This is a genomic window from Gemmatimonadota bacterium (genome assembly GCA_022560615.1).
Classification (GTDB): domain Bacteria; phylum Gemmatimonadota; class Gemmatimonadetes; order Longimicrobiales; family Gaopeijiaceae; genus UBA1138.
On sequence record JADFSR010000020.1, the window covers coordinates 1 to 56,342 of the forward strand.

Sequence of the window (56,342 nt, forward strand, 5' to 3'; positions counted from 1 at the left end):
AGGGGGCCCAAGATGACGATTTACTATGTGGAGAGCGGCGTCAGGAAGTTTGCTGACCTCGCAAGGCAGTTGGCGGACGATTTAGGCGTCAGCCTGCGCGCCCTCAAGCCCTTCCTGAGAGGGTGGTACGTCTCAGCGCAGGACGATCTCGAAGAGGCGGGCGAGGACGTGTCCGACATGGACGACGTCGGCACCCTGAAGGGCACGCTGGCGGCGCTAATCGCTGAAGAGGAGACTGAGGAGCCGTCGAAGAAGAAGCTGCCGATGACGGTGATTCAGCCACCGTGGAGACGGATGGCGGAGGAGCATCTGAAGCACTTGGACCCAACGGAGTATCAGCGTCTGAAGAGGCGGAGGGAGCTGGAAGATCACCTAGACCAAGTGGCGGAACGGGCGAAGGAAGCGTACAAGACGAGCGTGAGGAAGCTGTCGGCGGAGAACCCGGGACAGGAGTCGTTCATAATGCAGTCGGTACAGGAAGTCGTGACGAGAGACATACTGGACCCGACGAGCTAGGGGGAACTCGGCCAGATCAGGGACCGCAGGTGCCCGGTTCGAGGAGGGAGCATCCTGACGCTCAATCCTCCTGGGAAGGTAGAGTCATCTTGGGCCTCAGCGCCTCCGGCAGCATCAACGGCCAGTCCCGCGGCTCGAAGGTCGGCCAGGCGTCCGTGGGCCCTATGGCGAGGTGGGTGCGAAGGTGGGCCGCGATGTACGGAGGGACACGCCGCTCCCCTCGGCAGTAGTCGGAGACCCTATGCTCCGAACAGACGCCGAGCTGGCGCGCAGCTTCCGGCTGACTCCACCCGAGTTCCTTTAATGCCTGTCGGAAGGCCCTCGGAATACACGGTGGCGCACTCAGGCGACGGGCGCGCTGGGTCAGGGTCCGGCGGTAGTCTGGGCTCACAGGCACCACTCGTCGTCGTAGTCGTCTTGCGTCTCCCGCCGCGTGATGATCAAGAGCACCGTCAAGCCAGGGGAGTACGGCGAGGCAGGGCTAACCTCAACATTGAGGCCCAAGCCTTTGCAGATCGTGACGAACGACGCGAGCGCCGCGCCGTCGACACCATAGGGCTCGGAAGTAACGGCGTACCTGCCATCTGGCATGAGCCACATTCGTACGTGGTCGAGGACGGGGTACCCGCCGCACCCGCACGCGTCACGGTTGACCACGCCGGGCGGCATGCGGCAGTCCAGCCCCGCAGCAAGGCGTAAACACGCAGGGATTTCGGATCGAACCCAACCCACAGGATATTCGGGAGGGGCGTGTCCGGTAGCGGATTCGGTCTGCGAGACATCGCTGGCCGCGACGAGCGCCTCGAGCTGCGCAAACGTCTCGGGTCGGATGGCTCGCCGCCCTGTCTCCCAAGCGGCGATGAGCGACCTGCTCACGCCCAGGAGCGCCGCGACTTGCTCTTGGGTGCCTAACTGCAATCGGAGAGCGCGGAAGTCCGTAGGGGTCACGGCGGATTGGGTTTTCATAGGTCTGCCTCCTGCTGGTGCACTTGGAATTGGTGAGCGGCCTCGCGCCAGGCATCGAGCACAGCTTCGTAGGCGGCCCGCACGTTTAGCCGTGCCGGCTCCGAAGGGGCCGCCTCCCAGGCGGTCAATTCGATCCAGAAGACGGCTGACGCCTCTGCCACGATGTCCCACGATGATGCCCACGCGCCCAGCCCTGGCGGTGCCACCTTGGCCACGTCGGCGGCGAGGCGCTTGCACAGTTCGGTGCCACGGGCCCGGCGCTCGTCTGGGGTCATCGTCGGGTCGGCTCCAGGAGGAGATCGGTGGGGTCGGGTTCCGGCTCCATGTCGGCCTGGGCCGGGCCGTTGGGCAAAGGCGGAGGGGTGGTACCGCTCCATGGGTCGGGTGCTTTCGTCGCAGGAGTGTCGGACACGGGGACAGAAGGGCCAGAAGTCGCTATTCGAGAACCGTCGGGGTGGCTTTCGTCCCTTTTGTCCCTCTTTCGCAGGATGTGCGGGTTGATCTCGAAGACCTTGGATGGACGGCCGCCAGTGTCCTTGTCCAATCGAGTGCGGATGTAGCCCCGGGACACCAAGTCGTCTAGGACGGGCTGGAAATCGTCCTTCAACCGTAGGCTTGGCCGTGAGTCACATGCGCGATGTAGCTCTCGGACCGTGCGCTGCTCTTCGGGTAGCGTCAGGGCACGGTCCAGCACGTAGCGGGCGTTCACCACCAGCGTGTCGACGCCAGCCTTGCCGGTCACCTTCACCACATGGCTGGCGATGGCCTGCACCAGGCGGATGGCGGCCTCCATGGCCCAGCCCGGTATGGGCTCTGCATACGGGTCATTCACCCCCTGGTCCGCTCGATCCGCGACGGTGAGGAGGGCGGCGATACGGGCCCCGTGGTCAGGCAGCTTCCCGGCCCATCCAGGGATAGAGGCCAGGGGACCTCCGGGGCGCATGCCCTCTTTCCTCATCTGCTCGAGGCGGTAGACACCCTCCTGAGCCTCCGGCGACATCTTGAGGACCCGGTCCGACGGGGCCAATAGGGCCGGAAGGTTTAGCAAGCGGGTGACGGCGTCCCCGTACCGGCCAACAGCGGCCAGGTCTAGCGCGGGCACGTCGGCACCGACCAGGATGTCGTCCCAGTCCACGGTGGGCGACACCCAGATGAAGCGGTTCAGCACTCCCCTTTGCTTCATCGTCTGGGCGTTCAGCATCCCGTGAATGATGCCGGGTTGGATGCCCACGAGCAGGGCGAGGTTGGCGGAGGGAATGTCCACGCGGGGTCGGGACACGCGGTTCACGCGCATTGCCCCGCCGTCCCAGCCGTGAGTCAACGCAGCAAGGCGGGAGTCACCGTTCCCGTATCGGCCTGATGCCACTTCGAGGAGGGTGGCCTCCGAGTCTACGCAGGCCACGCGGCCGCAGTTGTCGGCCATGATGCGGACGAGCTCTTCTTCGGTGGCGTCCTGAATGAGAAGCTGAAAGTCGCCGCGGGGTGCACCCTCTGCCTTCGTATGCTCCGCCACCGCGTTCTGGTACGCGGACTGATCCTCGTCGCTAGCCTTCTGGTTCGCGGCTTTCTTCCTCGCGCGCGCCAACCGTTCCTCTGCCAGCTTCAGCCGCTCTGCCGCCGCTCTCCTCTCGGGGCGCTGATCCCTCGCACGTTTCGCCTCCCATCGCTCGATGGGCTCTTTCACGCGCTCGATAAGCGGCGACTTTCCGGTGCCGGACGGCATCTCGATCCCGACGAAGGTGTGGACGGGCTTCCGCCATTGCCGCCGGGGACAGATCTCTACCAGCGCCTGGCCGACCACCGCCACGGATACCGCGCCCAGCACGGCGGCCACCGCCGCGTCCGATGGGGCCTGGGTGGCGCGTTGGATCGTCAGGGCCATGTCCCGCAGGACAGGAGGAAGCACCTCCACCGGGAGTCGGTCGGGCTCCGGCGGGCCAGGAAGGCGGGGGTGCTCAGGCCACTCTTTCGGGGACTCAGTCGGGGTTTCGCGTTCCTCCGTCGTGAACTCGACGTCGGAGCCGTCCATGCTGTCGGGCAGCGGAACCTCGTGGGCAGCGCGAGGAATTAGGCAGCGCCTCACAGCGTCGTCGCCGAATAACTGCCTTAGGTCGTTGTAGTCAGTCGGGTGATCGAGGTCGCAATCCTTTTTGCACTTTTGGTCCTGGCAGTTGGCGTCCAACGGGAAGGTGGGTATCGCCACCTGGGCGTCCGTCTCCTCAGCGGCACGGCGAGCAGCCTCCACGCCGGGGTTCCATGGAGTGCCGTCTGGGCGCTTCGTCCAGAAGTCGTTGTCGGCCGCGATGATGAGCTTCGAGTCGGGAAACTTCTCGGCCATCCTCTTCGTGACGGCCGCAAGGTTGTCGGCGTAATACGCCACGGCCACAGGTGCGCCGGTCGCCTCGTTGATGCTCGCTCCGGTCGACCAACCCTCGGTGATGTAGATGATGTCTCGAGAGGCTGTGCGCGATCCGATGCTCGCCATCGTGCCCTTGATCCAGCCGTCCGCCATGAACCGCTTGACGCCGTCGGCGGTGATCGTCTGAAGGCTGACGATTTCGTTGTTGTCGCCGCGCATCGGCGCGATCAGCTTCTTACCGTCCTCGGTCTGACGCAGGCCCGTGGGCTTGATGCCCTTGTCCTGGAGGTACGGGTGGTCGGCCTCGGCCTTCGGCCCACCCTTCCAAATTGCCTGCGCCTTAGCCTGCGCAACGGCTCGCCTCTTCTCGCGGTCGGCCTTGGCCGACGCTGCGCGTTCCTTCCACTCGCGCCGCTCATCTTCGGTCGGTTTCGTCTCGCCGTTCTGGATTTGCCACGCCTCATCGACACCAGTGCGGTGACAGCCGAAGACGGCGCCGCGCTGATCGGTGTATGCCCGGTACCAGCCCGAGCCCGAGCGGTGGGTGCCCTTGTCACCCCCAGCCTTGAAGCGGTGGAGCTTGTGGTCGAAGAGGATCTCAGGCGGCCGGAGATCGAACTCGGCCATGCGCGTCATGAGTTGTGCCTCGGCGCTCATCACTCCTGCGCCTCGGTACCACCTCTGGCCAGCCAGGCTCGAACTCTGTCGCGGTCAAAGCGGAGCGCGCGGCCAAGACGCACGGCGGGGATCTGGCGCGCCCGCGCCAGTTCATAGATCCTCGGGAGTGGAAGGTCCAACTCCGCGGCGATGTCCTTGGCGGTCACAAGCAGGGGGAGTGGACCGCCGGGTGCAGAAGTGCTCATCAAGATCTCCTCGTTGGATTAAGGCATCCTTTCCTCCCTTTGTCCGAGTTCTGTTGTGTCCCGCTGTTCTAGCCGGAACTGGTCACAATCGGATTGAATATGAAACCGATGAATTGGTCAATGATTCTTGCCGTGCCCTGTCGTGCTCCATGGGCCGGGCCCGGTCGTCCCAGGCCTCCTTCCGTGGACCTGTCCTAGATCTTCCGTTACACGATGTTACACACGGACACAACAATGGGCCTCCCGAACTACGCCCGGGAGGCCCACAATCGTTGTGCCTATTTGTTTCCCTGAGTGCCCCACCGGGGAGTCGAACCCCGAACCTACTGATTAAGAGTCAGTTGCTCTAGCCAGTTGAGCTAGCAGGGCAGACCCGACCGAGACAACCCGGTGGGGAGCCGAGAAAGCTACCCAGCGAGGTTCGGGGGTCAACCCGAAGCCAGCGCCGTAACGGCGATCGATTCGGTCCTGCAAACAGCCGCTAGCGCGCGGACCTTCGGAGCTTCTGAACGGCCGCGTCGAGCTCTTGCAGAAAGTTGGAGCGATCCCGCTTCCCGAAGGGCGCGGGACCACCCGTGATCTCACCGGACTCACGCAGGTCGGCCATCAGCTCACGAGTCGCGATCGCCTCCCCGATCGAGTCCTCGGTGAAGGTTCTGCCGCGCGGACTCAACACCTGCGCTCCCTCTTCGAGGCAGCGCCCCGCCAGCAGGATGTCCTCGGTGACTACGATGTCTCCCGGCCCCGCGATGTCTACGATCCGATCGTCGGCCGCGTCCAGTTGGCCCCCATCCTTGACCACCTCGAGCTTCAGCCACGGCTCTGGGGGCACCCGCAGCCACTGCGCGGACACGAGCACCACGCGCAGGCCGTACCGCTTGGCCACGCGGTACGTCTCTTCCTTGACCGGGCAGGAGTCCGCGTCGACGAGAATTCGCGGCGACGTGCTTATCGTGCGCCGATCCCGTGGTGGATCGTCGCCACGAAGGACGCCTCCGCCTCTTCGCTCTGCCCCCACGCTTCGGCCTGCGCGCGGATGGGGCGCGCCGCGACGATCTGCTCGAGCGAACGGCCCTGCTCCATGAGATCCGCGACGGCATCGCGCATGGTCTTGAGCGCATCGCGGTACCGGCGCAGATCCTCCCGGTTCGAGAGCGCACCGTGACCGGGAATGACCTGGGTCTCGCCGTCCATGACCGCGAGCGCAGTCCCGGACGCGGCGATCATGCCATCGATCGATCCCCCGGTCGCGGTGTCGATGAAGGGGAAGCGATCACGGAAGAACGTGTCCCCCATGTGCACGACGTTGGCGCGCTTGAAGTGCACGATCGCATCGCCGTCGGTGTGCGCGTTCTCGACGTGGAACGCGTGCAGCTCGTCACCGTTCAGATGGAAGGTCACGTCTTCGGTGAAAGTGACCACGGGCCAGGCCCCCTCGGGGACCGCGGGACTCTCGGCAGCGGGACGCCCGATGCGCTCGAGCACCTGATCCATGCTCAGCCGATAGCGCACGTTCTCGTGCGCCACGATGAGCGCGCCGGTGCGTCCCAGGTTCTCGTTGCCGCCCGTGTGGTCCCCATGCCAGTGCGTATTGAAGACGAAGCGCACGGACTCGGAGGTGATTTCGGCGATCGCCGCGAGGATCTTGTCGGTGAGCGGAGCGAACTGGTCGTCCACGATGAAGACCCCGTCCTCGCCGACCGACAATCCGATGTTGCCACCCTGTCCCATGAGCATGTAGATGCCGCCGCCCAGAGACTGGGTACGGATCTGGACCGCGTCGAAGTCCTGGGCGGTGAGTGGGGCCGTGAGCCCGAGGGTGCTGAGAGCGACAACAGCGGCCATAACAGAAGCGATGACGGCGGCGAAACGGCGCATGGGTCCATCTCCGGCGATCAGTGGCGGGGGATGCGGAAAATGGGGTCTTGCGGGCCCCCGCGCACGTGGTCTGGCGCTTCTCCACCGGGGGTGTCACGATGGCGACTTCACGTCCTGATCCGCTGGAAGTCACGAGCGAGGAGCATCCGATGTCCCGCATCCTATCTGCTGTGCTGGTGACCCTGATCCCCTTCCTCCACGCCTGCGGCGATACGGCCAGGTCCAGCGACGGCATCGCGGACGCGTCGGCCGAAGCAAGCGCCGCGATCGACTTCCAGCGGGTCGCGGACGTGCTGCTCGTGCGGCTCGATCTACAACCGGGCGAACGCGTGCTGCTCGTGGCACTGCCCGGGCGCTTCGATCCGCTCATGCCACTGCTCAGGACAGGCGTCGAGTCGGCCGGCGCGGTAGATCTCGGCGTGTGGGCCGTGGAGGGCGAAGCCCCCGACGACTGGGCCACGGACTTCACCCGCAGCTTGATCGGGCAGCCCCGGGATGCGCTCGCCGGACTGCTCACCGATGTGGACGCCGCGCTCATGCTGCCCGGCCCGACCCCCGCCAACCCCGTGTACGCGGCGATGCAGGACGTGCTGCGTGGGGACCGCGGCCGCACGATTCACTTCCACTGGTTGGGCGCGTACAACCTGGACGGCACGCTCCGGGCCATCGACGAGATGGTGGACGACTTCTACGTGAGCGTGCTTACCGACACGGACTACGCGGCGTTGGGCGCAGCGCAGCGCGCGTTCGAGGACGCCATGCGCGACGCGACGGTGCGGGTAACCACTCCCGCGGGAACGGACATCTCGTTCCGAATCGGTGACCGGCCGGTCACCAAGCAAGACGGGGACGCGTCCGCGGCACGGGCGCGCACCGGGCGGAATCTGATCGATCGAGAGGTGGAGCTTCCCGCGGGCGCGATCCGCGTCGCGCCCATCGAGGAGAGCATCGAGGGCACCATCGTCTTCCCACCCTCCGTCTGGGGCGGGGAGCGGACGGAGAACCTCACGCTCCGGTTCGAGCGCGGCGTGATGGTCTCGCTCGAGGCGTCCGCAGGAGCTGATGCTGCGCTGAGCGAGATCGAGGCCGCAGGCGACGCGGGTAAAGCGTTCCGGGAGTTCGCGCTCGGCTTCAACCCCCTGCTCGCGATACCCAGCGCGGGCGAGCGGTGGATTCCCTACTACGGGTACGGCGCGGGTGTCGTTCGGCTCTCGCTGGGGGACAACACGGAGCTGGGCGGGACCGTGGCCGGTGGCTATGTACGCTGGAATTTTTTCGTGGATGCGACGGTCACGGTCGACGGCGAGAACTGGGTCGAGGGTGGTCGTTTGGTGCGGTAGCTCGTTCGCTTCCGTGCCCCACGACTGACCCGCAGACCCTCAGGAGGAAGACGATGCGCCACACGGTACCCACGCCGAGAGCGTTCGCCACCGGCGGCGCCCACTGGATCGACCCCGCGTCGCTCATCGGCCAGACCGACAGCCACCTCTGTTCGTCCGCCGACACCCAGCGGCTCGGCGCCCAGCTCCACCGGGACGTTGTGCAGCCGTTCCTACGCCTCCGGGACGACGCGCTGGTCGCGGGCTTCGACCTGCGCATCTTCAGTGGATTCCGGAGCCTCGACCGCCAGAGCTCCATCTGGAACCGGAAGGCCACCGGCGAGCTCGCCGTGCTGGATTCCCGTGCAGTGCCCCTGGACATCGAGCACCTGAACGAACGCGAGCTCGTCTACGCGATCCTGCGGTGGTCGGCCCTACCCGGCGCCTCCCGACACCACTGGGGCACGGACATCGACGTCTACGACGAGAACGCTCGCCCCAGTGCGTACGAGATCGAGCTGATCCCGGAGGAGGTGGAGACCGGCGGCATGTTCGCGCCTCTGCACGAGTGGCTCGACGAGAAGATCGCCGCCGGCACTGGCTATGGCTTCTTTCGCCCTTACGACGAAGATCGGCAGGGGGTGGCGCCTGAGCGCTGGCACCTGAGCCATGCACCTGTGGCCGCCCCGTGCGAAAAGGGGCTCACCACCGATATTCTCCGTGCCACCCTCTCGGCATCCGACCTCGAGCTGAAGGGAACGGTTCTCGAGCACCTGGAGGACATCTACCAGCGGTTCGTCATCAACACCAACAGGAATCTTTCTTGAGCCTCCGCCCGCGACAGGAACAGGGCACCATCCCGTGGGAAAGCGACGCGTACGGCCACTCCCACTTGGGGAGCGCCCTCGAGGTTTGGCGCTCCGCGGAACCTTGCCGCCTCCTCGTCTTCGCCGCGATCCACGGGGAGGAAGCAGAGACGACCACCGCGCTTTCCAAGGCGCTTCGACAGTTGGCGGAACCCTCGCCCCACTGTGCGGTCGTGCTCGCGGCCAATCCGGACGGGCTCATCCGTGGCACGCGAGGGAACGCCCGCGGCGTGGACTTGAACCGGAACTTTCCTACGAGCGACTGGCGAAGCGACCCCGTGCTGCACCGCTCCACCCTCGATGCCCCCAGGGATGTCGCACTGAGTCCGGGTGACTCGCCCGGCTCCGAGCCCGAGACCCAAGCCCTCATTCTGCTCATCCGGGAGCTGGAGCCGGAGGCGGTCGTCGCGCTGCACGCGCCCCTCGCCTGCATCGACGACCCGAATGACAGCGAGCTGGGACGGTGGATTGCGGAGCGCAGCGGCTTGCCGCTGGTGCCGGACGTCGGCTACCCCACGCCGGGTTCCTTCGGCACCTGGGGCGCGGAACAGGGGCTGCCCGTAGTGACGTACGAGTTCGGGCTCATCACACCCGACGAGGCGGTCCGCGAGCATGTGCCGGTGCTCGTCGAGCTCCTCACTCGACCGATTCAGCCATAACACTAGCGCGCGTCCATGGTTCTCAACGTCATCTGGATCGGCTTCTTCCTGATCGCCTTCGTCGTGGCGGGGGTGAAGCTCGTGTTCTTCCACGACACCGAGATCTTCACCGCCATGGTCGCGAGCACCTTCGACATGGCCGGGGTCGCGTTCGAGATCTCGCTGGGCCTCACCGGCGTGCTCACGCTCTGGCTGGGACTCATGCGCGTCGGCGAAAAAGGCGGCGTCATCGCAGCCCTCGCCAAGGTGGTGCGCCCCTTCTTCCACCGGATCTTCCCGGAGATTCCGCGGGACCACCCAGTGCACGGCTCGATCATCATGAATTTCGCTGCGAACATGCTGGGTCTCGACAATGCGGCGACGCCTCTGGGCCTCAAGGCCATGCAGGAACTCCAGGAGCTGAACCCGGAGAAGGACACCGCGTCCAACGCGCAGATCATGTTCCTGGTGCTCAACACGTCGGGGCTGACGCTGATCCCCATCAGCGTCATGGTCTACCGCGCCCAGATGGGAGCCGCCAATCCGTCGGACATCTTCCTGCCCATCCTCCTGACCACCTTCTTCTCCACGATGGCAGGGCTGATTTCGGTAGCCGTCGTGCAGCGCATCAACCTCTTCGACCGGGTCGTGATGGCGTATCTGGGCGGCATCACCGCGGTGATCGCGGCCATCATTTACTACTTCTCCAGCCTGCCCCCGGAGGAGGTCGAGTTGGTGTCGACCGTCGTGGCGAACGTCATGCTCTTCGGCATCATCACCCTCTTCATCTTCATGGCGGCGGTGCGCAGGGTGAACGTCTACGACGCGTTCATCGAGGGGGCAAAGGAGGGCTTTCCCGTCGTCATCAAGATCATCCCCTACCTCGTGGCCATCCTCGTCGCCATCGGGGTGTTCCGCGCCTCCGGCGCCATGGACCTGCTGGTCGCGGGCATCGGGAGAGTCTTCACCGTCCTGGGATTGAACACCGACTTCATCGAGGCACTACCGACCGCTTTCATGAAGCCGCTCAGCGGGAGCGGCGCGCGCGGCATGATGGTGGACGCCATGCAGACGCACGGCGCGGACTCGTTCATCGGTCGTCTCACGAGCACATTCCAGGGCTCCACCGACACGACGTTCTACATCATTGCGCTGTACTTTGGATCGGTGTCGGTGCGCAAGACCCGGCACGCCGTGGCCTGCGGCCTCATCGCCGACGGCACCGCGATCGTGGCCGGCATCTTCATCGCGTACTTGTTCTTCCACTAGCACTTAGCACTAGCGTCGGGAGGCATGGAATGACAGCACATACGACGGGTCTCTTCGTGGCCGTGATCGCGGTCTTCTCGAGCTGCGCCCCTGCTGAGGAAGCGCCGCCCGAAGTCCTCACCATCGAACAGCACGTGGCCGCCGCCACAGTCGCGTCCGGAGAGGAACACGGTGCGCTTCTGGATCTGTTGTGCACCCGGGCCACAGCACAACCGCCGACCCCTGCGCCCGCCGCACAGACTCGTCCGGCGACCCCCCGTGCTCCGGGACCTCCACCGCGGTCCGAGTGGTACGCCGAGCCGCTCCAGGTCTTCGACAACCTCTACTTCGTGGGTCAGACGCGGTACACGGCCTGGGCCGTCACCACGTCGGAGGGGATCATCATCATCGACCCTCTCTTCGAGTACTCGGTAGAGGCCGAGATCGTGGAGGGTCTCACGAAGCTGGGCCTGGACCCGGAGACCATCCGATACGTCGTCGTGAGCCATGCGCACCGGGATCACGTCGGCGGCGCCCGGTACCTGCAGGACCGCTTCGGCGCGCGGGTCGTACTCGCTGCCGCCGACTGGGACCTGCTCGACAATAGCCGGGGCGACTGGCCGAAGCCCGAGCGCGACATCGTGGCCGAGGACGGTTACGAGCTACGGCTCGGTGAAACGACGCTGGTGCTCCACCATACGCCCGGACATACGCCGGGAACGATCTCCTCGCTGATTCCCGTCACGGACGGAGACAGCCAGCACATGGCGGCCCTGTGGGGCGGTACCGCATTCAACTTCATGGGGCGAGGTGAGGATGCGCGATGGTTCGGGGAGTACGTGGAGTCCGCCGAGCGCTTCCGGGATCTCGCGAGCGCCGCGGGCGCCGACGTGCTGATCTCGAACCACCCCAGCTTCGACGGATCCCCGACCAAGATGCCAGCCCTGGCGACCCGCGGCGACGGCGACCCACACCCGTACGTGGTCGGGAGCGACGGTGTCGGTCGTTACCTGACGGTGGCAGCGGAATGCGCGAGGGCCGGCCTACTCGCAGCCGACTAGGCTTAGGCTAGAAGGCGCTCAGCCCTGTCAGCGTCTGGCCGAGGATGAGCGAGTGGATGTCGTGCGTCCCCTCGTACGTGTACACCGACTCGAGGTTGGCCATGTGCCGCATCGAGTGGTACTCCACGAGGATGCCGTTCGCACCGAGCAGACGGCGTGCTTCCCGCGCGATGTTCGTCGCCATGTCGGCGTTGGCGCGCTTCGCGAGCGAGACCTGTTGTGGCGTCATCGTGCCCTCGTCCTTCATCCGGCCGAGACGGTAGGTGAGCAGCTGCCCGGTCGTGATGCTCGTGAGCATGTCGGCGAGCCGGACCTGTTGGATCTGCTTCCCACCGATGGGCGAGCCGAATACGAGGCGCTCCTTGGAATACGAGAGCGCTTCGTGGAAGCACGCCATCGCGGCGCCGACCGCACCCCAGGCGATGCCGTAGCGTGCCTGTGTGAGGCACATGAGCGGTTGCTTCAGGCCGCCGGTGCTTTCGGGCAGCACGGCGCTCTGGGGGAGCTCGACATCCTGCAGCACGATCTCGCTGGTATCGCTCGCGAGCAGCGAGAGCTTGCCCTTCTGGTCGCGCGCGCTGAAGCCGGGGGTGGCCGTCGGCACCACGAAGCCGCGGATACCCTTCACGTCCCCGATTTCGCGGGTCTGGGCCCAGATGACTGCCACGTCCGCCATCGAACCGTTCGTGATCCACATCTTGGCGCCGTTGAGCAGCCACCCGTCAGCGGTCTCCTTCGCGGTGGTGACCATGCCGCCCGGATCGGACCCGTAGTCCGCTTCGGTCAGGCCGAAGCATCCGATCGCTTCCCCGGTGGCGAGCCTGGGCAACCACTCGGTCCGGTGCTCTTCACTCCCGAACGCGAAGATGGGGTACATGACGAGCGCGCCCTGTACGGAAACGAACGAGCGGATGCCGGAATCGCCCCGCTCGAGCTCCTGCATGATGAGGCCGTACGCCACGTTGTTCAGTCCGGCGCAGCCGTATTTTTCCGGCAGGTTCGCACCGAACACACCGAGTTCGCCGAGCTCTGGGATGAGCTGTCTCGGGAACTTCCGCTCGATGTACGCCTCGCCGATGATCGGCATGACGCGGTCTTCGACAAAGGAGCGGACCGTGTCGCGAATCATCCGCTCCTCTTCCGAAAAGAGCGAGTCGATGTCGTAGAAGTCGATGCCTTCGAAGCGGGCCATCGCTCGTATTCCGTCCGTGTCGGGTGTCGGTCCCGGATCCGTGTCCAGAGACGGGAAAATAACCTAGACGCCCAGAAATGGGACCGGGCGGGAGCCGAGCGGTAGCCCTACTCGGAGGTCCTGTCCGCCTTGGGTGGACTGGCCTCTACGGCTCGCGCGTTCATGAAGCGGATGACGCCGTACGCGAGTTCACGGCAAACCCTTGTGCCGAGCCAGATCCCCATCGCGACCGTTCCGAACCAACCGCCGATCACGAGATCCGTGGGGCGGACGAAGATCCAGATGTAGCCCGCAATGCCGAGGCCGAAGCTCCAGCCACCGACCCAGCCCCACCAACCGGCTCGGTTTCTCGCCAGGGAGCGGCACCGGTCACACCAGAGCAGCCGATCCAGGTACATCTGGTCGTGCACTTCGAGGCAGCGAACGCAGGTGATCTCGTCCGGGTAGCGATCGCGCCAGTCGGGGCCGTCTTCGGTCATGGGCAGGTCAGGCGAGGGCGCGCACGAGGGCTTCGGTGTACTCCTTCGTCGAGGCACTACCGCCCATGTCCACCGTCCGACTCGCGCCGGCCAGAATGACGGTATCGATCGCGTCGCGGATCCTCGACGCGACGTCCGGCTGCTCGACGTGATCGAGCAGCAGGCACGCGGACAGGAGCAGTCCCGTCGGGTTCGCGATGCCCTGGCCCTCGATGTCCGGAGCCGAGCCATGCACGGCCTCGAACATCGCGGCATCGGCCCCGATGTTTCCAGCCGGCGCGAGGCCGAGCCCACCCACGAGTCCGGCCATGAGATCGGAGAGGATGTCCCCGAACATGTTCTCCATGACCAGGACGTCGAAGCGGTACGGATCGAGCACGAGCATCATCGCCGTCGCGTCGATGATGCGGTCCTCCCACTCGATCTCCGGATACTCCTTCGCGACCTCCCTTCCCACGTCGAGGAAGAGGCCCTGCGTGTACTTCAGGATGTTGGCCTTGTGCGCGAGCGTGACCTTCTTCCGACCGTGGGCGCGCGCGTATTCGAACGCATAGCGGCAGATGCGCTCGGCCCCGAAGCGGGTAATGATCATGACCGACTCGGCGGCCGCGCGCGGGTCACCGTGTATGCCGATGTAGTGCTCCACTCCCACGTAGAGACCTTCCGTGTTCTCGCGAATGAGCACGAGGTCGATGTCCTCGTACCGTCCCCCGGGGACGAGCGTGCGCACGGGCCGCACGTTGGCGTAGAGATCGAACGCCCTTCGCATCTCGACGTTGATGGAGCGGAAGCCGGAGCCAGACGGGGTCGTGAGCGGACCCTTGAGAATGATCCGGTTCGCCTCCGCGGACTCCAGAGTGCTCTTCGGCAGAGGGTTGCGCTGCTCCCGTAGCGCGATGAGTCCGGCCTGCTGCATGTCGTACTCGAGGTCGGCGCCCGCGGCCTTGAGGACCGCGAGCGTGGCGTCCGTGACTTCGGGTCCGATCCCGTCTCCAGGGATCACGGTAACGGTCTGTGACATGGCTCTTCAATTCGCCATCAGCGACCGCGCGTGTATCTGGGATTGTATTCGTACTCGGTGCGGTCCTCACCCCAACGGACGAGGTCTTGCAGCAGCGTAACCTGCTCGGTGCCGTCACGGCGAGCCTTACCCGCGATGTTGAGCGATCTACGCCACAGCACGTCGCTGAGCGTCTCCCTCGCCAGCAGCACGCTTGCCACCCGCACGCCTCCGACGGTGGTGACGACGCGGACCCCTGCCAGTCCCGCATAGTCCTGGAAGAGCTGGTGCGTCTCGTCTGAGAACACGAAAATGTACGGTCCCACCTTCGCCCACAGAGAGCCGCCCCGGCGTAACATTTGGGGGTCCTGTGCGACCGAAACCGTGACGACGTTCCCTGTCACCTCGGCGCTCAGCGCACCGTCGTATATGTAGTATTCCTTCACCTCAGAGGGAGTCGGCACGGCAAGATCCACAGGCTCCTGACAGCCCACGCAGACCGACACCACCGCCGCAAGAACCGTCCTGTGCGTTCTACGCTTCATGTTCGTCGCGATCATATCTCTCCTTCGCGTACGCTATCCCGTCTTCATCGAGCCACGTACCACAGCAACGTCCGGGCCAGCCGGTCGACCGAGGAGGCCAGACCCCGGGGATCGCCCTCCGGAAACGCCCCACCTTCTACGACGCCGAACCAGGGAACTCGCCCCGTTCGAACCTCGATGAGCGCCACTGACCATCGGATCGTGGGGTCTTCTCCAACGTCGGCGGCGAGCGCCGCCTGCACCGGCAACAGCACCGCGTCGGCATTGACGAGCGCCGCCATCCTCCGGAGTTCCCCGAAGAGGGGATCTCCGATCCTGCGCACTTCTGCCCGCAGGAAGAGTCCTACGGGAAGGCCACGCGTGCTCGCGTTGATCGCCGGCGAGCGTGCGAGGATCTCCTCCACTTCATGTGGGAGCACCCAGGTGACGTCCTGCGTGCGGTCCCGGAGCCCGAACGCGAGCTCCGCGTCGGGATCGCCGGAGACGCCGAGTACCTGCTGCACGGGCAATACCAGCACTCGTCTCCCCCGCAGGTCCGGCGGCGTGCCCAGTGAGGTCCCCGGTCCCGGAGGGGGCCTGTTTCCACCGCAGGCGGAGAGCACCAGCGCGACGAGAATCGCCGCACAGGCGTGTGCGCCCACAACTCCCTTTCTCGTCCTGTCTAACAATCGAACCCCTTCCGCGCGGGTCGCAGCCGATGCAGCCTCGTAAGGTAGACAAGGCGCGCAGGGTGTTGAACCTTCGGGCCCGCCTTGCAAACTCGCCGCGACTCGCACGTATTTGATTCAGCGGCGCGGCGAAGCAGTTCCGCCTTCATGTCCTTTTTCGGAGACTAGTCTCGGGTGCTCGCGCGACGACTTCGCCTCTGTTTGCTCGCCGCCACCGCGCTGGTGCTACTGGCGTCGTGCTCGCTCACCTCTGAGCCCGAGGCCCCGCCGCACCTCGAGTTCTCGGAACCCATGCTCGACCTGGGCACGCTTCGGGAAGGCCAGATCGAGCTCCGGAACACGGGTGGTCAGGCCGTGGGCCCGGTCGAGCTCCTGGTATCGGGAGTTCGCGACGCCGACGGCGCCACGGTTCCGGGCTCGCACCTGATGACCGCCCCTCAGGAGATTCCCACGCTGAACGCGGGTGCAGCCCGGACGCTAACTGTCTCACTCTCTGTGCAAGGATCGCTGATCCCGGGCGAGTACGACGCCGCGATCACCGCTCGTGGTGGGTCGCAGACCAGCGCTCAGGTCGCGGTGCGCTTCGTGGTCCTCGACTACTCCGACAGCGCGGTGGTGAGTGTCGAGATCCTCTCCACTCAGACGACGGCTCGCGTGGGCGATGTGGTCTCGCTACCGCTGGAAGCGCGAAACGCGAATGGGACCGTGCTCCAGGGGGTGCCGGTCTCGTGGAGCCTGGAGCCGTCCGACGCCGGACACCTGGGCACGAGCGGCCAGTTCGTCGCGTATGAGGCAGGGAATGTCACACTCGTCGCCCGCGCCGGCGTCGCCTCCGATACGCTCCGACTGGACGTGAACGAGCGCGGGCTCACCGGCTCATTCAACATCGTGGGCCGGGCTCAGGAATCCGAACGCTACACGTCCGACCTCTGGCTTCACGGTACGGTGGCCTACGCCGGCACGTGGGGTAGTCGGCCGGTCGGCACCGGCATCAACTTCGGGAACACGCTCAACGTGTGGGACATAGCCGACCCCTCTTCTGCGCAGAAGGTCTTCTCACTGGAGATCGACGCACGGAAGGTGAACGACGTGAAAATCCGGGCCGACGGGACGCTCGCGATCATCACACACGAGCACTCGCAAGACACGCTCAACGGCATCACGATCCTCGACTTGGCCGACCCGCTGGCACCCACCGTCCTCGGCCGGTTCACGTCGGAGTTGGAGTCGGGCGTTCACAACGTCTGGATCGATGGGGACTACGCATACGTCGCTGTGGACGGCACGGGCTTCGGGCTTCGCATACTGGACATCTCGGATCCGACCTCGCCCCGCATCGTCGGCCGCTACTGGGCCGGCTCGAGCTCTCTGCACGACGTCTACGTGCGCGACGGGCTCGCTTTCTTGTCGCACTGGAACGCCGGACTCGTGATCCTCGACGTCGGCTACGGCATCGCCGGTGGCACGCCCGAGGCCCCGGTCGAGGTTTCCCGGCTAGAGGAGCTCGGCGGACAGACCCACAACGCCTGGTACTGGCCCGAAGCCGGCTACGTCTTCGTCGGGGAAGAAGACTTCGGCACCCCCGGCCTCATGCACGTGGTCGACGTGCGCAACCTGCGCGAGCCCCGGAAAGTGGCCACCTACGGCGTCCCCGGGCAGCCGCCACACAACTTCTGGCTCGATGAGGCGACGGGCACCCTCTACGTGGCGTGGTACGCCGAAGGACTGCGCGCGCTCGACGTCACCGGCGAACTCCTGGGAGAGCTCGACCGACAGGGCCGGGAGATCGCCGGGCTCCGATACAACGGCGGCTCCGGCTTCTGTAATCGTCCCAGCCAGGACACGTGTGCCTGGGCTCCCCAGCTCCACAACGGGCTGGTCTGGGTCTCGGACATGAACGAAGGGCTCATCGCGCTCGAGCCAGTTCGCTGACGGCTACACGCCCGTGCGCCCCCTCAGCCCGGCTCGGAGGCTCCGCCGCTCGCGCGCTCGGATGAGATCTCCATCGGCTCCGCACCCGACTCGTCGAAGTCCAGCGAGCAGGAATTGATGCAGTAGCGCTGCCCACTCGGCTGCGGCCCGTCAGGGAAGACGTGCCCGAGGTGTCCGCCGCACTTCGAGCAGTGCACTTCCGTACGCGTCATGAAGAGGCTGCGGTCGGTTTCGGTCTCGACCGAGCCGCCCTCCATCGGCTCGTAGAACGACGGCCATCCGGAGCCGGAGTCGTACTTGGTGTGCGAAGAGAAGACCGGTTCACCGCACCCCTTGCACCGGTACGTGCCGGCGGTCTTCTCACCCAAGAGTTTCCCCGTGAAGGCGCGCTCCGTGCCCTTCTTGCGAAGGACCTCGTACTCCTCTTCGCTGAGCAGCTCCCGCCACTCGGCGTCGGTCTTGTCGATGCGGTCGGTCACGGATCCCCCGATGTGCGATTCCCGTCTACGGCGCTACCCCCCCGGGCTAACCCAGATCCCAGTGCGCAACCAACTCACACTTGACCGGGTCCAAGATTTCAAATACTACTTACCTTATATTTCTATATACGGACTCATTCACAGACGAACCATGCCCCGTTCTCTCGGCATCACCTCGCTGCAGATCCTCGGCGCGATCCGCGCCAACAGCGGGTACGGACTCGAGATCGTGACGCGCACCGGTCTGCCGTCGGGCACCGTGTACCCCACGCTCGGGCGCCTCAAGAGGAGCGTTCTGGTCACGGCCCGTTGGGAGGATCAGCGCACCGCCGAGCGTGAGGGCCGGCCGCGCCGGCGCTACTACGAGCTGACAGCGGATGGCCGGCGCTCGCTCGCAGAAGGCGCCTCGCGTGTCGCAACGCTCGCCGCCGACCTCAGCAGCCCGGCGATTGGAGACCTGGCTCCCCGCTCGAAGAGCCAGCAGGGCCGCCGCCGCCGTTCCTCTGCGGGAGTAGGACGAAGTACTGGCGGCGAGCCCATTGACAGCGGGGGCTCCGCCGTGCCGATTGGCCGGTCCGCCAATCGACATCGGAGCCCCGAAATGAGCGATTCTTCCGTTCGCCACAGCAAGTGGGACGACATCCCCTTGGAGACGGTGAAAGACGACATCACACGGCGCGTGTTCACCGGCGACCGCATGATGATCGCACATGTGCACCTGGATCAGGGCGCCGTGGTACCGTGGCACTCCCACGAGAACGAGCAGCTCACCTACATCGTGGACGGCGCGCTCCGCTTTTGGCTCGGCGACGAGGGTTCGGCCGACTACCAGGAGCTCGTCGTCTCGTCCGGTGAGGTCCTGTTCATCCCGTCGAACGTGCCACACCGCGCCGAGGCTCTCGAGGACACCTTCGACCTGGATGTCTTCAGCCCTCCTCGTCAGGACTGGCTCGACGGCACTGATTCCTACTTCCACGACGAGTCCTAGCGGATCAGGAGACATTACGGATGGATCTCGGGCTGAAGGGGCGAGTCGCCCTCGTTTGTGGTTCCAGTCAAGGGCTTGGCCGCGCCATCGCGGACGCGCTCGCCGCCGAAGGTGCCGATCTCGTCATCAACTCACGCTCGGCGGAGAAGTTGGATGCGGTGCGATCGCAGATCGCGGAGGCCACCGGTGCGCAGGTAGTAGCGGTAAGCGCAGACCTCACGGATCCGGCCGGCGTGGAGGAACTCGTGAGCACCGCGAAGGACGCGTTCGGCAAGATCGACATCCTGGTGACGAACACCGGCGGGCCGCCCGCCGGCACCTTCGAGGACCATTCGGCGGCAGTGTGGAGAGACGCGATCGCCCAGAACTTCGAGAGCGTCGTGAACCTCACGCGCGCCGTGCTCCCGGGCATGAAGGAGCGACGCTGGGGCCGGATCGTGAACGTGACTTCGATCTCGGTGAAGCAGCCCGTCGCGGGCCTCATTCTCTCGAACTCGATACGGGCGTGCGTCACCGGCTTCGCGAAGACGGTTTCGAACGAAGTGGCGCCGTACAACGTGACCGTGAACAACGTGCTGCCGGGCTTCACGCGCACCGAACGCCTGATCCACCTCGCCGAAGCCGTCGCGGAACGGGAGGGGATCACCGTTGAGGCCGCCTACGAGGGTTGGGAGGCCGAGATCCCGATGGGGCGGCTCGCGGATCCGCCAGAGCTCGGCGCGGTAGCAGCGTTCTTGTGTTCGCAGCAGGCGTCGTACATAACCGGACAGTCGATCGCCGTCGATGGCGGCTGGATCAAAGGATTAGTCTGATGGGAGCAGTGGAGCTTCAAGAATCGGAATGGATCTGGAAAGACGATGAGATGATCCCGTGGGCGGACGCCCACCTCCACCTGCTCTCCACCGCGGTACAGTTCGGCACATCGGTCTTCGAGGGCATACGCACGTACGAGACCCCCAAGGGTCCGGCGATCTTCCGACTCGGAGCGCACATCCGTCGGCTCCAGGACTCCGCGAAGATCTACCGGATGCTCCCCGAGCACACCGCCGAGCAGCTCGCGGATGCTTGCAAAGCAGTCGTGCGCAAGAACGAACTCACAAGCTGCTACATCAGGCCGATGGTTTTGCGCGGTTACGGTGCACCCGGAATCAACCCATTCGGCAGCCCCATCGAGACGTACATCGTGGCGTGGCCGTGGGGCGCGTACTTCGGCGAAGACGCGCTAAAGAACGGCGTAGACGTGTGCGTCTCGTCTTGGCTGCGTGCGCACCCGAACACGTATCCACAGCGCGCGAAAGCGGGCGGCCACTACCTGAGCGCTCAGCTCATGAAGATGGAAGCCATCGCGAACGGCTACGTCGATGCGATCGCCCTCGCGCCTACTGGGCTCGTGAGCGAGGGCAGCGGCATGAACCTCTTCCTCGTGAGGGACGGCGTGATCATCAGCCCGTTTCTCGACGGAACGTCGCTGGAGGGTATCACCCGCGACTCGATCATCCTCATGGCGCATGATCTCGGCTACGAGGTGCGCGAGCAGGACATCCCGCGTGAGAGCCTCTACACGGCCGACGAGCTCTTCTTTACCGGGACCGCCGCCGAGGTTACTCCGGTGCGGAGTGTAGACCGGATCACGATCGGCTCGGGCACGGCGGGTACCGTCACTCTCGCGCTCCAGAAGCACTACTGGGAGACCGTGAGGGGTGAGAACGACGACCCACACGGGTTCCTCACCTACCTGGACGAATAGCCTATCTGGACGAATAGCCTACCTGGACGAATACGATCCGTCCGGTCCTACCAGTCCGGGCTCTCGAGCTCGTCGAGCTTCTTCATCGCCTCTCGGAGCTTCGCCGCCTCGTCGTCGCTCACGACCTCAACGGGAATGAGGTCCTCTCGGCGCGTTCCTCCTCGGGTCAGCAGGCCGATCAGCATGCCTCCGGTGACGATGGCGATGACGGGCAGAAAATAGCCGACAAGGTTGAAGCCTTCGGCCGGCGGCGCCAAGAACACCGTCTTGCCGAAATCGGCCACGAAGCTCGCTTCGATCGCCTCCATGGTCTCGCCTCGCTCCAGCGACTCACGGATCCGCTGCGACCAAACGGGGGCCGTCCCGCACTGCATCTGGAACTGGCACGTGTGCACGTCCAGCCCACAGCCGCAGCTGCATTTGAAGCCGGACTCGAGCGCCATCAGCTTCTCGCCCACCTCGCCCTCGTGATAGTGCCCGCCCATGGGCGCATTCGGGTCGAATCCCGTATGCGTCGGACCCGTGGACTGGGCGTTGGCGGGCGCGACGAGCAGCCCCATAACCCCAATCGCCGCAATCGCGAAAAAGCTCGATCTGATCGTCGTCGTGTTCATCGCCAAAGCCTCAGCCTGCTCGACTCCCCTTGGGCTGCATCCCTTCAGACAACTCGCCCATCACCCGCTTCGGTTCCAAGATAACCACGAAAAGTGTTTGCGTGCCCTCGAGGCTCGTCGCCTCACTGGAGCGGGCACGTCAATCAATGTCCGCGCGCCGCGGCGTCCGATCCTCGTGGATCGGCTGCCCCGAGCCTGTCGCCAGTGCGCGGGTCGATCATGATCGAGTGCGCGGTTCCTTGACTGCCGCTCGTCCGAACCGTGTGCCCCATAGCCTCTAGGCGCTGGACCGTCGCGGCACTGATACCGTCCTCCTCAATGCGTATGCGATCGGGCAACCACTGGTGATGAATGCGCGGCGCGTTGACCGCCATCTGAATGTTCATACCGAAGTCGACGACGTTCAGGATGACCTGCAGGACCGTGTTGATGATCGTGCGGCCACCCGGGCTACCGACGACGGCCACCAAGCGACCGTCCCGGGCTACGATGCTCGGGGTCATCGAAGAGAGCATGCGCTGCTGCGGCCGCGCGAGGTTGGCGGTCGTCCCTATTAGGCCGCTTTCGTTGGTGAGACCGGGGCCGGCATTGAAGTCGCCCATCTCGTTGTTGAGCAGGAATCCGCCGCCGGTCACGATGATGCCCGAGCCGTACCCGCTCTCGAGCGTGTACGTGACCGAGACTGCCATGCCGTCACCGTCGACAACGGAATAGTGCGTCGTCTCGGGGCTTTCATAGCCCATGGTGACGTCGCTCGTCTGGGAAACCGACGCCCGATCCGCCGCGATGCTGGCTCGAAGCTCCGCCCCGTGGGCCTTGCTCGTCAGCTCATGCACGGGCACGTCGACGAAGTCCGCGTCTGCGAGGTAATGAGCCCGATCGCGGAACGCGCGCCGCATGGCCTCGCTCACATGGTGGACGTACGGCGCGCTGTTGTGTCCGAAGCTGGCGAGGTCGAAGCCCTCGAGGATGTTGAGCATCGTCACCAAAGCGACGCCACCCGAGCTCGGTGGCGGCATCGAGATGATCTCGTAGCCACGGTAGGTGCCGCGAATCGTGGACCTCTCGCGTGCCCGGTAGAGCTCCAGATCCTCGTCGGTGATGAGGCCGTCCCCGCGCCGCATCTCCTCCACGATCAGGCGCGCCGTCTCGCCACGGTAGAAGCCGTCGCGACCTTCGAGCTGGATGCGCCGCAAAGTCCTGGCGAGCTCGGGCTGGCGAAGCGTCTCTCCCTCGGCGTAGGGCGTCCCGTCCCTGGAGAACTGGGCCACGGTCGCGGGAGGCCGCACCCTGCGCTCCAGGAACCGCGCCAGGCTGCTGGCGAGACTTTCACTGAGCTCGAACCCATCCTCCGCGAGCGCCACGGAGGGGGACACCACCCGCTCCCAGTCGATGTCGCCGTAGAGCTTGTGAGCCTTGTCGAAACCTGCGACGGTGCCCGGCACTCCGACGGACTTGACGCTGCGGTGGTGCACGTCCGAGGAGTACTCACCGTCCTCGTCGAGCCACATCTCCGGGAAGGACGCGAGCGGCGCCTTCTCGCGGAAGTCGATCGCGGTCGTCTGGCCGTTCGGGAAGCGGATTACCATGAAGCCGCCCCCGCCTATATTGCCGGCCGTCGGGTGGGTCACCGCCAGAGCAAAGCCAGTCGCGATGGCGGCGTCGACCGCATTGCCACCGGCCGTGAGCACGTCTCGGCCGATCTCACTCGCCAGCGAGCTCGCCGAGACCACCATGCCGGTGCCGGCACGCACGGGCTCCGCGGACTGCGCCGCCGCGGCGCTCGGTAGGAGCCCCACAGACAGTGCAAGGGTCAGTAGACCTACGGCATACGAGAAACGGGGACCGCGCATCGGTACCTCGGAGGAGAGTGCTTGCATGTGTGTGATGAGCCAGGAAGATCCCGCCTCGCCGCGAACGGCGCCAGAGAACATTCGCGAAAGGGCGCTAGCGATTGCACGCCGGCGCGGCGCTGGTTACTTCATCGCGCTCGCCAGCGAGGCTGCTTGCACAACCAGAACGAGGCTGGGTAAGATGACGATCAAGAGACGCGACTTTCTGAAAAAAGCGGGAGCCGGCGCCAGTGCCGTCGCGCTCGGCGCGTGCGCCGGAGATGGTGCGGATACGGGAGCGGCTGGGGCCGACGCGGTCAGCGGCCCCAGCGTGAACTGGAGGCTGACGGGCAGCTTCCCACCGAGCGTCGACATCCTGTACGGCGCGGGCGAACGGATGGCAGCACGCATCTCCGAGATGACCGGCGGCAACTTCAACCTCCGCGTGTACGCAGCCGGCGAGATCGTTCCGCCGCTGCAGGTCATGGACGCGGTGATGCAGAGCACGGTGCAGTGCGGCATCACGCCCGGATACTTCTACACGGGCAAACACCCCGCGTTGGCTTTCGACACGGCGGTTCCGTTCGGGATGAGCAGCAGCCAGCAGATCGCGTGGATGTATCACGGTGGCGGCCTCGATCTTCTCAACTCGATCTACGCGGACTTCGGCCTGATCACCTTCCCTTGCTCATCCACCGGTGCCCAGATGGGCGGCTGGTTCCGGGAGCCGATCGGCGGCCTCTCGGACTTGGCCGGTCTGCGCATGCGAATTCCGGGCTTCGGTGGGGAGATCATGTCGCGCCTTGGCGTGACCGTGCAGGTGATCGCTCCGGCGGAGATCTATCCCGCGCTCGAGCGCGGCGCCGTGGACGCGATCGAGTGGGTCGGGCCGCACGACGACGAGAAGCTCGGCTTCCATCAGATCGCCAAGAACTATTACTACCCTGGTTGGTGGGAGCCGGGAGTGACGATGAGCCTGCTGGTCAACCGCGCCGCGTACGACGAGCTTCCCGCGGCCTACCAAGCAGTGCTACGCACCGCGTGTGGCGAATCGCTCTCGCACACGCTCTCGTCCTACGACGCGGCCAATCCGGCGGCGCTGCGGCGACTCGTACAGGAGCACGGCGTTACGCTGCGGGAGTTCTCCGAGGACATCCTGGAGGCAGCGTGGACCGAGTCGAACGCCTACCTCGCCGAGCAGGCGGCCGACAACGCCGACTTCAACGAAGTGTACCAGTCGTGGAAGGCGTATCGGGATATTTCCTTCCCATACGCCGCAGGTAACGAGCTCTCCTATGCCCGCTTCGCTTTTCCGAAGATCGGTAACGTGAACATGCGCTGAGGTCCGGCGAGGTCCTACTCCGAAACGAAACGGGTCATGGTCGATTCGCATAGGAGGTGTGCGATCGAGGGCGCAGCCTCGTCCATGAGCCGGCTACACGGCCTACGAAGATCTTCGTAGACATCCGGGGCGATGGATGTTACCATCTACGAAGGTCTTCGTACATAGATGTGGAGAGGCCTCGAAGACGGGTCGGCGCAGGGCGTGCCGGAGCGCGAGCAGAGGACGAGACGGGAGGACGAGGATGGTAGACGGTACCACGTTCACGGAACGAGAACTCGACATCATGAGTGTGCTGTGGCGGGAGGGATCGGGGACCGTAGCCGAGGTACGTGACGGGCTCCCCGAGGGAGTCGTGTACACGACCGTGCTCAAGATCCTCCAGATTCTGGAGGGGAAGAATATGGTACGTCACGAGCAGGAAGGACGTGCGTACCGCTACTTCCCCGTGGTCGAGCCGGCCGAGGCGGCAGGCCATGCCCTGGGGCGTATCGTGGACAAGATCTTCCACGGCTCCGCCGAGCTGACCCTCGCCCGCCTAGTGTCCGGTCGCAAGCTGGAGCCCGACGAGGTGGCGCGCATGAAGGCGCTTCTCGACGAGGCCCGGGATGAGGGAGGCGGATCATGATCCTCTGGATGGCTTGGTCGACACTCGTCTCGCTGCTTCTCGGCTTCATCGCACTCGCGGCTGAGCGTTCCGTGCGCGCGGCCGGTCGGTCGGCGCGCGGCGTGTGGAGCCTCGCGATCCTGGGCAGCCTCACGCTGCAGGCGTGGGCGCTACTTCGGACCGCCGAAGCTCCCTCGCGCATTCCGACCGCGTCCGTGAGCGAGACGGCCTCCGTCACGATCAGCATGCTCGCCGAGCTTCAGGCGGTCGCATTTTCCCTACACGCACTGCTCGACCGCTACGAGCCGGTCGCGCTCATCGCGTGGGTCTGCGCGGCCGCGGTGGGCGTCGTTGTCCTCCTCGGCGGCTTGGCGCGGCTCGATTTGCGCGCGAGGAGCTGGGCGCGAGCCCGTGTGGCGGGCGAAGACGTGCTGATCTCGGAGGACTTCGGGCCCGCGCTGTTCGGGCTCCGGTCCCCGACGATCGTACTGCCGGCGTGGGCCCTCGCGCTGCCCCCGGACGACCTACGGCTTGCGTGCCTGCACGAGGCCGAGCATCGGAGGGCCCGCGACACGTGGCTTCTCTTCGCCGCCGCGCTCGTCGCCGCGCTCACGCCCTGGAACGCGGCACTATGGTGGAAGGTCGGGCGGCTCCGCGCCGCCGTCGAGATCGACTGCGATGCCCGCGTGCTCGGCGCCGGCGCTTCGCCAACCGCATACGGGGCGCTCCTCCTGGAGCTCACCTCGTCTATGGGTGACCACCGACTCCCGGTGGCCACCTTCGCGAAACCCCCATCACTCCTCGAGAGGAGGTTGACGATGATCGTGAACGATGTGAGCCAAGCAGTACCCGTAGGGAGCCTCGCGGCGCTCGCCGTCTGCACGCTGCTCTTAGTCGCCGCGTGTGAGGTGCCGCCGCCGACCGCGCTGCAACAGCAGAACGAAGAGTCCGCGGACGTCGTGGCGCCGGTTCAAGAGGCGGTCGCCGAGGGGGCTGCTAGAGCGATTATTAGGTTGAGCGGCTCGGCGTTGGCCGGAGACGAGACACCCCTGATCTACGTCGACGGCGTCCGGATCGATAGCTCCGTACGCGACCTCGACCCGGAATCGATCGAGCGCATCGAAGTGCTCAAGGGCCAGGCGGCCCGAGCGATCTTCGGAGACGAGGCCGCGGGCGGCGTCATCCAGATCTTCCTGAAGCTCGGAGTGGCGCAGTCCGACGACGAACGTTTGCGACGGACGAAAACGGCGGCAGCGCTGAAGAAGCCCCCGCCCGGCCTGAGGCTGTATTGAGGCCGTCAGCTCAGTTCGAGCCTCACGAGCTTGCCGAGCCGGTCGAATCCACGGTCGAAGGTCGCGATGGTCCATGAATCGCCTGGCGAGCTCCCGGTTCGGATGCTCTCCTCCGGCCACATACATGGGAATGTTCGAGTCTACGAAGACCTTCCTGGCTTCCTTCACTACGCGTTCGTCCGTCAGCCGACACCGACCGCCTCTTCCACGGTCGCAACATGGATCGAGACCGTATCCTCGAGCCGGTGCGCGTACCCGCCCGCCATCACTACCGCGACCGGAATCGACCGCTCCGCCGCAGCCTCGAGAAGCATGCGGTCCCGCCGCCTCAGACCCTCGAGCGTCATCGACAGCCCCCCTAGCTGGTCGTGCTCGTACGGATCCGCTCCCGCGAGATAGAGGATCAACTCCGGCTGCGGCTGGTCGAGCACCTCCGGCAGCGCACCCTCCAGCAGCTCCAGGTATTCACCGTCCGCCGTGCCGTCCTCCAAAGCGATATCCAGATCCGACGGCGGTTTCAGCGACGGGTAGTTGCTCTGCTGGTGCATCGAAAACGTGAAGACCTCGTCGTCGTCGACGAAGATCGCGGCAGTTCCGTTCCCGTGGTGCACGTCGAGATCGACGACAGCGACACGTTCGACCGCGCCCTCCGACCGCAGGGCCCGCGCCGCCACGGCAATGTCGTTGTACAAGCAGAACCCTTCGCCGTGGCCGGCGTAAGCATGGTGAAAGCCACCGCCGAGGTGCACGGCCACACCATCCTCGAGTGCCGTGCGCGCCGTGAGGAGCGTGCCGCCACACGACAGAGCCATCGCTTCCCGTAGCTCCTCCGTGAGCGGCACCTCCAACTGCGCCCGTTCGCCGAACGACAGCGAGTCCGTCTCGACCTTGCTCAGGAACTCATTCGTGTGAACGCCAGCCAGCTCGTCACGAGTTGCCGGGATCGCTGGGGTGAAGTCGACTTCGGCGAGCGTGCGATCCGCGAGCAGCCGCTCGCGCGCGAGCCGGTACTTGGCGGTCACGAAGACGTGCGGCCCGAGATCGACTTCGTACTTGGGAGACCAGATGACCGAAGGCGCCACAGTTCCGCTCCGTCGCTTGGCTAGCGGCCGGTGACCGCTACCGCTTCCTCGCCAACGTCAGCCCGTCCCCGATCGGGACGAGACTCAAGCTCACGCGCTCATCGTCCTTGAGCTTTGCGTTGAAGCGGCGAATGGCCTCGGTGTCCCCGTCCGTCACTTCGGGGTCGACGACCTTGCCCTCCCACAGGGTGTTGTCGATCGCGATGAGGCCCCCATCACGAACGAGCTGCAGGCAGCGCTCGAAGTACGCCGCGTACCCTTCCTTGTCGGCATCGATGAAGGCGAAGTCGAAGTCCCCCGCCCTGCCCTGCGCGAGCAGGCCGTCGAGACTGTCCAGCGCGGGCCCTAGTCGCACCTCGATCTTGTGGGCCTGCGCGGCCTCCTCCCAAAATCGCTTTCCGATGGCCGTCCACTCTTCGCTGACGTCGCAAGTGATCACTCGACCATCGCAGGGCAACGCCAGCGAGACGACGAGCGCGCTGTACCCGGTGAAGGTGCCGACCTCGAGCGTGTACTTCGCGCCGATCAGCTCGACCAGCAGACCCATGAACTGTCCCTGCTCGGGACCGATCTGCATGTTGGAGTCGGGCAGCGCCGCGGTCTCTTCTCGAAGACGCCGTAACACGTCGGGCTCTCGGAGCGACACGTCGAGCAGGTATCGGTACAGATCGTCGCCCAGATGGTTCGTGCGTCGGGTCACCGAGTCTCCTTGCGCCTTTTAGGTCTCGATCAAGCTAGGGCAACTCCGTCTCGAGCACGCGGTAGCAATACCACGCGGCCGCGCTGCGCCACGGGCCGTAGACATCCCCGAGCGGCTCGAGCTGCTTTGCGGTCGGATATTCGGCGAGCCCATGTACTTTCGCGTACCCTGCGCGCACGCCGAGGTCTCCGACGGGCCACACGTCGGGCCTGTGCAGTCGAAACATGAGGTACATCTGAGCGGTCCAGACACCGATGCCCCGCACCGTCACGAGCCGTCGGATGATCTCATCGTCGGGCTGCTCGTCGAGATCGTGAACGCCCACCTCGCCGGAACGGATCTTCGTCGCGAGGTCTCGGATCGCGGCATACTTGCTCCCGGACAGACCCGCCCCGCGCAGAGTGGCCTCCCTCACCCGCAGAGCCTTTTGCGGTGACACATCGCCCTTGAGCGCCTCGACGACGCGTCCGTGGATGGTCCGAGCGGCCTTGCCCGCCAACTGCTGATAGCAGATCGCGCGCACCAAGTAGTAGAACGGCGTCACCTCGGAGACGGGCAGCCTGATCGTGCCGATCTGCTTCACCCACGGCCCGAAGACGGGGTCCTTCCCGAGCTTGCGACGTCCGCCGGTCCAAACGGTGGTGAGCTTCGGTTCGCTCATCAGTTACCTAGGAACCGCCACCCAGATCAGCCCAACCAGCACCACGACCTGGATCGCGATGAAGGGGATCACACCGCGGTAGATCGACGTCGTCGGGATACCCGCGGGCGTCACTCCACGTAGATAGAAGAGGCTGAATCCGAACGGTGGCGTCAGAAAAGAGGTCTGCAGGTTCACCGCGAGCACGATGCCGAGCCAAGTGAGGTCGACGCCCAAAGCGACGGCAGGCGGCACGATCAGCGGCACGATGATGAAAGCGATCTCGAAGAAGTCGATGAAGAAGCCGAGCAGGAAAACGACCACGTTCACGACGATGAGGAAGCCGAGCGCACCGCCTGGAATGCCCGTGAGCACGCTCTCGATCCAGAGATCGCCATCGAGCCCGCGCAACACGAGCGCAAACGCGGTCGACCCGATGAGTAAGAATACCACCATGATGGTCAGCCTACTCGTTTCCTCCACCGCCGCCTTGAGCGCGTCCAATCCGAGCTGCCCGTGGAGCGCCGCGAGCACCATCGCGCCGACGGCGCCCAGAGCGCCCGCCTCGGTCGGCGTCGCGACACCCGCGAAGATGCTGCCGAGCACGACGACGATCAGAGCGAGCGGTGGCATCAGCGAGAGCACGACGCGCTTGGCGAGCTCGACCCCGGTCGAGCGCTTCTCCGGGGGCAACGCGGGCGCAACCTCCTTGTTCACGGTTGCCAGGACCGCGACGTAGAGCGCGTAGCCCCCCGTCAGGAGCAGCCCCGGTATGAGCGCCGCCCGGAACAGGTCTCCCACGCTCACCCCCATCTGATCACCGAGCACGATCAGCACGATCGAAGGCGGAATGATCTGGCCCAGCGTCCCCGACGCCGCGACCACCCCGAGACTCAGCTTCTCATCGTAGCCGTTGCGCAGCATGACCGGCAGCGAGATCAGCCCCATCGCTGTCACGCTCGCGCCGACCACGCCGGTCGCCGCCGCCATCAGCGCGCCGACGAAGATCACGCCGATCGCGAGCCCACCGCGGAATCTCCCGAACAAGACGGCGATCGTCTCCAGCAGCTGCTCGGCGAGTTTGCTCTTCTCGAGCACCGTGCCCATGAAGATGAAGAACGGTACGGCGAGCAGAACCTGATTCGACATCGTGCCGAACGTGCGCTCCGGCAGGGCATAGAGCAGGACGAGGTCGAAGTGTCCGAACAGCGACGCCGTACCCGCTACGATCAACGCGGTCCCGCCCAGCGCGAACGCGACCGGATAGCCGCTGAAGATCATCAGCAGAACCAGCAGGAACATGCCGGGGGCCCACCCGTTCATGCGGACGCCTCCGGTGGCGGGCCTGGCGTCCCCTCAGGCGTTCCGGATCCGTCTTCTTCGCCCCCCAAGATGTCGATCTGCTTCACGATCTGGCTCATGCCCTGAAGCGTCAGAAGCACGAACGAGAGCAGGATGACGATCTTGATCGGCCACCTGGGCAGCCCGCCCGGATCCGGCGACATCTCTCGGATCGAGAACGAATTCGAGACCGCCGGCCACGACAGGTACAGCATGACGAGCGAAAACGGGATCAGGAAAACGATGGTCCCGACGAGGTCGATCAGCGCGCGCCCTTTCTTGCTGAGCCGCTCGTAAAGCACGTCGACGCGAACGTGAACATCATGGTTGAGGCCGTACGCGGCGCCGAGCAGGAAGATCAGGCTGAAGAGGTACCACTGGGCTTCTCCAGCCGGCGTCAGGTTGAGCGACAGCTTCAGCCCACGAGCCGAATAGCGCAGGATCGCCGTTCCGGCCCCTACGAGCACCATCACCAGGACGAGCCATCGGATGGCCGCCCCAATCTTGTCGGTGAGGCCGTCGATCAACGCGGCCAGCGGCTTGCCGATCTCGTCGTTGATGCGTTGGATGACCGCGGCCGGCCGTTTCAGGAATCGCATGCGCAGATCATGGGCCGGCTCGAGATCTTGGGCAACGCGGCGTGTGTCAGAGCGACGGCACGTCGTCGAGGGGGCGCGGTCTTTCCCGCGGCGACATTGCGTCGTGACTGAGTGGAAAGGGAGCGGAGCAAACGATGCCTGAGCGAAGGGAAGGACCGCGCCCGCTCCACGACCTCCTAGAGCAGGTACCCGCCGTCGACCGGGATCGTGACTCCTGTGATGTGGCGCGCCGACTCGGAACAGAGGAACAGCACGACGCCTGCCACGTCCTGGGGATCCCCGAGTCGGCCGAGCGGCGAGCGCTCCCGAGCCTGATCCAGGATCTCGGACGGCACTCCCTGCGTGAGCCGGGTCGTTCGGATGTACCCGGGTGCAACGGCGTTGACGTTGATGTTCTTCGGCCCGAGCTCGACGGCCGCACTCTGAGTCAGACCGATGAGACCCGCCTTCGAAGAAGCATAGTTGGAGATGCCGAACGCACTCCGGATGCCGTGAACCGACGTGACATTCACGATCTTGCCGTACTCCTGGGAGCGCATGAACGGGGAGACCGCGCGGGTGAAGTAGAACGCTCCGTCCAGATTCGTACGCAGGACAGCCTCCCACTCGTGGTCCTCCATGTGCCACAACGCCCGATCGCGACCGATGCCCGCGTTGTTCACCAGGATGTGCAGCCCGCCCAGCTCCTCATGCGCCTCCGCGACGAAGGAGCCCACATCGCGCGCCTCGCGCACGTCACAGGAGCGGAAGAAGACCCGGACCTCCATCTGACGAAGTTCCCTCGCGACTTCCTGCGCGTCGACGCGAGACTGAGCGCTTTCGTCGAGGAAACAGAAACCGATGTGCACCCCGCAGCGCGCCATTTCGAGCGCGACCGCGCGGCCGATCCCACTCGAGCCTCCTGTAACGATCGCGACCTGTCCACGGAGGTTCATCGTCTCGAAGAACGCAGTCGCTTGGGTCTCGGTGGTGACTTCGTCGAGCAGCGCCTCGACAGCGTCGCTGGTGGTCTCGGAGAGTGGGTGGTCTGCCATGTTTCTACTCTACTCCTTCGGGCACCTTGAGCCGATAGCCGAAGCCTCGAATGGTCTGAATCCAGCCGCCGACCTCGCCGAGCTTGCCGCGCAGACGCCGCACGTGCATGTCCACGGTCCGGGTCTGAACGCGATCGGCAACGCGCGACTCCACGCTCCACGCCTTCTCCAGCAACTGCTTGCGGCTCTGCGTGCGACCGTGGCGTTCGATCAGCGCACGCAGCAGGCGGAACTCGGTGGGGGTCAGCTTCAGCTCCTCGCCCGCTAGGGACGCCTGGTGCGAGCCGATATCTACGCGGATCGGTCCGGCACTCAGGATCCGTCCCCCTGCCGACATGGCGACCCCCCGGACGTGGCGTAGGATCGCGCGCACACGCAACACGATCTCGCGTGGGCTGACCGGCTTGCTCAGGTAGACATCGGCCCCAAGCTCAGGTCCCTCCTTGTGAACTCGGCTCGCGCGCTCAGCCGTGAGTACCAGAACCGGAATACTCGAGGTGGCCGGCACCGCTTTGAGCCACTCCAGCACTTCGCCTCCTCTCCGGCCCGGCAGCGTCCGGTCGAGGATAACCAGGTCCGGGCGCTCGCGCCGAACCGCGTTCAGCGCCTTGGGGTCGCTGCCCACGGTCTCGACACGGAATCCTTCGCGCGTGAGCTCATCCGCTATCAACGCGGCGGTGTCGGGCTCGTCTTCGACGACGAGGACCCGCGGCACTGCTCCGCCGGCAGTGTTCGAACGCGATTCTATGGTGTCAGGGTCGCGGCTTTTTCCCACGATCAGCCCGCGCGGCAGATGGCCCGTACCTCTCCGTCCGTCAGTGTGTGATCGGTCTGCTTGGCGGCGTTGAAGATCCGCATGCACAAGGCCTCGTCGTCCGGGTCGTAGCCGTGCTCTCGGAGCCAGTACCTCACATTGGAGAGTCCCGACATGGGACCGACCTCGATGACCTGCTTGCGGCCGACCATGGCGGCGGGGATCCCCGAGTAGATGCGGTCCGCCAGCCAAGCATCGCCCTTGGCTTCGGCCTTCACGATCGCGGCGGCGTGCACGCCGGTAGCAGTCCGGAACGCGTCACTACCGACGACCGGGTACGAATGCACGAGCGGGACCTGGCAGGCTTCGGCAGCCAACTCGCAATAGGCGGGCAAGCCCGTCAGATCCGCGTCGCGCACCCCGAGTAGCTGCAGGTTGACGAGTATCAGGTCCATCTCCGTATTGCCGCACCGCTCGCCGATGCCCAACGCGGTGCCGTGCACGCGCGTCACACCCGCCTCGATCGCCGCCAAGGTGTTTGCCAGCCCGAAGCCTCGATCGCGATGCCCGTGCCAGTCGACGCCGATGTCCTCGCCGGAGGGCTGGATGATCTCCTCGATCACGAAGCGCACCAGCGCTCTCACGCCGTCCGGAGTCGCGTGTCCAACGGTGTCCGAGAGACAGATACGCTTGGCTCCCCACTCGATCGCTCCTCCGTAGAGGGCCTTCAAGACCTCCGGGCTGGCCCGCGTCGTATCCTCGGTGACCATCAGAACCGGCAGGCCCTCGTTCACCGCGAAGGTGACGGCGGCCTCTGAGGTCGCGACCATCTGGTCGATCGTCCAATCCTCGGCGTATTGCCGAATGGGGGAGGACCCGATGAAGGTGCTCACTTCGATGGGCATGCCCACCCGCTGACTGATGTCGACGATGGGACGCACATCGGCGACGACTGTCCGCGCCGCCGCGTTTGCTTGAATCGACAGTCCAGAATCGACGATCTCCTGCGCGAGCGCGGTAACCGCCTCTACCGCTCTCGGCCCGGCGCCCGGCAGACCGATGTCCGCTGTGTCGATGCCGAGCTGATCCATCATGTGAAGGAGCCGGATCTTGTCCTCGATGGACGGATCGACGACCGACGGGTTCTGAAGGCCGTCCCGCAGCGTCTCGTCGTCCAGCTCGACTCTCGCGGTCGACCAGTCGAAGGTCGGCTCCGATTGATTCCAGTCGTGAATCAGTTCCCGTTCGTCCATGCCCACCGGGTGTTCGAGCACGTGCAACTACGTGGACGAGAAACATAGGCACGCCGGCCCGAGCGGCTACAGTCCCCGATGCCGAGCGCCACGGCTCAGGCCCGCCGAGCGGCCGAGCGCGGAGCCTGGCTCAATGGTCCTAGCGACGAAAGCTCGCCAAGTTGTCGTGGAGGATGCGACCCCGCTGACGAAAGGCCGATACCAAAGCATGCAGCAGACGCTCGAACGGCTGTTGGAGGACCCCGGCGCTCAGGTCGCAGCCGCCCATGCGCGCTCGGCTGATGAGCGGACGCTCGACGATCAGGCCGAGCTCTCCCGAATTCCCGCTCCACCCTTCGCGGAGGAGGAGCGAGCTCGGCGGATGGCCGAGCTGATGGCGGAGGCGGGCCTCGAGCGAGTACGTGCCGATGAGACCGGAAACGTGCTCGCGGACCTGCCGGGAAGTCGAGGCGGCGCGCCGCTGGTGATCTCGGCTCACCTCGACACGGTCTTCCCGGCTGAGGTGGACGTGACCGTCTCACGAGAGGGTCAGTTGCTGCGCGGACCTGGGATCTCGGACGATGCCCGTGGTCTCGCGGTGCTGCTCGCCGTGGCTCGCTGTCTCAGAGAGGGAGGGATCCGGTGCACGACCCCGGTGCTCTTCGCCGCCACCGTCGGGGAGGAGGGTCTAGGAGACCTACGCGGGGTCAAGCACCTCTTTCACGAAGGCGAAGGCCGCCGGGCGGCTGGTTTCATTTCGGTGGACGGAGCCGGACTGGAGCGCCTCGTCGTGAGAGCGCTCCCCTCTCGCCGCTTTCGAATCACGGGACACGGCCCCGGTGGCCACTCGTGGATCGACTGGGGTCTGGTCAACCCGATCCACGCACTGGGAGAAGCGGTCTCCCGGCTCACCGAGCTCGACCTGCCGGTAGAACCGACAACGACGCTTACCATCGCCCGCTGGGGCGGCGGCAAGAGCATCAACGCGATCCCGCAGGACGCATGGATCGAAGTCGATACGCGATCCGAGTCGGACGATCAGCTAGCGGATCTGGAACGGAGGATTCGTGACGCGATTCGCTCGGTCTGCGCCGCCGCGGACGGCACCGGCGGGCCACTCGACATGACGGTCGATGCGCTAGGGCACCGTCCCGGCGGGCAGACGCCCTCCGAGGCCCCCCTCCTGCGCGCCGCCGTCGCGGCAACCCGTCACCTGGGAGCCGAGCCGTTGCTCACGGCGTCCTCCACGGACGCCAACATACCGATGTCGCTCGGAATTCCGGCTATCACGGTCGGTGGGGGTGGGGAGGCGGGGCAGGCCCACACCACGGAAGAGTGGTACCGAAACGTCCGGGGTGTGGAGGGAGTGCAGCGGGCTTTGTATACCGTGCTGCTCGCCGCCGGCGCTGAGGGGTAAGCGACTCAGGCGCCACCATCGACCACGGAGTGATCGGTCACCAGCAACGATCCGACGGCGTCGCGAACGCTTGAGTACCCCCCGATGATCGACTGACGAAGCCGTGACCGTTCCAGCTTCGCGTTCGGCCCCACGACCGTGTGTTCGAGCTCGCAGTGAAACGCGCTCGCGCCGGACTCGAGCGTAACGTTCGGTCCGATGCGGCCACCCCTGACCACCGCGCCCGCTTCGATGCGCACCGGCTCCTGGATCTGGGCACCCTCGACCGTGGCTGCCGGGTCCACGCCCCCGCGACCGGTCCGCAACAGGTGCTCGTTTGTCTCGAGCAGCGTCTCGGGCTTCCCAGCGTCCCACCACCCCTCGACCGGAGCAGGGAGAATGCGAGAACCTTGATCGACCATGTACTGGAAGGCGTCCGTGAGGTAGAACTCGCCCGCCTTGCCAGGATCTGAGCTCATGGTGTGGCGGATCCCGTCGAAGAGCAGCGCGTGATCCCGGATGTAGTAGAGCCCGATATTGGCGAGCTTCGAGATCGGTTCGGACGGCTTCTCGACGATGCGGGCCATGTTACCCGCGTCGTCGGTTACGATCACGCCGTAGCGTTGGTAGTCTTCGACTTCCATCGCCCAGATCACTCCGCCGTACCCGGGATCCAGGTCTTGGATCAATCCGTAGTCGACCTCGATCACGGCGTCAGCGAATACGATCAGGACCTCTTCGTCGATGTACGGTTCGGCCAGAGCCACCGCGCCGGCCGTGCCGTCCTGGACCTCCTGTAGGACGTAGTGCGCACGCAAGTCGGGGTATTGCTCTGAAATCCAGGCTTCGACCGTGTCACGTAGGTACCCTACGATGAAGACCATCTCTTCGACCCCGAGCTCCACCAGGTCGTCGAGGATGAAGCTCAGCACAGCTTTCCCCGCAACCTTCAACAGAGGCTTGGGGGTACTGAGCGTGAGAGGCCGGAGGCGCGTACCCTTCCCGGCCAGGGGGACAACGGCTTTCATCGTGTCCGGGCATAGCGAGGTCGGTTCAACAGCGCCACACTATAAGGCCTGCCGAGCAGACATAGTAGGTCTCACGGATGGGTGTGTCGCGATGCGCCTTCGAAGGGACTGAATCGTGATGATGACGCGAAGAATCGTTTCAACAGCCGTGATGCTGACCGCGTGTGCGGCAACGCCTGCCGGTGCTCAGGAGGCCGGTTTCATCGAAGTGACGGGCACCGGTTCCGTCACCATCGAGGCCGACCGGGCCCATGTGTCGTTCGCGGTTGAGACTCGGCGCACCGCGGCCGCGGCCGCGGCGGCCGCCAACGCCGACGCCATGGAGAGTGTTCTCAGCACCCTCCGCTCGGCCGGGCTCGAGGGCTTGAGCATCGCGACCTTTGGATACTCGCTACGTCCGGAGTACAGCCGAACGGGTGCAGACCGCAGCGGGGTGCCCGTGATAGACGGCTATACGGCGGTCAACAACGTGCGGGCGACCATCAGCGACGTGGAGTCGGTGGGCGCGCTCATCGACCTGGCGATCCAGAGCGGAGCGAATCGCATCTCCGGCGTCGCGTTCAGTGCCTCGAGCGCCGAGGCGGCCCAAAGCGAAGCACTGATCGCCGCCGTCGAGGACGCTCGGGTGAAAGCGACTGCGATCGCGACCGCCCTAGGCCGGGAGCTCGGGGAGGCTCTGGAGGTGCGCGGGGGCTCCGGGCAGCCGACGCCAAGAACGGAACTGGGATCCCTGAACCTCGCTCGCGTGAACACTCCCGTCGAGCCGGGGGATCAGGTCGTGCGTGCGAGCGTCACGGTGCGCTTCGCTCTCGGTTCCGGAGACTCGCCGGGTTGACCGGACTCCTGAGAGGGTTCACCCAGAATCGGGCCCACACAGACCCAGCCTCCGAGGACCGTCGCCTCAGGGGGCGGACCTACGCGATTCCGTTCGACAGGGTGTGGACCGAGTCGGTGCACGTCGCTCATGAACGGATGCGGGGTTGGACCGTCACCGTCGAGGACGACGAGCTAGGGGTGCTGGAAGCCGAATCGGCCACGCTGGTCTGGCGCTTCGTAGACGACGTCCACATCTCCGTCGGGCTGGATGAAGACGGTCAGACGCGGGTCGACGTCGCCTCCGCGTCGCGAGTGGGACGGGGAGACCTAGGCCGGAATCCACGGACGATTGCCCGATTTCTGCGCGTGCTCGATCGGGCCCTCGACGTGCAAGCCAGCCAGATCCTCGACCCGACGCTCACCGCTGGCGGGCAGACGACGTGAGCCCTAGCGGCCCGTGGTAGAAGTACAGTGGGCCGCGCGCAGGGGTCTCGCGAGTTCAAGAGTAGGAAGGACGACGAGTCGTAGCCGTAGCTACGGCGAGGAGGAGAGACGACCTATTGGGCCGCGACCCCCCTGCGCCCAACACCAAGTCCGCCAATACCTACCGATTCGTGGGTTACGGTGGCACGGCCCCATCTCCGTCGTTGGAGCTCCTATCCGTAGCGACGGCTATGGCGTCGTCGCACCGCCTAGGATCTGGAGCCGTGGCACCGTAACGCGGCCCGCTGTACTTCTACCACGGGCTGCTAAGGTCGCGGCAATCCTTCTCACGTGCGCCGGCTTCGCCTGCACCGAGCCGGCACCTGAGTTCTTCGTGGAGGCCCCAGGCGCGGCTCCGAGCGACACATCCCGTAGCTTCCCAGGCCGGTCGTACGAACGGAATTTCGTGTTCGCGACGGTCACTGGGGACAGCCTCCTCTTGGTCCCGTGGCTCTTCGAGACGACGACGCGGCCGGGAACCGTCGCGCGCGAGGCCCGCGGCTGGCTGGCCCGAAGCGGCACGTGGGAGGCGTTTTTTGCGGAGCGGTGGGAAACCCCACCCACGCGGATACCCACTCGCATCCTCCCGCACGGCAGCCTGAGGCTCGTCGTGCGTGAGGGCAACGCAGTGGACGGAATCATCTACGACGATGGGACCCGGAACCTGGAGCTCGCGCTAGGGAGCGTGCTCACCCAGTGGGGCGGCCCCCGCGGAGAGGTGTTCCAACTGCTCGACGCCTCGCTCTATCTATCGGAGCGGCGGCTCGGTGGGATTGTGCTCGACATGGCGCGCGGTTCCTCAGCCGACACCCCGCGGGCGGGCGATTGGGCGTTCCTGGTCTCCGGTGACTCTCTGCAGCTCGTGTTGCAGGGTGAAAGTGAACACCAGGGTGAGCCGCTGCCCACTTACCGAGGTTGGGCGCGGCTTGACTTCGGGAATCTGCAGTGGAGCACGCTGAATGTGGACTGGGTGGAGACGAGTGCCTTTCAACCCGCACGGCGCGATGTACCGGTCTCCTGGACCATTTCCTCACCGGAAGGCGACCTTCAGGGCGTGCTCGAAGTGCGCTCGGCAGATGTGCGCGCCGGGCAAGGCAGCGGTCCCGTGCTCCCGGTGCAGGCGCTGTTCGAGGTAGAAGGCACCGTGACCATCGAAGAAAGGACGTTCCCCATACGTGGTCTCTTCAGGCACGAACGACGGTAGGCGCGTGGACTTCGCCAACCATTCTCCAGAGACGGTCCGCTCTTGAACGAACAACTCATCAAGGCCGCCTTATACATTTTGGCCGGGGCGCTGTCGGGCGGGCTCACGAACACAGTCGCGATCTGGATGCTCTTTCACCCGTATGAGCCGCCGAAGCTGCTGGGCCGTTGGCGGCTGCGCTTCTTCCAGGGCGCGATCCCGAAGAACCAGCCGCGCCTAGCGGCCGCGATCGGCAGGACCGTGGGCGATCGGCTTCTGACGGCCGAGGACCTGACGAAGACGTTCACGGACGAGACCTTCCGGGCGGCCTTCGACGACCGCTTGGCAGAGTTCCTCGACGGGGTCCTCAACACCGAGCGCGCAGCCCTGCGCGATATGATTCCAGAGCGGGTCATGCCCGACATCGAGGTGCTGCTCGATGAGGGAATCGACAAGGCGCTGGCACAACTCGACGCTTACCTCGAATCCGAGCGTTTCGCGGAGTCGATGCAGCGGCGCGCCGCCGACCTCGTCGAGGCGATCAAGGACGAACCGATCGGCAGTTTGATCACGTCTGCCAGGGGTGCGGCGGTGGAGTCAGCCGTCGAGGAATGGCTCCACAATGCGGTCGACAGCGAGGACTTCAAGACGGCGATCGAGGACTACCTCGACCGAGCGGCACGGCGCCTGCTCGAGCCGGGCCGGACCTTCGAAGAGATCCTCCCGCCCGGTCTAGTCGGGACGGTGGAGAAGGCGATCGCGGGCTACTTGCCGCTCGCCGCGAAGCGGCTGGGCCGCCTGCTCGAGGACGACACCGCGCGTGCGCGCTTCGAATCCACCCTACACGACCTGCTCCAGCGCTTCCTGAGCGACCTCAAGTTCCATCAGCGGGTCGTCGCTCGCCTCGTGATGACGGAGGACACCGTCGACAAGGTGCTCGACACCATCGAGGCGGAGGGCTCGGAGCGGCTCTCGGAGATCCTACGAGACAGTGCGGTGCAGGAAGCCATAGGCCGTGGGGTCAACGAGGCGATCGTGGACTTCCTCCGACGTCCGGTGTCCGACGTGCTCGGTGAGGCGGACGACCCGAGCGTGATCGAGTCACGCAATACGCTCGCTGAATGGATCGTCGGCATGGCACGCGACCCGGGAACGCGAGAGTTCCTTGTCGAGAAACTGCACAGGGGCTTGGAGAAGGCCGGCGACCGCACGTGGGGCGAGGTGCTCGAGCGCGTTCCACCGGAGCGCATCTCGGAAACGCTGGTTTCCGCCGCACGCTCACATGCCGCGCGGACCGCATTGGGCGATGGCATCCGAAAGCTCGCTCGTGGCCTGCTGGACCGCCCGATCGGGACCCCTGCACGATGGCTGCCGGAAGACGGGTCGGCGCGGCTGGAGGCCGCCCTGGGTGACCCGATCTGGGATTGGCTAGAGACGCAGATCCCGACGGTCGTCGCGCAGATCGACGTGAGGACACGTGTGGAAGAGAAGGTCCTGAACTTCCCGGTGTCCCGCATGGAAGAGATCGTGCGAAACGTGACGGACCGCGAGCTGAAGTTGATCGTTCGGCTCGGCTACGTGCTGGGCGCCTTCATCGGTGTGGTCCTCACCGTGCTGGACACGCTCTTGCGGTAGGGACGGGACCGCTCTACTGCACTGGCTCAACGGTCCTCCGGCCCCTCCACGTTGAAGCCGCGGCCTCTGCTCGTACTGCGGACCCTGGGCTGACGCTGCAGCCACGCGACCGGCGAGATAGATCGCTTGACGCTTCTCCGGCGCCGGCCCCCACCCCGCTCCATCACGTCCTCGATGTCCTCGATCCGCTGTGTATAGCGGCCTGGTAGGCCAAGCCACACGCCAAGAGCGAGTGCGAGCACGGCGCCGAGGATCTTGAGCGTGAGAATCAACTCATTGCTTCGTAGCTGTCTCGAACACCAGGAGTCCGAGGCCGATGGCTAGAATGATCGCAACCGCGTTCGTACCCACCGCGACCAGGGCGATTACGGCCCAAAACACCGCATGGGTGAAAATGTACCCGCCGGGAACCAGGTCGCGCATCGTCGGGCTTCTCGTTGAAGTGGAGTGGCCTCAGAATATGTGAAGGCTAGTCCATCGCGTCCATCGGGTCCGGACGCTCGGAATCGCCCGCCCGCTTACGGGCTTCGGCCAGATATCCCGGCTCGAGTCGCAGCAGGTTGCAGATCTTCCGCATCAGGTAGTCTTCCTTTTCAGCGAGATCGCCGTCGGAGTAAACCAGCCCCCACATGATCTCAGCCAAGACCATCTTCTGACCGAGTGAGTAATTCTCGGCGATCAAGTTCGTGAATTGCCACAGATCGATCGCTTCGTCGCGTGCTTCCTGCGCGAGCTCGAGCAGCTTCCCTGCCTCTGCCTGGCCGAGGCCGTATTGACGCCGAATGGCCGACTCGAGGTGCTGGCGCTCGTCGTCGGTGAACTCGTCGTCGGCGTGTGCCAGCTCGAGCAAGAGTGCACACGCCGCGAGTCGGATGTCCGGCGCGCTCTCCGCCTTGTCCGCGTCCGGTGACGGACTCATCGACGACTTGAAGAAGTTCTTGATGGAGTCGAGCATGGATGAATCTCCGATTCAGAAGTCGATCGAGCGCACCCTGCGCACGCCAGCCCGAAGAGGGAGCCAGGTCGCCAGGATCGTAAACAGAAGCGCTCCACTCACGCCGAGCACCAGCGGGATCGAACTCACGTGAGCCGAGCCACTCTGGAAGCGGGACTGCAGGAAAAGATACACCGGCCAAGCCTCGAGAACGATGACACCTGCCAGGTAGGTCACCGCCGCCATCATGAAGAGTAACCCCCCGAACGAGGTCGGGATCTCGGCGACGTTCTCGGTATCGTAGTTGGGGTACAATGCACCCAGGCCGAGCGCGAGCGACGTCAGCGCGAACGTGATCCCGATCATGGTGAGCGTCGTGAGGACCAGGATGAACGGTGAAGCCTCGAGAACGATGTTGGTAACCACGATGAGCGGCAGTGCCACCACGAGCAGGGGCACGGTGCCCACCCAGTACTTCGACCAGAAGAGCGCGCGCACGTCGAGCGGCGACGAGCGCAGCAGCCACATCATTCGCCCTTCGATCGACATCGCAGGAAATACGAAACGGGCCGCGATCGCCGCAACCACGAAGCCGGCCAGCCCCAGGTTCAGAAAGGACACCACGTTGATGAGCAGAAACGACACCTCCTCACCTGTATAGAGTGGCAGCACGGTGATGTTGTAGACGTAGACCACGACCAGGACGCCGAGCAAGATCAGCTGGGACCACTGCGTCGTGTCCCGAAAGAAGACTCGGATCTCCTTCGAGACCAGTACGCGCGTGCTCGGCCCAGCGCGCTTCAGCAGCCGGTCGACGACCAGCGAGCGGATGCGCCCCTCCCTGCGCTCAGCGCCCTCCTGCGCACGCGTGAAGCCGGCTTCGAAGTAGTGTCTGTGAAGCCATCCGCCCAATACCAGGAAGGCGGCGGCCGTACTCCACAGGAAGAGGAACGGGAACCAGTCGAAAAAGCCATTCAGGTAGGACATGAGTGTGCTCGCCGCCCACTCACTCGGAAGCCAGACTGAGGTAGGCGTGCGCAGGACCGCGACGAAGTCGACGAGGTCCTGGAACTCCTCGGGGCGCATCAGACGCTCGGGCCGCAGGAAGCGTAAGAGCGCGAGCACGCCCGCGGCGGCAAGCAGACCGATCAGCGCAAGCAGGTCTCGCGTGCGCCGCGCCGGAAACACGTTCACGAGGACCAGCGTCAGGGCACTCCCGATGACCGCAGGCACGATGAGGAACGGCAGCAGCGTCCCGATCGTGAGCACGTAGTACTTCCAGTCCGCGGTGTACGCCACGCCGTACGCGCTCAGAAGCGGCACCGCGAGCAGCGCGACCATCCAGGACGAGTCCACCACCGTTTCGATGAGACGCGCCGCGTACACTTTCTCCGGCTCCACAGGGGCCGCGACGATGAGGTCGAGGTCGTCCGAGAGGAAGAACGTAGAGAGAGCGGTGATCACGTTGGAGAGCACTAGGATCATCAAGAACGTGACGAACGCCAGCCCGAGCAGCTTGCTAGCGAGCAGATCGCCGATGCCCTGGGTGCCCCGGAAGTAGAGCAGCATCCGGAAGATGACCGCGAAGATCAGCAACCAGAAGAAGAGCCCTCCGAAGCCGAGAAGCAGACCCTTGAAGAGCCGACCATCGGACGTGCGGGCGCGATTGATCTTGGTGCGGATCTTCGGGCCCAACAGCAAGAGAATGCCCGGGCTCCTTCGAAGCGCGGCTCCGTTCACCGTTGCAGCACCTCGCGCAGGCTCTCGATTACATCCGCCATGGCCTCGCCGCCCGTCACCTTGAGGAAGATCTCTTCCAGGTGCGCGCCCCCCACCTCCGCCTGGGAGCGAAGCTCGTCCATCGTGCCGAGCGAGATGATCTCACCTTCGTTGATGATCGCGATCCGGTCACAGAGAAGCTCGGCCACTTCCATCGTGTGCGTGGAAAGGAAGACGGTTCCGCCGTTGTCGACGAAGGTGCGGAAGAGATCCTTGAGCAGGCGAGCCGAGCGCGGGTCGAGTCCGACCATCGGCTCGTCCACCACGATGAGTTCGGGCTGGTGGATGAGCGCCGAGCTGATGAGGATCTTCTGCCGCATGCCGTGTGAGTAGCTCTCGATGAGCTCGTCCTTCCACTCTGTCAGTTGGAAGAGCTGCAACAGGCGGTCGGCTCGCTGCTCGACAGCGTCACCCTCCTGGCCCCACAGCCCCGCGACGAAACGCAGGAATTCGGCGCCGGACAGCTTCTCGTAGAGGAACGGCCGGTCGGGGATGTAACCGACGCGCGCCTTTGCCGACTCCGGCTTCTTCGCCAGGTCGTCCCCACCCACCAAGACCTGTCCAGCAGAGGGACGGAGAACCCCAGCCACCATGCGGATCGTCGTGGTCTTCCCCGCCCCGTTGGGGCCCAGGAAGCCGAAGATCTCACCGCGGTGGACGTCCAGGTCCAACCCCTTAACGGCGACAAAACTGCCGTAGCTCTTCTTCACGCCCCGAAGTTGCAGCATTTCGCTGGAACGAGAACGGGCCTCGTCACGAGGGGCCATGACGGCCGCATCGGTACCGTGCGCTTCGGTCACGGAGCTTCCATCTCTAGAACCTCGATCTCCAGGTTGCCGATGAGTCGGACGATCTCGACTTGCTGTGCGAGCCCGCCAGTCACGAAACGAATGTGCGATGCGTCCGCGGGGTACTGCCCGAACGTGGGGTCGACCGCAACCCACTCGTCGAGCCAGACCTCAGGCCAGGCGTGGTAGAAGAACGAGCCGTTGAGGTAAACAAGCCCGACCGCGGTCCTGGCCGGAAGCCCGAGCGCACGCGCGAGCGCTATATACAGGACCGTGTGCTCGTTGCAGTCCCCCTGCCGGGTCTCGAGGACCTGAACCGCGTTCGGGATGGAGAACGTGATGCTCTTTTCGAGCATGCCGTAGACGGACCGGGTGAGCTCCAAGGCTACGCGTTTCGGGTCCTGCCTCCACTCGCTGCGCCAGGCGGTGATTCTCCGTGCATGCTCCACGATTCGCGGATCGTCGCTTTGGATGAGGGGCTCGGGCTCGAGCACCTCCCGAAGATCCATGAAGCTGTACGGCAGCCGGTAGCCCGGGTCGAGAGCGGCCCAATTCGCCCGCCGAACGATGAGTGTGTCACCGCGAAGCTCCTGGCGCCCCCCGTCCAACTGGAAGCCGGACAGATCCACGCCGATGAGTCGGAAGCGCAGCTCCTCGAATGCCTCGACATTCTCGAGATCGACGTTGCTCCGGACCGCAGTGGAGAGGATCACGTCGTCGTCGATCGGTGATAGGGCCGTGAGCCTCGCGTCTTCCTGAGCCTGCCTAGCCAACTCGTACTCGGTCTTCTCCATCGAGAATCCGAGTGGGCTAGAAGAACGGAGAATCCGCCCGTCTTCGTCGACCCAACTCTCGATTTGAATGCCGCCGAAGACCTCTACGATCTTCCAGGCCGGGATCGAGTCCGTGTGCGCCGGAGACCACCTTCCGGCGTCGTCCAGCGTCACGCTGTCGGTCACGAAGAGTGTGTCGAAGTCGAGCACGCGCACTTCGACGGTGCGCATGCTCAAAGTCGTCGGATCGAACACCTGAAGCCGGTGCCGGTCACCAACCTCCCAACCCTCTCCCATCGCCAAGCGAATCGGTACGATATTCGACAAGATCGGCGGGCGGGACAACCGAAAACTCAGGTGCTGTTCGCTTCCTGCGGAAACGATCGTGACCTCCAGTGTCGTGTCCGGGCGCAGTATCCCGGACGCCTCGAAGCGTCCGACGTCGCTGTCGAGTGAAAATTCGAACGTCTCCATGACGAGCGAAGGGCTCAGCTTCACGCGGGTGCGCGCAACGGCCACGCCGGTCTGGCCCAGCGCGGGAAGCTCTAGGACCATCAGATCCTCGAGCTCGAAACCGTCGGGCACCGTGTCGAGGCGGGAACTCGCCTGACCGACCGTACGGGCACCCATCGTCAAGGTGTAGAAATGGATCCCCGGCGCGAGCGAGAGAGCCGCCTCCGCGAGGCGTGCGAGCTCCGGCTGGAAATATTCGCGACGCACCTGCCAACCGACCATGGCAAGCCAGACCAGCAGAATCGCGCCACCCAGGATCCGTCTTCGCATCGGGAGTCCTCCAAGTCGCCGGTAACCACCCCCCTCTACGAAGTCTAATGCGTACTGAAGTGCACGCGTTAGGGAATTTCTGCACGAGTAGCGGACGGCGCCACCGCAAGCGGGTACCCGAGAGTCAGTACTCCGGCGCGCTCCGCCGGCTCGTCATCTCGGCCACGAGCCGCTCGAACACGCGGCGCTCGTACTCCGAGCCGGTGACGATCCTCATGTCGAGGGGGGGTTGGCCCTCGTCCAGGTGGAAGAAGAGCATCTCCAGCATCGCCAGCGCAGAGTCTTCCACATCGAGCCGCCCAATCCCCGTTCCGAGCGGCGGCAACGCCAGCGACTCGAGTCCCCAATCGGCTGCTCTTCGAAGGCTATTCCTGAGCGCCTTCTGGACGGACGCAGGGGTTTCCGGCTCGTCCGGCTCGGACACCACAGCATGGATCACGAAGTCCGCGCTCAGGCCTCCAGCCGGAGTAATGACCGCTCCGCCCAGCGGGATCGCGCCGATCTGCTCGAGCTTGTCGTTCATCGTTTCGCCCGCGCCCTCGGCGACGTCACGACTCGCGGCCGTCACGGGCGCGAGGTCGGAGCGGATCGGCCTGAGGATACCCTCAGTTTCCTGCTCGTAGAGCGCACCGAGTAGGACCTGGATCATCCCCGCGACAACTCCCGGGCCCGGCGGTACATGAGCGTCGCTTCCTCACCCATGTGCTTGCGGTCGTAAAGGTGGCCCAGCGTGTAGAACGCCCTGGCTTTTTGGGGTTGAAGCACGGTGGCACGTTCCAGCGCTTGCATCGCCTCATCGAAACGACCCAGGCGGTTGAGCGCCTCGCCTCGATAGTAGAAAGCCGGCCCATGTGCGTCGTTCTGCTCACAAACCCAACTGAGGTCTTCCTCCGCCATGGTATACACCCCACGGCGGAAGTGGAGAATGCCTATGCTCGCCCGAACCGAGACGTCCTCGGGGTCGAGTCTCTGCGCGCGACGCAGCAACTCCTCCGCGTCGTCGTAACGGCCCATCGCCCCGAGCACCGAGCCGTAGTTGTTCAAGAGCTCGACGTTCTCGGGTTCGATGAGCTCGGCCGCCTCGAATTGCTCGAGCGCGAGCTCCAGACGGCCCAACTCATCGTACAGCACACCCAGGTTGTTACGCGCCTTCAGGTTGGCCGGGTTCTGGACGAGGATGTCGCTGTACAACGCAATCGCCTCGTCGATGCGACCGTCTCGCACGAGGTCCTTCGCTCGGCCGAGCCGCTCTCCCGCCGGGGCGGCCGGGACGGCCACACCCTCCTCGGGCACCATCTCGAAGGGGACGGGAACACGTGCCTCGTCTTCGTCGGTCGGGACGGCGTCTTCAGTCCGCTCGGGTTTCCGCTCGGGCTCCTCAGCGGTCTCCAGCTCTGCCGCGACCAAGTCGTCCTCGGCCTGCGCCTGCTCGGACGCGGCCGACTCTTCCTGGCGGAGACGGACGGAGAGCTGGCCGAGGACGACTCCGAGGTCCTTTTCCACAGGAACTTCCACAGGAGCTTCCACAGGAGTCTCCTCGGAATCATCCTCGGCCGGCTCTTGCTCGGGCTCGCCGTCCTCGTCCTCGTGCGGCGCTTGCATGTCCGAGAGCATGTCCGTCTGCGCGACCTCGTGTTCAGCCTGCTTCTTCGGCTTCCTGGTCCGCGGTTTCTTCGCCACGATTACGCCCCCACCTCGTTGGCGACCCAGGCGAGGTACGGCGCGTGTCCCCCAGAGACCGCGACCACGAGTATCTCGGGTACAGCGTATGGATGCAGCTCGACCGCGCGCGCCTCGAGCGCTTGCGCTCGCTGCTGAACAGTCTTCAGAATCACCATCGCCTCGTCGTCCCGCTGAAGCTCGCCATCCCACCAGTACATCGACACGATGTTGGGCACCACGCTGGCGCACGCCGCCAGCCGCTCGGACACGAGAGTCAGGGCAAGAGTCTCTGCCGTCTCGGCGTCGGGCGCGGTCATGATCACGGTTACGACATCGGTAGGCTTTATAGTCATTGATCAGTACGAGGTGGCGTCCGCCGCTTCTTCGGAGTACAGCTCGTCGATCAGGGAGTCGAGCCGTTCTTGAACAACCCCTCTCTTGACCTTCAGGGAGGGCGTAAGGAAGCCGTTTTCGATAGTGAACTCCTCTTCGAGAAGCGCAATTTTCTTAGGCCTCTCGAACGAGGCCAGGTCGGAGAGCATACCGAACACCTCGCGCTCGATGTGCCCTAGCACCGCGGCCGAGCTCACGAGCTCCGCCCGATCGCTCCACGAAACGCCGTTCTCGCTCGCCCATGCCTCGAGTGGACCAAAGGCCGGCACGACGAGCAGACAACAGTACCGCCGACGGTCACCGATCATGACGACTTGCTCCACGAACCGGTTCGTCGAGAGCAGGTTCTCGATCGGCTGTGGCGCCACGTTCTTGCCGCCGGCCGTGACGATGATGTCCTTCTTCCGGTCCGTGATCTTGAGGAAACCGTCCGGGTCGATCTCGCCGATGTCGCCCGTCGCGAACCAGCCGTCGGCATCGATGACCTCGTTCGTGGCGTCGGGCTTCTTATAATAACCCTTCATGACTTGGGGGCCTCGGACGAAGATCTCGCCGTCGTCCCCAATCTTGACCTCGGTACCCGGCACGGTCTTCCCTACCGTGCCGATCCGGAAGGCATCGAGCGAGTTTATGTTCGTGAGGGGACTCGTCTCCGTGAGGCCGTACCCCTCGAGAATCGGCATGCCGATAGAGTTGAAGAAGCGGTTCAGCGTCGGCGCCAACGGACCGCCACCGCTCACGAAGAAGCGCAGGCGACCGCCGACCGCGTTCTTTACTTTCGAGAAAACCAGCTTGTCGGCGAGGCCGTACTGGAGCGCGAGCAGCCCACGTGGCTTCCTTCCGGCCAGGCTCAACTCGGTAGCACGGTCGGCGACGTCGACGGCCCAGTCGATGAGCTTCTTCTTCATTCCGCGCGCGTCCATCACACCGTTGTAGATCTTCTCATAGATGCGCGGCACTGACACGACTACGGTTGGGCGGACGACCTTCATGTCATCCACCAACGTCTGCATCGAGCGCGGGTAAGCCAGGCGGCACCCGTTCGAAAAGAAGAGGTAGTCCGCCATGCGCTGCAGGATGTGAGAGAGTGCCAGGAAGCTGATGGTGTTGTCGGCGTCGGTGACCTCGAGCATCATACGCGCTGCGACAACGTTCGACCCGACGTTGTTGTGCGTAAGCATCACGCCTTTCGGATCCCCGGTGGTGCCGGACGTATAGAGGACGGTCGCGACGTCGTCAGGCTGAGCCTCCAATGCGCTCGCCCGAAAGTCCTCGTCCGACCACGCACTCGCCCGATCCGCGCCGGCTGCCAGGAACGAGGCCCACGACATCACTCCGGCGGGCAGATCCGCGATCGTGTCGAACACGACGATCAGGATTTCCTGAGGGCACTCCGCCGCGGCCTCCTGGGCCTTCTCCATCTGCTCCCGCGTGGAAACGAAGACTAGCTTCGCTCCCGAGTCCTCGAGCAGGTAGGCGACTTGACGGACGCCTAGCGTCGCATAGATGGGAACATCTATCACCCCCGCACACAGACAACCGTAGTCGACCAACGCCCACTTGGGGCGGTTCTCGGAAAGGATCGCCGCGCGGTCACCACGTTCGACCCCCTGTTCCGCCAGTGAGGCAGCCACACCCTTCACGATGCGGCGCGTCTCGCCATAACCGATCCCGGTCAGCTCGGTCTCCGACGTCAGCCGCTCGAACGCGGTCTTTTCGCCGTATTTGTCGACCGCCTCGAAGAAGAGACGCGTCAGCGTCGTCTCGGGGACGGGGGTCTCGTTTGCTACGTACGTGAGTGTCGTCATGCGATGGCTCCGCAGCGCGGTCAGGCTCGCTCGACTCGAATGGAGAAGGCGATATCGGGATGGAGGGAGTGCAGCACGCTGCAGTACTTGTCCCGCGACAAATCGATCGCCCGCTGCAGCTTAAGCTCGTGCTCGGGTCCGGGCCCCTTCACGCGATACACCAACTCGATCGCGACGAACCTGCGTGGTTCGCTGTCGGCTCGCTCGCCAATGACTTCGACATCGAGCGCCTCGAGCGGTACCCGCGACTTCTGCAGAATCAGGACCACATCGATCCCCATGCACCCGGCAAGGGACAACAGCAACTGCTGCGTAGGCGACGCACCCTCGTTGCCATCGCTGTCCATGGTCATCTCGGGGCCGCCATCCGCGCCTCCCCGGAAGACGAGCCCTTCTCCGGCCCACCGGAGCCGGACCTTTCGGATGTTAGAAGAGCTCATCGGGCGGCGGCGCCTCGGCCGATGGCTCGTGAGCCTCCCCGCGCAACTGTGCCAGGGCCGATCGCGCGTGTCCGACGTGGTCCTCCGCATCCCCATCCTTGGGAGCCTGAGCGAGGAAGGCTTCCAGGTGCTCGATCGCGCTCTCGGGGTCCTCGCCCCGAAGCAAGAGGAAGGCCAACCCGTAGTGTGCACCGGCCGAAGCCGGGTTCTTTTGCAGGACGTGCCGATACGTCTTGGCGGCTTCCTCGTTCATGCCGATCCGGGTGTAGCAGATCGCGATCTGCTGGAGCACGGTGCCGTCGCCTGGCGCCTCCTTCAAGGCCAGACGGAACGAGGTCAGAGCCTCGTGGAACTTGCCGTCCGTGAGAAGCTCGACGCCCTCGTTGTAGTAGTCGACGCGCGGTGCTTCGCCGCCGCCAAAGAGCTTATTCCAGAACGCCATTCAGAAGGCCGGTGATGTGATTGGGGCAGGCCGGAAGGTAGGAGTTGGGTGGGGAGAGGCGCAACGCCGAAAAGCAGCTCAACTCCTTGCCGCGACAACGGTTTCCTCCTCATCCACCATCACCTTCAGGCCTGCCTCCTCGAGCCACGCGCAAGTCTCCCCGGTGGCGTCCGTCACCACGACCCGGGACATCGGTGCGACGACGCGGGCCGCTTCGTCGATCCAGCGTCTCCCTAGACGACCGTCGAGTCCGACGCCTCGCAGGGTCCGGGAGAAGAAGGGCATACCCGGACGCGAGACGATGCGGCTCCAAGACGGATCCGCCGGCCAGGCGCTCAGGTCCGCGTCGATTCCCACGATCTGGAGATCCTCGGTGAGACAGGAGATCGCTGAGCCGTGGCCTGCTAGGCCCCCGACGAGCGCGACGGTGCCTGGCCCGCGCGCCACGCCGATGAGCGCAGCGATCCGTTCGGCCTCCGCCGCATCGTGACTGCCAAACGCACCGGCCAGTCCTGCCTCCAGCCCCCGGCGGGGAGGTGCACGCAAGTCACCGAAACCGGCCTGAATCGGGAACCCGTCTCGACAGTTCGGACAGCCCAGGACGCCTTCTTGCACCAGACGGTCGGCCAACTCGTGCGCCAGCAGAATCAGCCCAAACTCGGGCCCGCATCGTGGGCATGTCAGGCGATCGGTGAGGAGGAGATGCACCTTAGCAGCCCGTGGTGGAAGTACAGTGGGCCGCGCGACCCACGCCTTCGGCGCGGGTGCCCGGTCTCGCGAGACCTGGAGTAGGCACGACGACGAGTCGTAGTTGTTCGGGTACCGCCGCCGAAGGCGGTGGTCCGAGGAGGAGAAACGACCTCCAGGGCCGCGACCCCCCTGCGCCCAACACCATGTGTGCCATGACAGAACAGTATGTGGGTTACGGTGGCACGGCCCGCTGTACTTCCACCACGGGCTGCTGGGCTCCCGAGACTCAGCCCGAAGGACTCTGTGGTGGCGGCAGTGGCGCGCTGGCCGGCCCGTACTGTGCCCACTGGGTCGGCGACTCCCAGATGCGCGCGTAGAGTAGGCCCTTCGCCATCGGTTCCGGAAGCCTCCGGCTCAATTCCTCGAAGAAGTACTTCGCCTGGTTCTCGGCGCTCGTCTCCACGTCCTGGAATTGCGGAAGCTCGTTCAGGTTCTCGTGATCCAACGCGTCGGCGATGCCACGTAGCGCCTTCTTCAGGTCGATGAAGTCGAACGCGATACCGGAGTCGTCGAGCTCGGTGGCCTGGAGCGCAGCTTCGACGACGTATCTGTGCCCGTGCAGCCGACTGCACTTGCCCTCGTAGTTGCGAAGGAAGTGGGCCGCGTCGTAATGCGCCTGGGCGCTGACGGTGTACGCGAAGTCAGTCATGAGTGTTCGATCGGTAGGCCCCCGGTCACGAGGGTGGTGCGTCCCGAGAACCAGCCCGCTTCGCTCATCACAGCGGCTGATGCACGCTGGTCGTCAGCCGCAGGAATTCGTCTCGTGTCCTCGGGTCATCCAGGAAGACGCCACGCATGGCCGAGGTAATCGTCTTGGAATTCTGCTTCTGAACACCACGCATCATCATGCACAGGTGATACGCCTCGACGACGACCCCGACCCCCTGCGGTTTTGCGGTGTCCCAGACGGCCTGAGCGACCTGCTCGGTGAGCCGCTCCTGAACCTGGAACCGGCGCGCGTACACTTCCACGAGCCGCGCGAGTTTCGAAATGCCCAGAATTCTCCCGTCGGGAATGTAGGCGACGTGAGCCTTGCCGAAGAACGGAAGCATATGATGCTCGCACAGCGAATAGACCTCGATGTCCTTCACCAACACCATATTGCGATGGCACTCTTCGAAGAGCGCATCCCCGATAATCTCCTCGGGCGTCTCTAAGTATCCCTTGGTCAGGAACCTCATGGACTCCGCCACGCGCGCCGGCGTCTTGAGCATGCCCTCGCGTTGGGGGTCGTCACCCAGTCGGCGAATCATCTCGGCCACGAGGTCCTCGAAGGAGGCTCCCGACAAGTCGACGCTGCTCAACGGTTCCACGATGGTGTCGCTCATGGTCCGGCGTCCTCCTCGGGCCCGAAGTACTCCGCGGAGTTCCGGGGTGTTTCGTGAATGACCACCTTGGCGAGCCTCACGCCTTCGGGCACGGCGTGGACGATGCGATGCCAGACGGCTACAGCGAGGTTCTCGGCGGTGGGGTTCACGCCCGACAGCCACTCGACCTCGCTGTTGAGGTTCCGGTGGTCGACATCCGACAGGACCCGAGCCTCCAACACGTCCTTGAGACGCTTCAGATCCATGACGAACCCTGTCTCGGCGTCGACGCGTCCCTCGACAGTGACCTCCAGCTCGTAGTTGTGCCCGTGCCAGCTCGGGTTCGAGCAATCGCCGAACACCTCCGCGTTCCGTTCATCGGACCAGTCGGACCTGAACAGGCGGTGTGCAGCGCTGAAGTGCACGCGGCGGGTGGCTCGCACTACGGGCATGAGTGTGTCCTCGCGTCCGCTGATGCCGAAGGAGCGAGAGGGCCGACGCCTTGGCCGCTCGGGAGCGGTTAGACGCCGGCCCTCTCGTGCACATCGGAGGGGGAGGATTGAAGCCCGGGATAACTACTGGCGACCTCCTCGGGTACTTCGCTTTCCCCTCTTGGGGGGCCTAGCGGCCGACTCGAGAGTCAGTCCCGGCTTCGGTGCGTTGGCTCAATTCATATGCCCCCCGATGCGCAACAGAAATATAGAGAGCGCTGGAGGACAGGACCAGCGCCGCTTGCATCGAGCCCGCGGCGTGCAACGTCGGGCAGCCCTCCAGGGTAGACGGTGTTGAGAAGGACGGGTCGCGGATTTCATTGACATGCGCAGGGGCCCGTGTTAAGCCTGAACGTCCTATGAAGCGAGAGGCAAGGTGATCCGGAAGACCATCTCGGTCTGGCTCTCGGCGCTGCTGCTCACACTCAGCGTCGCCGTTCCAGCGCTCGAGCGCGCCGAATTCGCGCACGAGCCCGCGATCGAGAGCGAGCACGATCCGGCCCGCTGCCCACGTCCGCACGACCACACCGTCTGTACTCAGGTCGGAGCGAACCTCTCTCTTGCCGCGGCACCCACGCTGGTCGACCATGCTCAAGAGGTCTTCGGTGTGACCGCGCCCATAGAGGCTCCGGCTGCGGTCCACGCCATTTTCACATACGGACATCCCTCGCGCGCTCCCCCCTTGGCCTGACGAGCCGCACCAGGCCGCACCGCGGCCGCCCGTACGCGACCGACCGGTCTCGTACTCGTCAGTATCCAGGGATAGGGAGAGCACTACAATCGTGAACACCCGTTGGAAGGGAGCCCGCCACGTGGTGTGGGGCGTACTCCTGACGATCGCCCCGACCCTCGCGCAGCCGGAACCCGCGGTCGCGCAGGAAGCGACCGACTCGTTGAGGTTGGAGCTGGCGCGGCTGGCTGCGTTGGTGGACAGCCTCAGCCTGGAAGTCGCCCGCATTCGTGACGCGGAGGAGCCCGAAGAAGCTGAGGACGCGCTCGCCCAGCTTCGAGCCGCCGCCCAGGCCGCGGCGGCGGCCAGTGGAGCGCCAGCACCGACCACCGAGCCCGAGGAGCAGGACTTCGTCGGGCGTCAGCGGTCGCTGCAGCTGTTCAATCCCGAGATCAGCGTGAACACCGACGGGTTCGTGCACCTGAACAAGGACGCGAGAGGAGAAGACAACTTCTTCATGAGGGCGTTCGAGATCGCCATCGTGTCGAATCTCGACCCCTTCTCGCGCGCGAAGATCTTCCTCGTGCGCGATCAACCAGGAGGAGAGCTCACGCCCTTCGAAACGGGCGAAGAGGAGGAAGAAACGAGCAGCCTCGTCCCCGAAGAGGGGTACGTGGAGTGGGTAGGACTGCCCGGGGGCTTCGGCCTCAAAATGGGCCGGTTCTTTCAGCAGCTCGGCCAACTGAACCGTTGGCATCAGCACGCGCTCCCCCTCCAATCGCGTTCGCTTCCCCACATCGCGTTCCTGGGACACGAACCGTTGGGGGCGACGGGGGTGTCCCTTCATTGGCTGCTCCCCATCGGCGGTGGATCGGGCACGTATGAGACGACGTGGGAGATTGCGCGCAAGGAAACCGAGAGCCTCTATGGCCAGGCGAGCGGGGTCTCGGTCCTCGGGAACTTCAACGCCTTCTGGAACTTTTCCGAGTCGACCGACCTGGACCTCTCCCTGAACTGGGTTTCGGGCGGCTACGAGGACGAAACCGTCACGGCGGACCGCACTTTATACGCCGCCGAGGCCGCACTCACGTGGAGACCCCCGGCCCGTTCCAAGTACCGCGGATTCACGTTGCGAGGCGGCGTCATGGTATTGGACGGCCTCGTCGCCGCTCGGGATGATATCCAGCCGCAGGTGGACGACCCTCACGACCCTCGGATTTCGGGTGGCCGCGCGACCGGTCTCTGGAGCATCTCGGAGATACGGCTGAATCAGAGTTGGCTCGCCGGCGCCCGCTTCGACTGGACCGAGAACCCCCAGGACACGGATCAGTCGGCATGGCTGTTCTCACCCACACTCACATGGTGGCAAAGCGAGTTCGTCCGTCTCCGCATGGAGTACGATCTCATGGGTAGGAGCTTCATGGACTCTCAGGAGGGACGTCTGCTGCTTCAGGTGACGTTCGCGATGGGCCCTCACAAGCACGAGAGCTACTAGGCACGATAACGATCGGCTTCGACGCCGGTCTGGGAGAATACGATGACGATCAAGACTGTCCTACTGAGTGTGCTGGTCCTATCCGGCACCGGGCCCTCAGGCGACCCCGTCCAGCTGCGCGCACCCCTGAAGGTCGTCGCGACCCTGCCCGTCTACGCCTCCCTGGTGCGGGAGATCGCGGGCGATGAAGTCGAGGTCACTTCGATCGCGCACCCCAACGAAGACGCTCATTTCGTGCGCCCAAAGCCAAGCTTCGCGCTGAGCCTGCGGCGCGCCGACATGTTCGTCACGACCGGGCTGGATCTCGAGCTGTGGGTGCCCGCGCTCCTGGATCGCGCGCACAACACAGATGTCCTCGAGGGAGGTAGGGGCTACGTCACCGCGTACACGGGGATCAAGCTCCTCGACATCCCCGTCGCGGCGGACCGGAGTGCGGGAGACGTGCACGCCTTCGGGAACCCGCACATCACGACCGACCCGCTCCGCGCGCTCCAGGTCGCGCGAAACATCACCACCGGGCTGAAGCGCGTGGCGCCGGATCGGGCCGGGCGGTTCGACGCTGGGCTCGCGAGCTTCGCCGACAAGATCCACCGCCGCCTCTTCGGCGACCGCCTGGTCGACTTGCTCGGGGGAGAGACACTGGAGCAGATGGCGAACGGCGGCACGCTCCACGACTTCCTCGAGACGAACGAATTCGAGGGCAAGTCCCTGATCGAGGAGCTGGGAGGATGGCTCGGACTCGCAGAGCCGTTCCGGGGCGGCCAGTTGATTTGCTATCACAAGAACTGGGCTTACCTGGAAGACCGCTTCGGTGTCACCTGCGCCGAGTACGTCGAAGCCAAGCCCGGCATTCCGCCGACGCCGAGGCACGTGAGCCGACTCATCGAGCGGATGAGGGGTGAGGGGCTACAGGTGCTCCTGGCCGCGTCGTACTTCGACGAACGCAAGGTGTCGATGGTCGCGGAGCGCGGGGGTGCGACCGTCGTCCGCGTACCGATGTCCACCGGCGCCATGCCGGGCGTAGACGACTACTTCTCCCTCGTGGATACCTGGGTGGACGGGCTCGCCCAGGCATTCGCTGGCAACTGATCCCTGGCCGGTACAGAGATGCTCGACTTGATGATTCCGGCCATCGTGGCGGCACTCGTGATCCTCTCGATCCATGCCTACCTCGGGCTCCACGTGATCGCCCGTGAGGTGATCTTCGTGGACCTGGCATTCGCGCAGATCGCGGCGCTCGGCACGACCGTGGCCCTTCTGATGGGCATCGAGATGGGTACGACCACCTCGCTGCTGTTCGCCCTCGCTTTCACGCTCGTCGGCGCGCTGATCTTCTCCTTCACGAGGATGGAGAACTCGCCGGTACCTCAGGAGTCTATCATCGGGATCACCTTCGTCGTCGCGTCGGCCGCGGTGATTCTGCTCGCCGGGCTGAGCGCTGAGGGTGCCGAACACGTCCGGGAGACGCTGACC

Annotated in this window: 61 protein-coding genes and 1 tRNA gene (1 of these 62 running past the window's edge); 22 read left to right on the forward strand and 40 right to left on the reverse strand. The window is 65.1% G+C overall.

Annotated elements, in window-relative coordinates; translation table 11 throughout:
* Positions 1–12 precede the first annotated feature (12 nt).
* The gene (locus IIB36_12230; GenBank protein MCH7532507.1) at positions 13–516 is read left to right on the forward strand and encodes a hypothetical protein; all 504 of its coding nucleotides are present in this window, start codon (positions 13–15) and stop codon (positions 514–516) included.
* 387 nt (positions 517–903) lie between these two features.
* On the opposite strand, the gene IIB36_12235 is transcribed toward IIB36_12230, so the two are convergent.
* The 7 genes from IIB36_12235 to IIB36_12265 all read right to left on the reverse strand — a co-directional run bounded on the left by IIB36_12235 (position 904) and on the right by IIB36_12265 (position 6,582).
* A complete protein-coding gene (locus IIB36_12235) occupies positions 904–1,482 on the reverse strand; it encodes a helix-turn-helix transcriptional regulator (protein ID MCH7532508.1) in 579 nt (192 codons plus the stop codon).
* A complete protein-coding gene (locus tag IIB36_12240; GenBank protein ID MCH7532509.1) occupies positions 1,479–1,757 on the reverse strand; it encodes a hypothetical protein in 279 nt (92 codons plus the stop codon). Before IIB36_12240 ends, IIB36_12235 begins: the two co-directional genes overlap by 4 nt.
* Entirely contained in the window at positions 1,754–4,498 is a 2,745-nt protein-coding gene (locus IIB36_12245; GenBank protein MCH7532510.1) for a DUF3987 domain-containing protein, read from the reverse strand. The genes IIB36_12240 and IIB36_12245 overlap by 4 nt, the downstream gene beginning before the upstream one ends.
* Complete coding sequence (locus tag IIB36_12250; GenBank protein ID MCH7532511.1) at positions 4,498–4,704, reverse strand: helix-turn-helix domain-containing protein; 207 nt, start codon at positions 4,702–4,704, stop codon at positions 4,498–4,500. Before IIB36_12250 ends, IIB36_12245 begins: the two co-directional genes overlap by 1 nt.
* 295 nt (positions 4,705–4,999) lie before the next feature.
* Positions 5,000–5,073, reverse strand: a tRNA-Lys gene (locus tag IIB36_12255).
* 112 nt (positions 5,074–5,185) lie between these two features.
* Entirely contained in the window at positions 5,186–5,656 is a 471-nt protein-coding gene (locus IIB36_12260; GenBank protein MCH7532512.1) for a YaiI/YqxD family protein, read from the reverse strand.
* A complete protein-coding gene (locus IIB36_12265) occupies positions 5,653–6,582 on the reverse strand; it encodes an MBL fold metallo-hydrolase (protein ID MCH7532513.1) in 930 nt (309 codons plus the stop codon). The genes IIB36_12260 and IIB36_12265 overlap by 4 nt, the downstream gene beginning before the upstream one ends.
* 149 nt (positions 6,583–6,731) lie before the next feature.
* On the opposite strand from IIB36_12265, the gene IIB36_12270 reads away from it, so the two are divergent.
* The 5 genes from IIB36_12270 to IIB36_12290 are packed head-to-tail and all read left to right on the forward strand — an operon-like array spanning position 6,732 to position 11,714.
* Positions 6,732–7,922: an aminopeptidase gene (locus tag IIB36_12270; protein ID MCH7532514.1), complete on the forward strand. Its 1,191-nt coding sequence runs from the start codon at positions 6,732–6,734 to the stop codon at positions 7,920–7,922.
* A 53-nt stretch (positions 7,923–7,975) separates the two neighbouring features.
* Positions 7,976–8,728, forward strand: coding sequence for a M15 family metallopeptidase (locus IIB36_12275; GenBank protein ID MCH7532515.1), 753 nt, complete (start codon positions 7,976–7,978; stop codon positions 8,726–8,728).
* Positions 8,725–9,426, forward strand: coding sequence for a murein tripeptide amidase MpaA (gene mpaA / locus IIB36_12280; GenBank protein MCH7532516.1), 702 nt, complete (start codon positions 8,725–8,727; stop codon positions 9,424–9,426). The genes IIB36_12275 and mpaA overlap by 4 nt, the downstream gene beginning before the upstream one ends.
* A 15-nt stretch (positions 9,427–9,441) precedes the next feature.
* Positions 9,442–10,674, forward strand: coding sequence for a spore maturation protein (locus IIB36_12285; GenBank protein ID MCH7532517.1), 1,233 nt, complete (start codon positions 9,442–9,444; stop codon positions 10,672–10,674).
* Positions 10,675–10,703: 29 nt separating this feature from the next.
* On the forward strand, positions 10,704–11,714 hold the full coding sequence (locus tag IIB36_12290) for an MBL fold metallo-hydrolase (protein MCH7532518.1): 1,011 nt from the start codon (positions 10,704–10,706) through the stop codon (positions 11,712–11,714).
* 7 nt (positions 11,715–11,721) lie between these two features.
* Here IIB36_12290 and IIB36_12295 read toward each other — a convergent pair whose 3' ends face one another.
* The 5 genes from IIB36_12295 to IIB36_12315 form a co-directional block, all read right to left on the reverse strand.
* Positions 11,722–12,906 carry an acyl-CoA dehydrogenase family protein gene (locus IIB36_12295; protein MCH7532519.1) on the reverse strand — a complete coding sequence of 395 codons (1,185 nt, stop codon included), beginning with the start codon at positions 12,904–12,906 and terminating at the stop codon, positions 11,722–11,724.
* A gap of 107 nt (positions 12,907–13,013) precedes the next feature.
* On the reverse strand, positions 13,014–13,385 hold the full coding sequence (locus tag IIB36_12300; GenBank protein MCH7532520.1) for a hypothetical protein: 372 nt from the start codon (positions 13,383–13,385) through the stop codon (positions 13,014–13,016).
* Positions 13,386–13,392: 7 nt separating this feature from the next.
* Positions 13,393–14,406, reverse strand: a complete 1,014-nt coding sequence (locus IIB36_12305) for an NAD-dependent isocitrate dehydrogenase (protein MCH7532521.1) — start codon at positions 14,404–14,406, stop codon at positions 13,393–13,395.
* A 17-nt stretch (positions 14,407–14,423) separates the two neighbouring features.
* Positions 14,424–14,945, reverse strand: coding sequence for a hypothetical protein (locus tag IIB36_12310; GenBank protein ID MCH7532522.1), 522 nt, complete (start codon positions 14,943–14,945; stop codon positions 14,424–14,426).
* Between the two features lie 29 nt (positions 14,946–14,974).
* Positions 14,975–15,571, reverse strand: coding sequence for a hypothetical protein (locus IIB36_12315; protein MCH7532523.1), 597 nt, complete (start codon positions 15,569–15,571; stop codon positions 14,975–14,977).
* 201 nt (positions 15,572–15,772) lie between these two features.
* On the opposite strand from IIB36_12315, the gene IIB36_12320 reads away from it, so the two are divergent.
* On the forward strand, positions 15,773–17,530 hold the full coding sequence (locus IIB36_12320) for a hypothetical protein (GenBank protein ID MCH7532524.1): 1,758 nt from the start codon (positions 15,773–15,775) through the stop codon (positions 17,528–17,530).
* 23 nt (positions 17,531–17,553) lie between these two features.
* On the opposite strand, the gene msrB is transcribed toward IIB36_12320, so the two are convergent.
* Entirely contained in the window at positions 17,554–18,009 is a 456-nt protein-coding gene (gene msrB / locus IIB36_12325) for a peptide-methionine (R)-S-oxide reductase MsrB (protein ID MCH7532525.1), read from the reverse strand.
* A 151-nt stretch (positions 18,010–18,160) separates the two neighbouring features.
* On the opposite strand from msrB, the gene IIB36_12330 reads away from it, so the two are divergent.
* The 3 genes from IIB36_12330 to IIB36_12340 are packed head-to-tail and all read left to right on the forward strand — an operon-like array spanning position 18,161 to position 20,744.
* Positions 18,161–18,997, forward strand: a complete 837-nt coding sequence (locus tag IIB36_12330; protein ID MCH7532526.1) for a cupin domain-containing protein — start codon at positions 18,161–18,163, stop codon at positions 18,995–18,997.
* 20 nt (positions 18,998–19,017) lie between these two features.
* Positions 19,018–19,809, forward strand: coding sequence for an SDR family oxidoreductase (locus IIB36_12335; GenBank protein ID MCH7532527.1), 792 nt, complete (start codon positions 19,018–19,020; stop codon positions 19,807–19,809).
* A gap of 8 nt (positions 19,810–19,817) precedes the next feature.
* Complete coding sequence (locus tag IIB36_12340; GenBank protein MCH7532528.1) at positions 19,818–20,744, forward strand: branched-chain amino acid transaminase; 927 nt, start codon at positions 19,818–19,820, stop codon at positions 20,742–20,744.
* 47 nt (positions 20,745–20,791) lie between these two features.
* On the opposite strand, the gene IIB36_12345 is transcribed toward IIB36_12340, so the two are convergent.
* Positions 20,792–21,358 carry a cytochrome c-type biogenesis protein CcmH gene (locus IIB36_12345; GenBank protein MCH7532529.1) on the reverse strand — a complete coding sequence of 189 codons (567 nt, stop codon included), beginning with the start codon at positions 21,356–21,358 and terminating at the stop codon, positions 20,792–20,794.
* A 143-nt stretch (positions 21,359–21,501) separates the two neighbouring features.
* Positions 21,502–23,211, reverse strand: a complete 1,710-nt coding sequence (gene ggt / locus IIB36_12350) for a gamma-glutamyltransferase (protein ID MCH7532530.1) — start codon at positions 23,209–23,211, stop codon at positions 21,502–21,504.
* A gap of 187 nt (positions 23,212–23,398) precedes the next feature.
* Between ggt and dctP the strand changes: the two genes are divergently transcribed.
* From dctP to IIB36_12365, 3 genes are all read left to right on the forward strand, one after another.
* Positions 23,399–24,532, forward strand: a complete 1,134-nt coding sequence (dctP, locus tag IIB36_12355) for a TRAP transporter substrate-binding protein DctP (protein ID MCH7532531.1) — start codon at positions 23,399–23,401, stop codon at positions 24,530–24,532.
* 244 nt (positions 24,533–24,776) lie between these two features.
* Positions 24,777–25,160 carry a BlaI/MecI/CopY family transcriptional regulator gene (locus IIB36_12360; protein MCH7532532.1) on the forward strand — a complete coding sequence of 128 codons (384 nt, stop codon included), beginning with the start codon at positions 24,777–24,779 and terminating at the stop codon, positions 25,158–25,160.
* Positions 25,157–26,431, forward strand: a complete 1,275-nt coding sequence (locus tag IIB36_12365) for a TonB-dependent receptor plug domain-containing protein (protein ID MCH7532533.1) — start codon at positions 25,157–25,159, stop codon at positions 26,429–26,431. The genes IIB36_12360 and IIB36_12365 overlap by 4 nt, the downstream gene beginning before the upstream one ends.
* A 182-nt stretch (positions 26,432–26,613) precedes the next feature.
* On the opposite strand, the gene IIB36_12370 is transcribed toward IIB36_12365, so the two are convergent.
* From IIB36_12370 to IIB36_12405, 8 genes are all read right to left on the reverse strand, one after another.
* A complete protein-coding gene (locus IIB36_12370; protein ID MCH7532534.1) occupies positions 26,614–27,513 on the reverse strand; it encodes a histone deacetylase in 900 nt (299 codons plus the stop codon).
* Between the two features lie 37 nt (positions 27,514–27,550).
* Positions 27,551–28,213, reverse strand: a complete 663-nt coding sequence (locus IIB36_12375) for a class I SAM-dependent methyltransferase (GenBank protein ID MCH7532535.1) — start codon at positions 28,211–28,213, stop codon at positions 27,551–27,553.
* A gap of 34 nt (positions 28,214–28,247) precedes the next feature.
* Complete coding sequence (locus IIB36_12380) at positions 28,248–28,874, reverse strand: DNA-3-methyladenine glycosylase 2 family protein (protein ID MCH7532536.1); 627 nt, start codon at positions 28,872–28,874, stop codon at positions 28,248–28,250.
* 3 nt (positions 28,875–28,877) lie between these two features.
* Entirely contained in the window at positions 28,878–30,176 is a 1,299-nt protein-coding gene (locus IIB36_12385) for a TRAP transporter large permease subunit (protein MCH7532537.1), read from the reverse strand.
* Complete coding sequence (locus tag IIB36_12390; GenBank protein MCH7532538.1) at positions 30,173–30,793, reverse strand: TRAP transporter small permease subunit; 621 nt, start codon at positions 30,791–30,793, stop codon at positions 30,173–30,175. The genes IIB36_12385 and IIB36_12390 overlap by 4 nt, the downstream gene beginning before the upstream one ends.
* A gap of 176 nt (positions 30,794–30,969) precedes the next feature.
* The gene (gene fabG, locus IIB36_12395) at positions 30,970–31,827 is read right to left on the reverse strand and encodes a 3-oxoacyl-ACP reductase FabG (protein MCH7532539.1); all 858 of its coding nucleotides are present in this window, start codon (positions 31,825–31,827) and stop codon (positions 30,970–30,972) included.
* 4 nt (positions 31,828–31,831) lie between these two features.
* The gene (locus IIB36_12400) at positions 31,832–32,542 is read right to left on the reverse strand and encodes a response regulator transcription factor (GenBank protein ID MCH7532540.1); all 711 of its coding nucleotides are present in this window, start codon (positions 32,540–32,542) and stop codon (positions 31,832–31,834) included.
* Positions 32,543–32,604: 62 nt separating this feature from the next.
* The gene (locus tag IIB36_12405; GenBank protein ID MCH7532541.1) at positions 32,605–33,834 is read right to left on the reverse strand and encodes a 2-isopropylmalate synthase; all 1,230 of its coding nucleotides are present in this window, start codon (positions 33,832–33,834) and stop codon (positions 32,605–32,607) included.
* A 208-nt stretch (positions 33,835–34,042) separates the two neighbouring features.
* Between IIB36_12405 and IIB36_12410 the strand changes: the two genes are divergently transcribed.
* Positions 34,043–35,230 (forward strand): M20/M25/M40 family metallo-hydrolase, encoded by a 1,188-nt coding sequence (locus IIB36_12410; GenBank protein ID MCH7532542.1) that lies wholly within the window; start codon positions 34,043–34,045, stop codon positions 35,228–35,230.
* A gap of 5 nt (positions 35,231–35,235) precedes the next feature.
* Here the strand turns inward: IIB36_12410 and IIB36_12415 are convergent, their stop codons facing one another.
* A complete protein-coding gene (locus IIB36_12415) occupies positions 35,236–36,237 on the reverse strand; it encodes an NTP transferase domain-containing protein (protein MCH7532543.1) in 1,002 nt (333 codons plus the stop codon).
* Positions 36,238–36,355: 118 nt separating this feature from the next.
* On the opposite strand from IIB36_12415, the gene IIB36_12420 reads away from it, so the two are divergent.
* The 4 genes from IIB36_12420 (at position 36,356) to IIB36_12435 (ending at position 40,354) form a co-directional block, all read left to right on the forward strand.
* Positions 36,356–37,072 carry an SIMPL domain-containing protein gene (locus IIB36_12420; GenBank protein MCH7532544.1) on the forward strand — a complete coding sequence of 239 codons (717 nt, stop codon included), beginning with the start codon at positions 36,356–36,358 and terminating at the stop codon, positions 37,070–37,072.
* A complete protein-coding gene (locus IIB36_12425; GenBank protein ID MCH7532545.1) occupies positions 37,069–37,497 on the forward strand; it encodes a DUF1499 domain-containing protein in 429 nt (142 codons plus the stop codon). Before IIB36_12420 ends, IIB36_12425 begins: the two co-directional genes overlap by 4 nt.
* 445 nt (positions 37,498–37,942) lie before the next feature.
* Positions 37,943–38,740: a hypothetical protein gene (locus IIB36_12430; GenBank protein ID MCH7532546.1), complete on the forward strand. Its 798-nt coding sequence runs from the start codon at positions 37,943–37,945 to the stop codon at positions 38,738–38,740.
* Between the two features lie 42 nt (positions 38,741–38,782).
* Entirely contained in the window at positions 38,783–40,354 is a 1,572-nt protein-coding gene (locus IIB36_12435; protein MCH7532547.1) for a DUF445 family protein, read from the forward strand.
* A gap of 26 nt (positions 40,355–40,380) precedes the next feature.
* Here the strand turns inward: IIB36_12435 and IIB36_12440 are convergent, their stop codons facing one another.
* From IIB36_12440 to IIB36_12515, 16 genes are all read right to left on the reverse strand, one after another.
* Positions 40,381–40,626, reverse strand: a complete 246-nt coding sequence (locus tag IIB36_12440; protein MCH7532548.1) for a hypothetical protein — start codon at positions 40,624–40,626, stop codon at positions 40,381–40,383.
* 1 nt (position 40,627) lies between these two features.
* Positions 40,628–40,777, reverse strand: a complete 150-nt coding sequence (locus tag IIB36_12445; GenBank protein ID MCH7532549.1) for a hypothetical protein — start codon at positions 40,775–40,777, stop codon at positions 40,628–40,630.
* A 46-nt stretch (positions 40,778–40,823) separates the two neighbouring features.
* Entirely contained in the window at positions 40,824–41,309 is a 486-nt protein-coding gene (locus tag IIB36_12450) for a TerB family tellurite resistance protein (protein ID MCH7532550.1), read from the reverse strand.
* Positions 41,310–41,324: 15 nt separating this feature from the next.
* A complete protein-coding gene (locus IIB36_12455) occupies positions 41,325–43,028 on the reverse strand; it encodes a hypothetical protein (protein MCH7532551.1) in 1,704 nt (567 codons plus the stop codon).
* Positions 43,025–43,795, reverse strand: a complete 771-nt coding sequence (locus tag IIB36_12460; GenBank protein ID MCH7532552.1) for an ABC transporter ATP-binding protein — start codon at positions 43,793–43,795, stop codon at positions 43,025–43,027. Before IIB36_12460 ends, IIB36_12455 begins: the two co-directional genes overlap by 4 nt.
* Before the next feature lie 68 nt (positions 43,796–43,863).
* On the reverse strand, positions 43,864–45,411 hold the full coding sequence (locus IIB36_12465) for a transglutaminase domain-containing protein (GenBank protein MCH7532553.1): 1,548 nt from the start codon (positions 45,409–45,411) through the stop codon (positions 43,864–43,866).
* A 124-nt stretch (positions 45,412–45,535) separates the two neighbouring features.
* Complete coding sequence (locus IIB36_12470) at positions 45,536–46,060, reverse strand: macro domain-containing protein (protein ID MCH7532554.1); 525 nt, start codon at positions 46,058–46,060, stop codon at positions 45,536–45,538.
* Positions 46,057–47,091, reverse strand: coding sequence for a tetratricopeptide repeat protein (locus IIB36_12475; GenBank protein MCH7532555.1), 1,035 nt, complete (start codon positions 47,089–47,091; stop codon positions 46,057–46,059). Before IIB36_12475 ends, IIB36_12470 begins: the two co-directional genes overlap by 4 nt.
* A 2-nt stretch (positions 47,092–47,093) precedes the next feature.
* On the reverse strand, positions 47,094–47,426 hold the full coding sequence (locus tag IIB36_12480; protein MCH7532556.1) for a divalent-cation tolerance protein CutA: 333 nt from the start codon (positions 47,424–47,426) through the stop codon (positions 47,094–47,096).
* Between the two features lie 3 nt (positions 47,427–47,429).
* Positions 47,430–49,274 (reverse strand): long-chain fatty acid--CoA ligase, encoded by a 1,845-nt coding sequence (locus tag IIB36_12485; protein ID MCH7532557.1) that lies wholly within the window; start codon positions 49,272–49,274, stop codon positions 47,430–47,432.
* Between the two features lie 20 nt (positions 49,275–49,294).
* A complete protein-coding gene (locus IIB36_12490) occupies positions 49,295–49,714 on the reverse strand; it encodes an OsmC family protein (protein MCH7532558.1) in 420 nt (139 codons plus the stop codon).
* Positions 49,701–50,156, reverse strand: a complete 456-nt coding sequence (locus IIB36_12495) for a tetratricopeptide repeat protein (GenBank protein ID MCH7532559.1) — start codon at positions 50,154–50,156, stop codon at positions 49,701–49,703. The genes IIB36_12490 and IIB36_12495 overlap by 14 nt, the downstream gene beginning before the upstream one ends.
* A gap of 78 nt (positions 50,157–50,234) precedes the next feature.
* A complete protein-coding gene (locus IIB36_12500) occupies positions 50,235–50,864 on the reverse strand; it encodes a hypothetical protein (protein MCH7532560.1) in 630 nt (209 codons plus the stop codon).
* Positions 50,865–51,132: 268 nt separating this feature from the next.
* Positions 51,133–51,555 carry a 6-carboxytetrahydropterin synthase QueD gene (gene queD, locus IIB36_12505; GenBank protein ID MCH7532561.1) on the reverse strand — a complete coding sequence of 141 codons (423 nt, stop codon included), beginning with the start codon at positions 51,553–51,555 and terminating at the stop codon, positions 51,133–51,135.
* A gap of 67 nt (positions 51,556–51,622) precedes the next feature.
* Complete coding sequence (gene folE, locus IIB36_12510; GenBank protein MCH7532562.1) at positions 51,623–52,234, reverse strand: GTP cyclohydrolase I FolE; 612 nt, start codon at positions 52,232–52,234, stop codon at positions 51,623–51,625.
* Positions 52,231–52,665 (reverse strand): 6-carboxytetrahydropterin synthase, encoded by a 435-nt coding sequence (locus IIB36_12515; protein MCH7532563.1) that lies wholly within the window; start codon positions 52,663–52,665, stop codon positions 52,231–52,233. The genes folE and IIB36_12515 overlap by 4 nt, the downstream gene beginning before the upstream one ends.
* Positions 52,666–53,080: 415 nt before the next feature.
* On the opposite strand from IIB36_12515, the gene IIB36_12520 reads away from it, so the two are divergent.
* From IIB36_12520 to IIB36_12535, 4 genes are all read left to right on the forward strand, one after another.
* Complete coding sequence (locus tag IIB36_12520; protein MCH7532564.1) at positions 53,081–53,395, forward strand: hypothetical protein; 315 nt, start codon at positions 53,081–53,083, stop codon at positions 53,393–53,395.
* A gap of 91 nt (positions 53,396–53,486) precedes the next feature.
* The gene (locus IIB36_12525; GenBank protein ID MCH7532565.1) at positions 53,487–54,869 is read left to right on the forward strand and encodes a hypothetical protein; all 1,383 of its coding nucleotides are present in this window, start codon (positions 53,487–53,489) and stop codon (positions 54,867–54,869) included.
* Between the two features lie 42 nt (positions 54,870–54,911).
* Complete coding sequence (locus IIB36_12530) at positions 54,912–55,958, forward strand: zinc ABC transporter substrate-binding protein (GenBank protein ID MCH7532566.1); 1,047 nt, start codon at positions 54,912–54,914, stop codon at positions 55,956–55,958.
* Positions 55,959–55,985: 27 nt separating this feature from the next.
* Positions 55,986–56,342, forward strand: partial view of a metal ABC transporter permease gene (locus IIB36_12535; GenBank protein ID MCH7532567.1) — the start only. It continues 486 nt past the right edge of the window; only the first 357 of its 843 coding nucleotides appear in the window; its start codon is at positions 55,986–55,988; its stop codon lies off the right edge, out of view.

Bases quoted from the DNA above. Each gene is read 5' to 3' on its own strand.
- IIB36_12230 (MCH7532507.1), top strand. From the start codon at position 13: ATGACGATTTACTATGTGGAGAGCGGCGTCAGGAAGTTTGCTGACCTC.
- IIB36_12235 (MCH7532508.1), bottom strand. From the start codon at position 1,482: ATGAAAACCCAATCCGCCGTGACCCCTACGGACTTCCGCGCTCTCCGA.
- IIB36_12240 (MCH7532509.1), bottom strand. From the start codon at position 1,757: ATGACCCCAGACGAGCGCCGGGCCCGTGGCACCGAACTGTGCAAGCGC.
- IIB36_12245 (MCH7532510.1), bottom strand. From the start codon at position 4,498: ATGAGCGCCGAGGCACAACTCATGACGCGCATGGCCGAGTTCGATCTC.
- IIB36_12250 (MCH7532511.1), bottom strand. From the start codon at position 4,704: ATGAGCACTTCTGCACCCGGCGGTCCACTCCCCCTGCTTGTGACCGCC.
- IIB36_12265 (MCH7532513.1), bottom strand. From the start codon at position 6,582: ATGCGCCGTTTCGCCGCCGTCATCGCTTCTGTTATGGCCGCTGTTGTC.
- IIB36_12270 (MCH7532514.1), top strand. From the start codon at position 6,732: ATGTCCCGCATCCTATCTGCTGTGCTGGTGACCCTGATCCCCTTCCTC.
- IIB36_12275 (MCH7532515.1), top strand. From the start codon at position 7,976: ATGCGCCACACGGTACCCACGCCGAGAGCGTTCGCCACCGGCGGCGCC.
- IIB36_12285 (MCH7532517.1), top strand. From the start codon at position 9,442: ATGGTTCTCAACGTCATCTGGATCGGCTTCTTCCTGATCGCCTTCGTC.
- IIB36_12290 (MCH7532518.1), top strand. From the start codon at position 10,704: ATGACAGCACATACGACGGGTCTCTTCGTGGCCGTGATCGCGGTCTTC.
- IIB36_12295 (MCH7532519.1), bottom strand. From the start codon at position 12,906: ATGGCCCGCTTCGAAGGCATCGACTTCTACGACATCGACTCGCTCTTT.
- IIB36_12300 (MCH7532520.1), bottom strand. From the start codon at position 13,385: ATGACCGAAGACGGCCCCGACTGGCGCGATCGCTACCCGGACGAGATC.
- IIB36_12305 (MCH7532521.1), bottom strand. From the start codon at position 14,406: ATGTCACAGACCGTTACCGTGATCCCTGGAGACGGGATCGGACCCGAA.
- IIB36_12310 (MCH7532522.1), bottom strand. From the start codon at position 14,945: ATGATCGCGACGAACATGAAGCGTAGAACGCACAGGACGGTTCTTGCG.
- IIB36_12330 (MCH7532526.1), top strand. From the start codon at position 18,161: ATGCCCCGTTCTCTCGGCATCACCTCGCTGCAGATCCTCGGCGCGATC.
- IIB36_12335 (MCH7532527.1), top strand. From the start codon at position 19,018: ATGGATCTCGGGCTGAAGGGGCGAGTCGCCCTCGTTTGTGGTTCCAGT.
- IIB36_12345 (MCH7532529.1), bottom strand. From the start codon at position 21,358: ATGAACACGACGACGATCAGATCGAGCTTTTTCGCGATTGCGGCGATT.
- ggt (MCH7532530.1), bottom strand. From the start codon at position 23,211: ATGCGCGGTCCCCGTTTCTCGTATGCCGTAGGTCTACTGACCCTTGCA.
- IIB36_12360 (MCH7532532.1), top strand. From the start codon at position 24,777: ATGGTAGACGGTACCACGTTCACGGAACGAGAACTCGACATCATGAGT.
- IIB36_12365 (MCH7532533.1), top strand. From the start codon at position 25,157: ATGATCCTCTGGATGGCTTGGTCGACACTCGTCTCGCTGCTTCTCGGC.
- IIB36_12380 (MCH7532536.1), bottom strand. From the start codon at position 28,874: ATGAGCGAACCGAAGCTCACCACCGTTTGGACCGGCGGACGTCGCAAG.
- IIB36_12385 (MCH7532537.1), bottom strand. From the start codon at position 30,176: ATGAACGGGTGGGCCCCCGGCATGTTCCTGCTGGTTCTGCTGATGATC.
- IIB36_12390 (MCH7532538.1), bottom strand. From the start codon at position 30,793: ATGCGATTCCTGAAACGGCCGGCCGCGGTCATCCAACGCATCAACGAC.
- fabG (MCH7532539.1), bottom strand. From the start codon at position 31,827: ATGGCAGACCACCCACTCTCCGAGACCACCAGCGACGCTGTCGAGGCG.
- IIB36_12405 (MCH7532541.1), bottom strand. From the start codon at position 33,834: ATGGACGAACGGGAACTGATTCACGACTGGAATCAATCGGAGCCGACC.
- IIB36_12410 (MCH7532542.1), top strand. From the start codon at position 34,043: ATGCAGCAGACGCTCGAACGGCTGTTGGAGGACCCCGGCGCTCAGGTC.
- IIB36_12415 (MCH7532543.1), bottom strand. From the start codon at position 36,237: ATGAAAGCCGTTGTCCCCCTGGCCGGGAAGGGTACGCGCCTCCGGCCT.
- IIB36_12420 (MCH7532544.1), top strand. From the start codon at position 36,356: ATGATGACGCGAAGAATCGTTTCAACAGCCGTGATGCTGACCGCGTGT.
- IIB36_12445 (MCH7532549.1), bottom strand. From the start codon at position 40,777: ATGCGCGACCTGGTTCCCGGCGGGTACATTTTCACCCATGCGGTGTTT.
- IIB36_12450 (MCH7532550.1), bottom strand. From the start codon at position 41,309: ATGCTCGACTCCATCAAGAACTTCTTCAAGTCGTCGATGAGTCCGTCA.
- IIB36_12460 (MCH7532552.1), bottom strand. From the start codon at position 43,795: ATGCTGCAACTTCGGGGCGTGAAGAAGAGCTACGGCAGTTTTGTCGCC.
- IIB36_12465 (MCH7532553.1), bottom strand. From the start codon at position 45,411: ATGCGAAGACGGATCCTGGGTGGCGCGATTCTGCTGGTCTGGCTTGCC.
- IIB36_12470 (MCH7532554.1), bottom strand. From the start codon at position 46,060: ATGATCCAGGTCCTACTCGGTGCGCTCTACGAGCAGGAAACTGAGGGT.
- IIB36_12480 (MCH7532556.1), bottom strand. From the start codon at position 47,426: ATGACTATAAAGCCTACCGATGTCGTAACCGTGATCATGACCGCGCCC.
- IIB36_12485 (MCH7532557.1), bottom strand. From the start codon at position 49,274: ATGACGACACTCACGTACGTAGCAAACGAGACCCCCGTCCCCGAGACG.
- IIB36_12490 (MCH7532558.1), bottom strand. From the start codon at position 49,714: ATGAGCTCTTCTAACATCCGAAAGGTCCGGCTCCGGTGGGCCGGAGAA.
- IIB36_12495 (MCH7532559.1), bottom strand. From the start codon at position 50,156: ATGGCGTTCTGGAATAAGCTCTTTGGCGGCGGCGAAGCACCGCGCGTC.
- queD (MCH7532561.1), bottom strand. From the start codon at position 51,555: ATGACTGACTTCGCGTACACCGTCAGCGCCCAGGCGCATTACGACGCG.
- folE (MCH7532562.1), bottom strand. From the start codon at position 52,234: ATGAGCGACACCATCGTGGAACCGTTGAGCAGCGTCGACTTGTCGGGA.
- IIB36_12515 (MCH7532563.1), bottom strand. From the start codon at position 52,665: ATGCCCGTAGTGCGAGCCACCCGCCGCGTGCACTTCAGCGCTGCACAC.
- IIB36_12530 (MCH7532566.1), top strand. From the start codon at position 54,912: ATGACGATCAAGACTGTCCTACTGAGTGTGCTGGTCCTATCCGGCACC.